The sequence below is a fragment of the Chryseobacterium sp. LAM-KRS1 genome (assembly GCF_013184525.1).
Classification (GTDB): Bacteria; Bacteroidota; Bacteroidia; order Flavobacteriales; family Weeksellaceae; genus Chryseobacterium; species Chryseobacterium proteolyticum.
On the sequence record NZ_JAAOIZ010000005.1, the window covers coordinates 346,029 to 403,699 of the forward strand.

The 57,671-nt window shown below is 35.4% G+C and carries 56 protein-coding genes and 1 tRNA gene (1 of these 57 only partly in view); 24 read left to right on the forward strand and 33 right to left on the reverse strand.

The window, feature by feature from the left end; translation table 11 throughout:
* The 5 genes from G9C87_RS16175 to G9C87_RS16195 form a co-directional block, all read right to left on the reverse strand.
* On the reverse strand, nt 1-64 hold the start of the coding sequence (locus tag G9C87_RS16175; protein WP_172283023.1) for a glycosyltransferase family 87 protein. Its footprint begins 1,106 nt before the window's first position; 64 of the gene's 1,170 nt are visible here — the first part of the coding sequence; it begins with the start codon at nt 62-64; its stop codon lies off the left edge, out of view.
* Between the two features lie 28 nt (nt 65-92).
* Nucleotides 93-905: a 2,3,4,5-tetrahydropyridine-2,6-dicarboxylate N-succinyltransferase gene (locus tag G9C87_RS16180; RefSeq protein ID WP_172283025.1), complete on the reverse strand. Its 813-nt coding sequence runs from the start codon at nt 903-905 to the stop codon at nt 93-95.
* Nucleotides 906-1,078: 173 nt separating this feature from the next.
* Complete coding sequence (locus G9C87_RS16185; RefSeq protein WP_172283027.1) at nt 1,079-1,441, reverse strand: DUF2255 family protein; 363 nt, start codon at nt 1,439-1,441, stop codon at nt 1,079-1,081.
* A 108-nt stretch (nt 1,442-1,549) separates the two neighbouring features.
* Complete coding sequence (locus G9C87_RS16190) at nt 1,550-1,876, reverse strand: LytR/AlgR family response regulator transcription factor (protein ID WP_172283029.1); 327 nt, start codon at nt 1,874-1,876, stop codon at nt 1,550-1,552.
* 15 nt (nt 1,877-1,891) lie between these two features.
* Nucleotides 1,892-2,461 (reverse strand): C40 family peptidase, encoded by a 570-nt coding sequence (locus tag G9C87_RS16195; protein ID WP_228457032.1) that lies wholly within the window; start codon nt 2,459-2,461, stop codon nt 1,892-1,894.
* 153 nt (nt 2,462-2,614) lie between these two features.
* Between G9C87_RS16195 and G9C87_RS16200 the strand changes: the two genes are divergently transcribed.
* Entirely contained in the window at nt 2,615-3,265 is a 651-nt protein-coding gene (locus G9C87_RS16200) for a hypothetical protein (protein WP_172283031.1), read from the forward strand.
* 189 nt (nt 3,266-3,454) lie between these two features.
* Here G9C87_RS16200 and G9C87_RS21010 read toward each other — a convergent pair whose 3' ends face one another.
* Both G9C87_RS21010 and G9C87_RS16205 read right to left on the reverse strand, forming a co-directional pair.
* The gene (locus tag G9C87_RS21010; RefSeq protein ID WP_407933714.1) at nt 3,455-3,649 is read right to left on the reverse strand and encodes a bacteriocin-like protein; all 195 of its coding nucleotides are present in this window, start codon (nt 3,647-3,649) and stop codon (nt 3,455-3,457) included.
* Between the two features lie 336 nt (nt 3,650-3,985).
* Nucleotides 3,986-4,059 (reverse strand) — tRNA-Ala (locus G9C87_RS16205).
* Nucleotides 4,060-4,499: 440 nt separating this feature from the next.
* Here G9C87_RS16205 and G9C87_RS16210 point away from each other — a divergent pair.
* A complete protein-coding gene (locus tag G9C87_RS16210) occupies nt 4,500-5,096 on the forward strand; it encodes a Crp/Fnr family transcriptional regulator (RefSeq protein ID WP_172283032.1) in 597 nt (198 codons plus the stop codon).
* Between the two features lie 84 nt (nt 5,097-5,180).
* Here the strand turns inward: G9C87_RS16210 and G9C87_RS16215 are convergent, their stop codons facing one another.
* The gene (locus tag G9C87_RS16215; protein WP_172283034.1) at nt 5,181-5,777 is read right to left on the reverse strand and encodes a Crp/Fnr family transcriptional regulator; all 597 of its coding nucleotides are present in this window, start codon (nt 5,775-5,777) and stop codon (nt 5,181-5,183) included.
* A gap of 257 nt (nt 5,778-6,034) precedes the next feature.
* Here G9C87_RS16215 and G9C87_RS16220 point away from each other — a divergent pair, with 257 nt between their 5' ends.
* Nucleotides 6,035-6,268 carry a hypothetical protein gene (locus G9C87_RS16220; protein ID WP_172283036.1) on the forward strand — a complete coding sequence of 78 codons (234 nt, stop codon included), beginning with the start codon at nt 6,035-6,037 and terminating at the stop codon, nt 6,266-6,268.
* Between the two features lie 217 nt (nt 6,269-6,485).
* Entirely contained in the window at nt 6,486-6,863 is a 378-nt protein-coding gene (locus G9C87_RS16225) for a membrane lipoprotein lipid attachment site-containing protein (RefSeq protein ID WP_172283038.1), read from the forward strand.
* Between the two features lie 431 nt (nt 6,864-7,294).
* Here G9C87_RS16225 and G9C87_RS16230 read toward each other — a convergent pair whose 3' ends face one another.
* The 10 genes from G9C87_RS16230 to G9C87_RS16275 form a co-directional block, all read right to left on the reverse strand.
* On the reverse strand, nt 7,295-7,774 hold the full coding sequence (locus G9C87_RS16230) for a MarR family winged helix-turn-helix transcriptional regulator (protein WP_172283040.1): 480 nt from the start codon (nt 7,772-7,774) through the stop codon (nt 7,295-7,297).
* Nucleotides 7,774-8,268, reverse strand: a complete 495-nt coding sequence (locus G9C87_RS16235) for a GNAT family N-acetyltransferase (protein ID WP_172283042.1) — start codon at nt 8,266-8,268, stop codon at nt 7,774-7,776. The genes G9C87_RS16230 and G9C87_RS16235 overlap by 1 nt, the downstream gene beginning before the upstream one ends.
* Nucleotides 8,269-8,411: 143 nt before the next feature.
* Entirely contained in the window at nt 8,412-9,827 is a 1,416-nt protein-coding gene (locus G9C87_RS16240) for a TolC family protein (RefSeq protein WP_172283044.1), read from the reverse strand.
* A gap of 92 nt (nt 9,828-9,919) precedes the next feature.
* Entirely contained in the window at nt 9,920-13,066 is a 3,147-nt protein-coding gene (locus G9C87_RS16245) for an efflux RND transporter permease subunit (RefSeq protein WP_172283046.1), read from the reverse strand.
* A complete protein-coding gene (locus G9C87_RS16250; RefSeq protein WP_172283048.1) occupies nt 13,066-14,250 on the reverse strand; it encodes an efflux RND transporter periplasmic adaptor subunit in 1,185 nt (394 codons plus the stop codon). Before G9C87_RS16250 ends, G9C87_RS16245 begins: the two co-directional genes overlap by 1 nt.
* Before the next feature lie 6 nt (nt 14,251-14,256).
* Entirely contained in the window at nt 14,257-14,712 is a 456-nt protein-coding gene (locus tag G9C87_RS16255) for a transcriptional regulator (protein WP_172283050.1), read from the reverse strand.
* A 116-nt stretch (nt 14,713-14,828) separates the two neighbouring features.
* A complete protein-coding gene (locus G9C87_RS16260) occupies nt 14,829-15,341 on the reverse strand; it encodes a GNAT family N-acetyltransferase (RefSeq protein WP_172283053.1) in 513 nt (170 codons plus the stop codon).
* 155 nt (nt 15,342-15,496) lie between these two features.
* Nucleotides 15,497-15,727 carry a DUF2007 domain-containing protein gene (locus G9C87_RS16265; RefSeq protein ID WP_172283056.1) on the reverse strand — a complete coding sequence of 77 codons (231 nt, stop codon included), beginning with the start codon at nt 15,725-15,727 and terminating at the stop codon, nt 15,497-15,499.
* A gap of 63 nt (nt 15,728-15,790) precedes the next feature.
* A complete protein-coding gene (gene lat / locus G9C87_RS16270) occupies nt 15,791-17,116 on the reverse strand; it encodes an L-lysine 6-transaminase (protein ID WP_172283058.1) in 1,326 nt (441 codons plus the stop codon).
* A gap of 106 nt (nt 17,117-17,222) precedes the next feature.
* Nucleotides 17,223-18,773: an aldehyde dehydrogenase family protein gene (locus tag G9C87_RS16275; RefSeq protein WP_172283061.1), complete on the reverse strand. Its 1,551-nt coding sequence runs from the start codon at nt 18,771-18,773 to the stop codon at nt 17,223-17,225.
* Nucleotides 18,774-18,905: 132 nt separating this feature from the next.
* Here G9C87_RS16275 and G9C87_RS16280 point away from each other — a divergent pair, with 132 nt between their 5' ends.
* Entirely contained in the window at nt 18,906-19,103 is a 198-nt protein-coding gene (locus tag G9C87_RS16280; RefSeq protein WP_172283065.1) for a hypothetical protein, read from the forward strand.
* Between the two features lie 108 nt (nt 19,104-19,211).
* Here the strand turns inward: G9C87_RS16280 and G9C87_RS16285 are convergent, their stop codons facing one another.
* The 8 genes from G9C87_RS16285 to G9C87_RS16320 all read right to left on the reverse strand — a co-directional run bounded on the left by G9C87_RS16285 (nt 19,212) and on the right by G9C87_RS16320 (nt 29,202).
* Nucleotides 19,212-20,381, reverse strand: a complete 1,170-nt coding sequence (locus G9C87_RS16285) for a hypothetical protein (protein ID WP_172283068.1) — start codon at nt 20,379-20,381, stop codon at nt 19,212-19,214.
* Nucleotides 20,382-20,633: 252 nt separating this feature from the next.
* Nucleotides 20,634-20,828, reverse strand: a complete 195-nt coding sequence (locus G9C87_RS16290; protein WP_172283093.1) for an Arc family DNA binding domain-containing protein — start codon at nt 20,826-20,828, stop codon at nt 20,634-20,636.
* Nucleotides 20,829-20,896: 68 nt separating this feature from the next.
* Nucleotides 20,897-21,763, reverse strand: a complete 867-nt coding sequence (locus tag G9C87_RS16295) for an SPFH domain-containing protein (protein ID WP_172283094.1) — start codon at nt 21,761-21,763, stop codon at nt 20,897-20,899.
* A 182-nt stretch (nt 21,764-21,945) separates the two neighbouring features.
* Entirely contained in the window at nt 21,946-25,212 is a 3,267-nt protein-coding gene (ccsA, locus tag G9C87_RS16300; protein ID WP_172283095.1) for a cytochrome c biogenesis protein CcsA, read from the reverse strand.
* A 196-nt stretch (nt 25,213-25,408) separates the two neighbouring features.
* The gene (locus G9C87_RS16305; protein ID WP_172283096.1) at nt 25,409-25,990 is read right to left on the reverse strand and encodes a Crp/Fnr family transcriptional regulator; all 582 of its coding nucleotides are present in this window, start codon (nt 25,988-25,990) and stop codon (nt 25,409-25,411) included.
* Nucleotides 25,991-26,052: 62 nt separating this feature from the next.
* Entirely contained in the window at nt 26,053-26,700 is a 648-nt protein-coding gene (locus G9C87_RS16310; RefSeq protein WP_172283097.1) for a cysteine hydrolase family protein, read from the reverse strand.
* Between the two features lie 265 nt (nt 26,701-26,965).
* Complete coding sequence (locus G9C87_RS16315) at nt 26,966-27,466, reverse strand: hypothetical protein (RefSeq protein WP_172283098.1); 501 nt, start codon at nt 27,464-27,466, stop codon at nt 26,966-26,968.
* A 44-nt stretch (nt 27,467-27,510) separates the two neighbouring features.
* Entirely contained in the window at nt 27,511-29,202 is a 1,692-nt protein-coding gene (locus G9C87_RS16320; protein WP_172283099.1) for a hypothetical protein, read from the reverse strand.
* 634 nt (nt 29,203-29,836) lie between these two features.
* On the opposite strand from G9C87_RS16320, the gene G9C87_RS16325 reads away from it, so the two are divergent.
* The 3 genes from G9C87_RS16325 (at nt 29,837) to G9C87_RS16335 (ending at nt 34,582) form a co-directional block, all read left to right on the forward strand.
* A complete protein-coding gene (locus tag G9C87_RS16325) occupies nt 29,837-32,350 on the forward strand; it encodes an FtsK/SpoIIIE family DNA translocase (protein WP_172283100.1) in 2,514 nt (837 codons plus the stop codon).
* 67 nt (nt 32,351-32,417) lie between these two features.
* Nucleotides 32,418-33,065, forward strand: coding sequence for a LolA family protein (locus tag G9C87_RS16330; RefSeq protein WP_172283101.1), 648 nt, complete (start codon nt 32,418-32,420; stop codon nt 33,063-33,065).
* A gap of 65 nt (nt 33,066-33,130) precedes the next feature.
* On the forward strand, nt 33,131-34,582 hold the full coding sequence (locus G9C87_RS16335) for an LptF/LptG family permease (protein WP_172283102.1): 1,452 nt from the start codon (nt 33,131-33,133) through the stop codon (nt 34,580-34,582).
* Between the two features lie 173 nt (nt 34,583-34,755).
* Here the strand turns inward: G9C87_RS16335 and frr are convergent, their stop codons facing one another.
* Nucleotides 34,756-35,310, reverse strand: a complete 555-nt coding sequence (frr, locus tag G9C87_RS16340) for a ribosome recycling factor (RefSeq protein ID WP_172283103.1) — start codon at nt 35,308-35,310, stop codon at nt 34,756-34,758.
* Between the two features lie 112 nt (nt 35,311-35,422).
* Nucleotides 35,423-36,130: a UMP kinase gene (gene pyrH, locus G9C87_RS16345; RefSeq protein WP_172283104.1), complete on the reverse strand. Its 708-nt coding sequence runs from the start codon at nt 36,128-36,130 to the stop codon at nt 35,423-35,425.
* Between the two features lie 167 nt (nt 36,131-36,297).
* On the opposite strand from pyrH, the gene porQ reads away from it, so the two are divergent.
* The 5 genes from porQ (at nt 36,298) to G9C87_RS16370 (ending at nt 39,363) form a co-directional block, all read left to right on the forward strand.
* Nucleotides 36,298-37,287 (forward strand): type IX secretion system protein PorQ, encoded by a 990-nt coding sequence (porQ, locus tag G9C87_RS16350; protein WP_172283105.1) that lies wholly within the window; start codon nt 36,298-36,300, stop codon nt 37,285-37,287.
* A gap of 63 nt (nt 37,288-37,350) precedes the next feature.
* The gene (cmk, locus tag G9C87_RS16355) at nt 37,351-38,025 is read left to right on the forward strand and encodes a (d)CMP kinase (protein WP_172283106.1); all 675 of its coding nucleotides are present in this window, start codon (nt 37,351-37,353) and stop codon (nt 38,023-38,025) included.
* 97 nt (nt 38,026-38,122) lie between these two features.
* Nucleotides 38,123-38,470 (forward strand): YtxH domain-containing protein, encoded by a 348-nt coding sequence (locus G9C87_RS16360; RefSeq protein WP_172283107.1) that lies wholly within the window; start codon nt 38,123-38,125, stop codon nt 38,468-38,470.
* 82 nt (nt 38,471-38,552) lie between these two features.
* Nucleotides 38,553-38,861: a phage holin family protein gene (locus G9C87_RS16365; RefSeq protein WP_172283108.1), complete on the forward strand. Its 309-nt coding sequence runs from the start codon at nt 38,553-38,555 to the stop codon at nt 38,859-38,861.
* 4 nt (nt 38,862-38,865) lie between these two features.
* A complete protein-coding gene (locus tag G9C87_RS16370; protein ID WP_172283110.1) occupies nt 38,866-39,363 on the forward strand; it encodes a phosphoribosyl-ATP pyrophosphatase in 498 nt (165 codons plus the stop codon).
* Nucleotides 39,364-39,441: 78 nt separating this feature from the next.
* Here the strand turns inward: G9C87_RS16370 and G9C87_RS16375 are convergent, their stop codons facing one another.
* Nucleotides 39,442-40,167, reverse strand: a complete 726-nt coding sequence (locus G9C87_RS16375) for a TrmH family RNA methyltransferase (RefSeq protein ID WP_172283112.1) — start codon at nt 40,165-40,167, stop codon at nt 39,442-39,444.
* Between G9C87_RS16375 and G9C87_RS16380 the strand changes: the two genes are divergently transcribed.
* Nucleotides 40,153-42,765 (forward strand): BamA/TamA family outer membrane protein, encoded by a 2,613-nt coding sequence (locus tag G9C87_RS16380; protein WP_172283114.1) that lies wholly within the window; start codon nt 40,153-40,155, stop codon nt 42,763-42,765. The genes G9C87_RS16375 and G9C87_RS16380 overlap by 15 nt on opposite strands.
* On the opposite strand, the gene G9C87_RS16385 is transcribed toward G9C87_RS16380, so the two are convergent.
* Entirely contained in the window at nt 42,762-43,379 is a 618-nt protein-coding gene (locus G9C87_RS16385) for a vancomycin high temperature exclusion protein (RefSeq protein WP_172283116.1), read from the reverse strand. The two genes, G9C87_RS16380 and G9C87_RS16385, sit on opposite strands and share 4 nt — an antisense overlap.
* The gene (locus G9C87_RS16390) at nt 43,376-44,500 is read right to left on the reverse strand and encodes an iron-sulfur cluster-binding domain-containing protein (protein ID WP_172283118.1); all 1,125 of its coding nucleotides are present in this window, start codon (nt 44,498-44,500) and stop codon (nt 43,376-43,378) included. The genes G9C87_RS16385 and G9C87_RS16390 overlap by 4 nt, the downstream gene beginning before the upstream one ends.
* A gap of 29 nt (nt 44,501-44,529) precedes the next feature.
* Here G9C87_RS16390 and G9C87_RS16395 point away from each other — a divergent pair, with 29 nt between their 5' ends.
* The 10 genes from G9C87_RS16395 to G9C87_RS16440 all read left to right on the forward strand — a co-directional run bounded on the left by G9C87_RS16395 (nt 44,530) and on the right by G9C87_RS16440 (nt 54,707).
* Nucleotides 44,530-45,096: a TlpA family protein disulfide reductase gene (locus G9C87_RS16395; RefSeq protein ID WP_172283120.1), complete on the forward strand. Its 567-nt coding sequence runs from the start codon at nt 44,530-44,532 to the stop codon at nt 45,094-45,096.
* A gap of 23 nt (nt 45,097-45,119) precedes the next feature.
* Nucleotides 45,120-46,091 carry an iron ABC transporter permease gene (locus G9C87_RS16400; RefSeq protein ID WP_172283122.1) on the forward strand — a complete coding sequence of 324 codons (972 nt, stop codon included), beginning with the start codon at nt 45,120-45,122 and terminating at the stop codon, nt 46,089-46,091.
* Between the two features lie 114 nt (nt 46,092-46,205).
* A complete protein-coding gene (locus tag G9C87_RS16405) occupies nt 46,206-47,129 on the forward strand; it encodes an ABC transporter ATP-binding protein (RefSeq protein WP_172283124.1) in 924 nt (307 codons plus the stop codon).
* Between the two features lie 164 nt (nt 47,130-47,293).
* Nucleotides 47,294-47,743: a MarR family winged helix-turn-helix transcriptional regulator gene (locus G9C87_RS16410; protein ID WP_172283496.1), complete on the forward strand. Its 450-nt coding sequence runs from the start codon at nt 47,294-47,296 to the stop codon at nt 47,741-47,743.
* Between the two features lie 62 nt (nt 47,744-47,805).
* Nucleotides 47,806-50,211, forward strand: coding sequence for a 3-hydroxyacyl-CoA dehydrogenase/enoyl-CoA hydratase family protein (locus tag G9C87_RS16415; protein WP_172283126.1), 2,406 nt, complete (start codon nt 47,806-47,808; stop codon nt 50,209-50,211).
* A 39-nt stretch (nt 50,212-50,250) separates the two neighbouring features.
* Nucleotides 50,251-50,604, forward strand: coding sequence for a four helix bundle protein (locus tag G9C87_RS16420; protein ID WP_172283128.1), 354 nt, complete (start codon nt 50,251-50,253; stop codon nt 50,602-50,604).
* A 49-nt stretch (nt 50,605-50,653) separates the two neighbouring features.
* Entirely contained in the window at nt 50,654-51,832 is a 1,179-nt protein-coding gene (locus tag G9C87_RS16425) for a thiolase family protein (RefSeq protein WP_172283130.1), read from the forward strand.
* A gap of 109 nt (nt 51,833-51,941) precedes the next feature.
* Entirely contained in the window at nt 51,942-53,732 is a 1,791-nt protein-coding gene (locus G9C87_RS16430) for an acyl-CoA dehydrogenase family protein (protein WP_172283132.1), read from the forward strand.
* Nucleotides 53,733-53,845: 113 nt separating this feature from the next.
* Nucleotides 53,846-54,181, forward strand: a complete 336-nt coding sequence (locus G9C87_RS16435) for a YegP family protein (protein ID WP_172283134.1) — start codon at nt 53,846-53,848, stop codon at nt 54,179-54,181.
* 79 nt (nt 54,182-54,260) lie between these two features.
* Nucleotides 54,261-54,707, forward strand: a complete 447-nt coding sequence (locus tag G9C87_RS16440; protein WP_172283136.1) for a phosphohydrolase — start codon at nt 54,261-54,263, stop codon at nt 54,705-54,707.
* Here the strand turns inward: G9C87_RS16440 and G9C87_RS16445 are convergent.
* On the reverse strand, nt 54,704-55,420 hold the full coding sequence (locus G9C87_RS16445) for a DUF2490 domain-containing protein (RefSeq protein WP_172283137.1): 717 nt from the start codon (nt 55,418-55,420) through the stop codon (nt 54,704-54,706). The two genes, G9C87_RS16440 and G9C87_RS16445, sit on opposite strands and share 4 nt — an antisense overlap.
* A gap of 53 nt (nt 55,421-55,473) precedes the next feature.
* Entirely contained in the window at nt 55,474-57,282 is a 1,809-nt protein-coding gene (locus G9C87_RS16450; RefSeq protein ID WP_194304270.1) for a TonB-dependent receptor plug domain-containing protein, read from the reverse strand.
* Between the last annotated feature and the right edge of the window lie 389 nt (nt 57,283-57,671).

Genomic DNA, 57,671 nt, shown 5'->3' on the forward strand with positions numbered 1-57,671 from the left:
TAATAAGATAAACCCCAAATATATATTTAGGGTTTAGTATAAATTTTAAAACTTTATCTTTCAAAATTGTGCAGTATTAGATGGATAAGCGCTTATACAGCTACATTATTTTCCCTTAATGCATCATTAAGAGAAGTCTTCTTGTCTGTAGATTCTTTTCTTGTACCAATAATCAAAGCACAAGGAACCTGATATTCCCCTGCCGGATATTGTTTGGTGTAGCTTCCAGGAATTACCACTGAACGGGCAGGCACTCTACCTTTAATCTCAATCGGTTGATCTCCTGTAACGTCAATGATCTTTGTTGAAGCAGTTAATACTACATTCGCTCCCAATACCGCTTCTTTTTCCACATGTACTCCTTCTACCACGATACATCTTGAACCAATGAAACAATCGTCTTCAATAATTACAGGTGCAGCCTGTAATGGCTCTAAAACACCACCGATGCCAACACCACCGCTAAGGTGAACATTTTTACCGATCTGTGCACAGCTTCCAACAGTTGCCCAGGTATCCACCATCGTTCCTGAATCTACATAAGCCCCGATATTTACATAAGAAGGCATCATAATTACTCCTGAAGCAACAAAAGCTCCTTCTCTTGCAATAGCATGAGGTACAACACGTACTCCTTTTTCAGCATAATTTCTCTTCAAAGGAATTTTGTCATGGAATTCAAATGGTCCCACTTCAATGGTTTCCATTTTCTGAATCGGGAAATACATAACTACAGCTTTCTTCACCCATTCATTTACCTGCCACCCGTTTTCCGTAGGTTCAGCAACACGAAGTTCCCCGGAATCCAATAAAGAAATAACTTCTCTTATCGCCTTCTGGCTATCTTCATTTTGTAATAAGTCCCTATTATCCCAGATGTTCTCAATAGTTTGTTGTAACGACATGTTTCTAATTTAAATTAATTTTTTCAAGTATAAATAACGACCCGTTGATGCATTATTTCCGGCGATAAAAGTACAAAAGTTTGTTGTAGTATACAAGTTCAGAGAAATGACAAATAGTAAGAAATTAACAATATCAATTATTTTATACAATTCCGGATCGGACTCATATTTTTCTATTCACAAATAATAAATTCCATCGTTTTATCAATATGTTTTTGCCTGGTTATCGGCTTTGCATATTGTTTGGTGCTGTATTTCATTAAATAAGCCTGATTAGTAGAAAAAATAAGGTCGTTAAGATCAGCTGGAATACAAGCCTGGATGGTAAATATGTGATCTCCACATTTTATTTGTCCACAAGAGTCTTTTAAAAAAGTATTATACCAACTTCTTTCAGCAAAGCCCCAGGAACGGGCAAAAATTCGATCATTTAGAACTACCATCCAGATATCTAAAAAAGTTTCCCGCTGTAAACCAGCTTTTATTCCAGTAATTTCACTTTCATTTACATACTGTATAGCCATTTGTTTATTCATTTTGTTCTGATTTTTCACAAAACTAGCCTGAATGCAAATACGAGAAAAATTAATTATTTAGTTGGCTATGAATCGTATTCTGTTGCATGATATATCTATGTGGATGGATTATAGCATCATTCTATGTAAAGTATTTGTAAAACATTCCCGATAGCTTTTCGCTACAGTAATTTTTAAATCTTTATACATTATTTGATTATTTTCGAAAGATTCAATATTTGTTAGATTCACAATATATGAATTATGAATACGCATAAATTCATCGGGTAAATTTTCAATCAAATCTTTCAGTGTTTTATAGTAAATATATCGTTTCTGGTCACGGGTATAAATTTCGACATAATTACCAAGTCCTTTTATGACGATAATATCATCAAAGAAAAGTTTAATCAGTTTTTTATCTGTTTTGATAAAGGCAAATCTCTTATTTCCCATGTATACTATTACTCATTACAAAACCCTTCGGGCATGCAGATACGCTTTATTCCAATACTTTTCATTTAAAGAAGAAATCATCACCCCTTTTGAGGTTGAAGCATGGATAAATCGGATTTCGCCATCGTTTCCTATATCATGAACAATGCCAACATGTGATACCCTACTTCCACCTGCAGTTGCAAAAAACAGCAAATCCCCGGGTTTCACTTCACTGATGTCAATTTTCTTTCCTGTATCTGCCTGATCAGAAGATCTTCGAGGTAATTTCTGGTCGTTTTCTTCAAATACTTTTACCGTAAAACCGGAACAATCGAATCCGGAAGAAGTACTGCCTCCAAATTTATACGGAGTTCCAATGTACTTTTCAGCATCTTTCAGAATACTATTGATTGAGCCAGACACTTTCCCATTGAAATTTGAATCCAGACGTCTGAGGTTTTCAGATCTTGCCACTGTTTTTGTGTTGCTCTTTTTTGAAGAAACACTTTTGCTGCTTCCGCATGAAATCACAGTAGAGGTTACAATCAGCAAAGCAGCAATCTGCTTTATTCTCATTTTTCCAATAAATAATCCTGTTGTCATATCTGCTTGATTTTTACCGATGTACGTAATTATCTACAAATATACATTTTATATTTTAATTATATAAAATCTATACTACAACTATATTATAAATATATGTTAAAATTTTGTATTTATTTAATTATCATTATATTTGGGTTTAATTTTGAGAAAATGGCCACATATGAAAGCATAATTAAATTAACAGGATCAGTTGGTGACCTTGTTTTTTACACTTTGAACGGAAAAAATGTCGTTCGGAAGAAAAGTGGGTTTAATAAAAATGCTTTCAAAAAAAGCGCTTCCTACGAAAAAGTAAGACAAAACAGTTCCGAATTCGGACATTGCTCAAAAGTGGGTAAAATAATACGCCAGGCCCTCGACCATTACGTTAAGGCTGCTGGAGACCCGCTACTCTATCAAAGTTTCGCGAAAACAATGACGAGAATTAAGGATCTGGATCAGATTTCAGCTAGAGGAAACCGTAATGTAAAAAATGGATTGTCTTTGGAAGAGGGAAAAAAACTGCTCAAGGAGTTTCAATTTGGACAGATCCCGGTTATTTCAGACCATATTTTTGTCTCATTTGACCTTTGGGAGAACAATCTTCATATTGATAAAAAAGATGAAGCTGATGAAGTTACCATTGTTACTTTAAAGGTAGATACTAGCTTGTATTCAATTGAAAAGTTTGAACAAACCGAGGCTTTGAAACCTGACACGGAAATGATCAGGTTTGAAAAGCATTTTTCTGACGATGATCTTCTCCTTTATTTTATGGTTTTGAAAAGAAAAGGTGAGATTTTAAATATAGGGTTTGTGTAATGTAAACCATTCCGTCATATATTTTTTTAGCTCCCCTTTCATATATTTTTTTAGCTCCCCTTTATATTGAAATATTAAGTATGCATCATGCCAGGATATGACAAAAGCAGCAACCTAAAAAGCAATTGAAATATATCCAGCAACAGTAAAAAAGGAAACAAAAAATCCCTCATTTGAGGGAAGTATTTCTTAATCGTCACAGTGGGTAGTAACACAATAATTACCAGTTGGGTGATAACAACATTGATATTCTGCAGTTGGACAATGTGATCCTCCGCATGCTGGACCTGTTGGATCTGTTCCGATTCCGGTATCTGGTTTGTCAGGGCCCCCTCCGTTAACTTGCTTTAGTTTCGCTCTTGAAACTTTTTTTAGATTTTTCATAGTAGTTTTATTTTATGAATTGTGAATATAATAAAAATAAAGAAATATACAATGCAAATAAATAAAATAAAGCTAATTTTAAATATGAAATAACAATTGTAAAACTTTATCAGTGCTTTTAACAATTTATTTATAATGATTTTATTATCAGTTACAATAAATAATCTATTTGCTAAAACGGTAAAATAATTTAATGGAAAACATACTCAATGTATACGTAAAAAAACTTAAGCAATGAGCTATTTATGAGTTTATAAAAAATAATTGTGCTTTTGTGTATCAGGCTTATTATTGAAATAAAAAATCCCTTTATATAAAGGGATTGCTCATTGTTTGTGGAGAATACGGGGATCGAACCCGTCACCTTTAGACTGCCAGTCTAACGCTCTAGCCAGATGAGCTAATTCCCCATTTTTGTGAACTTCATTTTCTGAAGCGGTACAAAAGTAAGTATTTATAGCGCATATACAAATATTTTCTAAAATTTTATTTATAAACTTCTGTAATGAACTGAATAATAAATACAAAATTTAGTAAGCTCAGAAATAAATAGCTGTACCAGGATTACAATTCATTTTTTCCAAGGTCTATTTTTAACTTTTTTCTATCATCCGCAGTCTTTATGACTGCAATCATAAATGTATTATAAGAGTACACTTAAATTTATACTTATAATTTTTCATCGTTTTTACAGTCGTTGAGCTTCCCGATATGGGAAGCTTTTTTTATTGAAAAAACATAGAAAATGACGTCTACATACCACACGGAGGTAAAAACTGGTTTGGAATTTGCTGAGAATTTTTCATCAATCTTTATAAAAATTATTCTTATAACCTAAAAGCTTACAATTATGATAATACGTGAAGATTTATTGCTGGCACATGGTGCGGTTTACAAGGAATTTCAACCAGATGAAATAATATTTGAAGAAGGCAGTCAACCTAAATATTATTATCAGATATGTACTGGTACAGTGGAGTTATTTAATTACCACTCAAACGGAAAAGAATTTATTCAGAACATTTTAAATGACGGACAAAGTATTGGTGAGTCCCTGTTATTTACAGACAGACCTTATCCAATGAACGCAATTACAAAGACAAATTGCATCCTGTTATGTCTTGGCAAAAATGATTTTAATAATCTTGTAAGCCAGGATGCTAACATAATGCAGAATTTATTACAATGTTTGTCTGAAAGGTTGTATTACAAATATTTAATGCTTTTTAATTTATCAGGCATTGAGCCTGCTACAAAGATTAAAACAGTTCTGGATTATATTAAAGATTATAATTTAAGAGAGGTATCTGATACTGTCCAGGTTCCGTTTACCCGTCAACAGATTGCAAACCTAACCGGTCTGACGGTAGAAACGGTGATAAGAACCATAAAAAAAATGGAAACGGAAAATATCCTGAAAATAGAAAGAGGAAAAATCCATTATTAACGGCTAAAATACCTAATAATAGGAAAAATAATCTGTGGAGTCTTTCAAAAAAGAAAGACTCTTTTTTTATGGCTTGAAAAAGATTTAATAGAAAATCTTCCCATTTACGATTGAAAGCAGATTACGACTCTCCATCCTTTTAACTGTCCTTATGACCGATTCAATAGTTAACCCCGTTAACGATGCCAATTGCTGTCTGGTATAAGGTATAATAAAGGGGCGAGTATCATTTAATGTATAAAACTCTTTAATATAATCTAATAAAATAGTTAATCGCTCCTGAGAGGTGACACACCCCAGTGTTGAGAGCATAAGATTTTTATAGTGGATCCTTTCTGCTGTATAGGCATATAAATTGACTAAAAGAGAAGGAATATTTTCGATAAGTTGTATAAACTGATTCTTTTCTACGCGAATGATCTTACAATCTGAAATTGCTATCGCACTAAAAGGATATTTTTTATCAGTAAATAAATAAGATTCTGCAATGCAATGCCCATTGAAAGGCAGACCATAAAAGTATTCTTTACCGTCAAAATGAACTGAATTCATCTTTGCTGTACCTTTTATAATCTGTAAATAATATTTTGCATGAGTAGCCTCTTCTACTATACATTCATTAGCCCGATATTCTATTACTTCTCCCCCATTTTGAAGTAACAGATTTTCGCATATTATCATTTCTTAATGTTTGGTCATTCAAAATTATAGGTATATTATCAATAATTAGTGAAATGTGGTATCAAAAAGTACAACTGAAGGCATTCCGGATAGTTTATATTCTTTGAAAGTAAGGCGTTACGAATAGCAGTTACCATCCGATTATCAACAAGAAGAAATTCTCCTGATAAAAAGTAAAAAAATACATACCACATTCCTTATTTTCTCTTTACTGTGGCACATTGCTTGATAATGGATAAACATATTTGAAAATAGCAATGGAACCTAGTTTAAATCAAGAAACATTAAGCAATGATGAAGTGACTGTAATACTTGCTCTTTTGGATAAAGATTTACAAGAAATGATGCTTTATTGTGTTGAACATCAATGGAAATTTGAAATGATTAATTCACATAACCTACAGCTTCGTATTCCCAAGGATTCTATTCATCTGCTTTTTTATTTAGGGCATAAAGTTTTATCAGGAGATAAGCCATCAATTTACAATTGATAGTTTAGATTTTTTATCTTTTTATTGATCTCGGTTATTAGATCCTACAAAACAAATATTCAATTATTTGTTTTACAAAAAAAACACAAAAAGTGCACAAATTAAATAAAAAATTATATATTTGCGCTCAACAGAAACGAGGATTACTAACGATTTTAACTAAAAAGGAGAAAATGAAGATTCCCATATTCTCCACTCTTGTAAAACTATCAAAACTATGAAGAAACTTTTTTTTCTTTTATTAGCAACTTTTGCACTAATAGGATGTAGCTCAGATGATGATACGATCTATGATTACATCGGAACCTGGTCAGGAACTTATGATGGAAGCGATAAAGGGGTTTGGAATATTGTAGTCGCAAGTGATGGAACCGTAAATGGAACAATGCATTCTGATGTTAATAATGAAAATTACAAGATTGCCGGTCATTTAAATGATTCAGGGGAATTAAACGCTTCAGTTGGTCTTCCGTCTGATGGTTCTTTCAACGGAAACCTAGGTACTGATAAAAAAGGAAACGGAAGCTGGACAAATGCTGTTCCTACTCCTACAAGATCCGGATCATGGACTGGGGAAAAAGATAAAAGTCAATAAGGTTTATTACTACATATAAAAAGGTGGCCAGTGGTCACCTTTTTTTGTTTCTTATTTAAAACGTAAAAAATCTCCGGTAGCATACCGGAGATTTATCTTAATAATATATAAAAAAATGATGTGGTGTGTTGCTTTTATATAATCAATTTTAAGGAAAACCTTAATATTTATCGTATGTAAAGCATGATTTGCGTGTGCGCTTTTGTTATCTGCAAATACTGTACCCTATGAAGTGATTTTTTCAATAAAATTTCAGGTTTAATGTCAACTTATAGAATATCAATAGATTAAATTTACATCATCTATCATATAAAAAAAAGCCCGCAAAGCCCATTAACATTAAAAAAACAGAATTCAAAAAAAATCCTGCGTAGTGCAGGATTCATTTTATTCATATGTATAAGCTGTAAAATTGAATACTATCAGAAATTTTACTTGGTATTTTTCAATTGCAAAGCGCGTTGTAAAAAGGACTGATTTGCCAGTTTTTCTTCTGCTTCATCAATGGCTTTTAATAAGTGATTGTTATTGTCGGCAATTTCTCCCAAAACAGTTGAAATAAGTTCCCATACAGGCTTCATTTTTTCTATGAGTTCAAGGCCCTTGGGTGCTAATCCGATCAAACGTTTTCTTTCATCCTGCTTATCCTTTTTTGAAATAATCATCTTCTCCTTTTCAAGTTCCTTAAGTAAGCTTATTGTAGAGGGATGGGTATACCCTATTTCATTGGCCAGCTCCACAACACTCAGGGGCTGTTTATGATAAAGTGTAAAGATAACAGGAAACCACTTAGGCTCAAAATCAATATCAAATGCCTTATAAACCAAAGCTCCATCTTTACGGAGCTGTTCACTTAGCCTTTGCAATCTTGTGGATATCGCAAGAATTCCGGATTCGTTAATAACATTCATTAGACCTTATTTAAATTAAGAATATAAAAGACGTTATCAGCACTCATGAGAGGAAATGAAGAAGGGAGATCTTCCTTGGCAATTTTCTGAAACCGGTTGCGCTCATAAAAACGCATGGCCGCATTCAGCACAGAAACTGTCCCCAGCATAATTTCTTCAATTTTGTTTTCCCTGCAATACGAAATCAGGATATCTAATAATTTTTGTGCGATCTGATGTTCTTTTCCCCTGAATTCTTTCTTAACAAACATCTTTCTGATGGCTGCAGCCTTTTCGTCAAATTTAACTAAAGCAATGGTACCTACCAACTCTTTATCCAGAAAAGCGCCCCAAAAGTTTCCGCCCCCTTCTCTATAAAAGCTTTCAATCTTTAAAAGATCCGGCTGGTCTTCGATCGTGATAGGAATATTAAATTCTTTTTGCTGAATATTCAGAATCAAATCTATGACTTGTTCGGAATAAGTATTACCGATAGGTTGGATTTCTAATGTCATAATTTTTATTTAATGTACAAAACTACGTAGTTAACTACATAAAAACAAATATATTTAATCAATCAACAATAATTTATGTTATCAATAAAAAGACGCATACAATAACTGCATGCGTCTGATCTATTTAAAAAGTGTCGGGGGAATTACTTCCAACCCCCACCTAGTGCCTGGTATAAGTCAACTGCAGCTTTCATTTTGTTGTATTCTGCATTTGAAATATTCAATTCTGCATTCAATGAATTTACACTCGCATTCAACACTTCAAGGTAATTGGCCATACCATAGTTAACCAATTCCTGGGAAAAATCTACTGATTTTTTATACGCGTCCAGTTCCTTTCTTTTAAGTTCAATAAAAGAATCCTGCACTCCAAATACCCGTATTGCATCAGATACTTCTTTTCCTGCAGTAAGAACTGTTTTTCTAAAATTCAGATAAGCCGTTTCCTGATTGGCCAGGCTCACGTCATAATTCGTTTTGATCTGTCTTCTGTTGAGAATAGGTTGCGCCAAGCCTGTTACTACATTGGCAAATAACGAATTCACACTGAATAAATGATCAATATCTACAGACTGTACTCCACCGGTTCCGGTAAGTTTTAGTGTAGGGTAAAACTGTGCTTTCGCAGAGTTGGTTAATTCGAAAGCATTCATCAGATTGTATTCCGCACGCATTACATCAGGACGGTTGGCCAGTAATTGAGCCGGATATCCAAGCTTGATATCCTTCGGAAGGCTTTGGCTTTCTAGTGTTGATCTTTCAATAGCATGAGAAGGTTCTCCCATCAACAGACTCATTGTATTCTCCAAAGACTGGATTTGAGTATCAATATCAATAAGTAGAGATTTCGCATTAAAAACCAACGCTTCACTTTGTTGAACCGCCACTTCAGTTACCGTTCCTGACTCTTTCAGAGCTTTTGTTGTTTCAAGGTTTTTTTCCCGGACATCAATGGTTTCCTGAATAATTCTTTTCTGCGAATCGAAAGTCAGCAGCTGATAATAAGCAGAAGCTACTGAGGCTACCAAACTGCTTTTTACAGCCTTGTGTGCGGCAACTGTTCCTAAATAAGTAGCAAGCTGAGCTTTTTCCTGAGCTTTTAATTTACCCCAGATATCCGCTTCCCAACCTATAGTCGCTGTAATATCAAACTGATTTACATAACGTCTTTCTCCAATGATCTGACCAAACTGGGTATTGATGGATTGGGTTTGAAACGTGTAATTGGGTCCGATTGAAACCGTTGGCTGATATGCTGCTTTACTTTGTTTAAGATAAGCTTCGGCAGAGGCAATACTCTGTAATGCAATTCTGATATCTAAATTGTTTTCTAAAGCTTTTGAAATATGCCCCTGTAATATGGGATCCGTAAAAATTTCTTTCCATGAGATATCAGCAATACTTGCACTGTCCTTAGGAAGCATATCGGTACGGAAAAGCTTTTCGTCAACGACATTTTTCGGTCTTTCATACTCTTTTCTCGCCATACATGATGAAATGGCTCCCAGTATGAAAACTGAAAAAGTTATTCCTTTTATGATGTTTATTAAACTTTTCATTGTTAAAAATTGGAAGTTAGAAACCAGAGGTTAGAAGTAAGATCGGAAATTCAACAATTCTTTTACTACTTCTACCTCTCTGGTTTTTATTTTTATTCAGCTAAATTGATGTCTTCTCTTTTAATCGGTTTGATTTTTTCCTGCAATGTTTCAAAGATCACATACAATACAGGAATTACGATAAGCCCTAATACTGTTCCTATCAATAATCCAATGGCAGCACCTGTTGCAATAGATCTGTTTCCTACCGCCCCGATTCCACTTGCCAGCACCAATGGTAATAGACCAAATATAAAGGCAAATGAGGTCATCAGAATCGGTCTTAATCTTGCCTTTGCAGCATTGATTGCAGACATGACAATGGTTTCACCATGATGTCTTCTCTGAACGGCAAATTCAACAATCAAAATGGCATTTTTAGCCAATAATCCGACCAACATGATCAAGGCAATCTGGAAATAGATATTGTTTTCCAAGCCCATGATTTTTTGTCCAAAATAAGCTCCCATTACCCCTAATGGAAGTGAGATCACAACAATCAGCGGAAGAATATAACTTTCATATTGCGCAGAAAGGATAAAGTAAACAAAAATTAAACTTAGCCCAAAGATTAATACGGTTTGAGATCCGGAGTTTAATTCTTCTCTTGTCAATCCGGTAAACTCAACATCGTAATTCTGATTCAGGGTTTCTTTCGCTACCTGCTGTACCGCAGTAATAGCATCCCCGGAACTGTACCCCTGGGAATTACCCCCTGTAATTTTTACTGATGTAAAAAGGTTATAACGACTTACAGACTGTGGACCATATGTTTTGTCTAATGTCACAAATTGCGAAATAGGAGACATTATACCCGAACCTGTTTTTACATAGAGATCGTTAAGATTATCGATGTTCTTTCTGTTTTCAGGAAGAGCCTGAACCATTACTCGGAATTGTTTTCCGTATTTCGTAAAGTCAGCTGTATAAATCCCTCCAATATATCCCTGCATTGTACTTAGGATGCTATTTACAGAAACTCCTAATTGTTTTGCCAAAGGAACATTAATTTCCATTTGATATTGCGGGTACTTTGTATTGAACGAGGTCTGTGCAAACTCTATCTCGGGTCTTTCCATAAGCTTACCGATGAATTCATTAGTTTTATCATCAAGCGCTGTATATTCACCACCGGATTTATCCAGCAATACCATCTCAAATCCTGCACTGTTACCAAAACCGGGTACACTTGGTGGCTGAAAGAATACGACTTTGGCATCCGGTACTTTCCCTGAAATTCCAAATAGTTTTTTCGTAATATCTTCAGAGGTTAAATTATCTTTTTTCCTTTCATCAAAAGGTTTTAATTTAATAAAGGCAAGACCATTATTACTTCCGTTTCCGGATAAGAAACCTCTACCGGTAGAAATGGTAACGTTTTGAACTCCCGGAATTTTCATTGCGTTAGCCTGTAGTGTTTTCAATGCATTATAGGTTCTTTCCATAGATGATCCCGGAGGAAGCTGCACATCAGTAAAGATAATTCCACGGTCTTCAGTAGGAACGAATCCTTTTTTCATCGTTGAACTTGCCCAGAATAAAATTCCTCCTGTAATGGCAAAGATGATCAGGGTAACCCATTTATGCCTTAATAAGAAAACAAATCCTCTTCCGTAACGTTCAGTGGTTGTTCTAAATGCTATATTGAATTTATAGAAGAACTTCTGAAGGATATTCATATTCTTGTATTCCTGGTGATGCTCAGAATGAGGTTTAAGGAATAGTGAACATAAAACCGGACTTAACGTTAATGCATTGATTGCCGAAATGATGATCGCTACGATAAGTGTAATACCAAACTGCTGATAGAATACCCCTGTCGGACCGGTAATAAAAGTTACCGGAATAAATACGGATGCCATTACCAATGTAATTGAAATAATTGCTCCAGTAATCTCATCCATCGCTTCTACGGTAGCCTTTTTAGCATCAGAAATACCATGCTCCATCTTAGCATGAACGGCCTCGACGACGACAATGGCATCATCCACTACAATACCAATAGCAAGTACTAACGCGAATAAGGTTAAAAGGTTGAGTGAATATCCAAACAAATTCAGGAAGAAGAATGCTCCCACAATAGATACCGGAACTGCAATAGCCGGAATCAAAGTAGATCTGAAATCCTGTAAGAAAATATACACTACAATGAATACCAGTATAAATGCTTCAATTAAGGTATGAACAACCTTATCAATAGAGGCATCAAGGAACTCATTGGTATCAAAGTTGAAAGTATATTTAATCCCTTTAGGAAAACTTCCCTCTGATGCTTTTAAGTATGCTTTAATATTCTTAATAATGTCCTGAGCATTGGAACCTGGTGTCTGAAAGAATCCCATACTGATGGAAGGATTATTTCCATTCTCCCCAATTCCGGTATAAGATTGCCCAGCCAATTCAACTTTGGCAACATCTTTAAGCATCAGATTCTGGCCATCGGCAAGAGACTTGATAATGATGTTATCATATTGAGATTTCTCGTTGAATTTCCCTACATATTTAATGATGTATTCAAAAGAACTACCACTGTTTTGTCCGATGGATCCAGCTGCTGCTTCTCTACTCTGCTCATTAATAGCCGCTGTAACATCATCCGGTGTTACTCCATAGGCTGCCATTTTCGCAGGATCCAGCCATATTCTCATCGAGTAGTTTTTCCCACCGAAAACCTGAGCATCTCCAACTCCATTAATCCTTTTGATATTAGGAATAATGTTAATATTCAGGAAATTTTGAAGATAAACGTCATCGAGGTCCTTATTTTCGGAATAGAAAGACATATACATCAAGGCACTGGTTTGCTGCTTCTGAGTAACAACCCCTGAACGGGTTACTTCACTTGGAAGTAATGGTGTTGCTCTTGTAACACGGTTCTGTACGTTTACCGCTGCAATATCCGGATCAATCCCCTGCTTAAAGAAAACCTGGATATTGGCAGATCCATCGTTTCCTGCAGAAGAGGTGATATAATCCATTCCTTCTACCCCGTTAATCTGTTCCTCCAAAGGAACTACCACACTTTTCATCACCGTCTCCGCGTTAGCTCCCGTATAGTTTGCTGTAACACTCACTGTAGGAGGCGCAATGTCCGGGTACTGGGTAACAGGCAATGAAATAAGGCCTAAAACACCGAGTATAACAATTAATATTGAAATAACAGTGGATAAAACCGGTCTGTTAATAAAGTTTTTTATCATTAGAATTTCGGTTTTATAGATTGAACGAGGCTATCCATTTTTATAGGTTTGGGCTTTACAGGAGTTCCGGATTTCAAACCACCGATACCTGCTGCCACTATAGTTTCTCCTTTATTTATTCCTGATTTTATTAACGCCATGTTATCAATTCTGTCAATTACATTTACTACTACATTTTTAGCAGTATCCTTTTCAACTTTATACACATAAACAATTCCCTGTTGTTCGTATGTTGCACTTTCCGGAACAACCAAAACGCTATCATACGCTTTAGGTAATCTTATTGTTCCACTGTTCCCATTACTAAGTAACTTTTGGGCATTTGAAAATGCTACTCTGAACTGAATAGTTCCCGTAGTGGGATCAATTTGTCCTGTAATAGCTTCGATCTTCCCTTTTTCAGGATAAATACTTCCATTAGCCAGCTGTAAATCAACCATAGGAAGATTTTTGATTTTCTCAGGCATTGTGGCTCCTACAGATTTCTCCAAAAAGTTGAAATATTCTTTTTCGTTCATCGAAAAATAGGCGAATACCTCGGAAGTATCTGAAATTGTCGTTAAAGGAGTCTGATCAGTAGGTCCTACCAAGCTACCCACTTTTAAAGGAAGTTTTCCAACAACCCCCGAAATAGGTGCGCGAATAATAGAATATTCGATATTAGCTTCTACCCCTTTGTAATTGGCTGTCGCCTGACGTTTTGAAGCAACCGCCTGCTGAAGCTGTGCCTGAGCCTGAGCCAGGTTAGCCTGTGCTGTTTGAAGCTGTACGTTACTGATGATATTCTTAGCAACCAGAGGTTTAAGTTTATTCACCTCCACCTGAGCTGCATTTACCGAAGCCTGTGCGGCAGCCACCGTTGATTCGGCAGCACCGATACCTGCCTTTGCAGCAGCTGCATTTTCAGTAAGTATATTGGTTTCAAGACGGAATAAAGGTTGTCCTTTGGTTACATATTGCCCCTCGTCTACTAATAGTTGGGTAATATATCCCTGAATCTTAGCCCTTACATCATTATTTACTCTACCTTGTATGCTCGCAGGGAATGTCTGGTATCCTACGATATTCTTTTGTTCCACCGAAATTACAGGGTAAGGTTTTGCACCATCCTGTTTTGGAGCTTCTTTTTTGCAGGCTGTCAGTGAGATAGCTGCAACAGAAAGTATGAATAGTTTATTTGTCATTTTAAATTATAGTTTATTAATAGATTCCTGAATATTTGAAATATTTTTATTCAATAGCGCCTTATAAATACTAAGTTTTTCATTGTAATGTTCATCGTGTACCTTTCTAAAGTTATTTAAATCGTCTAGTAGTTTTAGTTCATCCTGTAATTTCTGGAGAATTTTTTCAAACCTTATCTTCATATGCTCATCATTGATAAAGAAATACCGCTTCCTCTCATCGATCTTATTATGGTCGATAATAAGCTGAGAGTTGAGTAATAATGAAATACTGGTGGAAACGGAACTTTTACTGGCTGAGAGCACTTCTACAAATTCGTCAAAAGTAATTCCTACTTTTTCAAAATCGAAGATGAGATAAGCATATATTTTTGAAGCTAATGGAGGAATATTCAGGTTGGTACCATAGAATTTTACGGCATCCTGAAAAATTTTTTCATCAACTTCTATACTTTTATGCATAATATACAAATTTGAGCAAAAGTATAAATTAGTTCAGAACTAAACGAACAAACGCAATAGAGTTTATAAATATATAGCGTTTTAAAAATTCAATGGAAAAGGATTTAACCTTTCGCTCAAATTATAATCTTCTCGAACGCTTTTCGGACTCCTCCGGCAAGAACTACTTCACCGCAATAGGAATAACCTTGCTTTTCAAGAATCTTCAGCATGGCAATATTATCATAATTAGTGTCTACTTTTACACTCAATACCCCCTGGCTTTTTGTGTAATTTTCTATATGATCAAATAGTTTTTTTACAAGTCCCTGTCCGGCAAACTCTTCGGAAACAGCTACACGGTGAACAACAACAAACTCACCGTCACTAAGCCATGCCCCATCAATGGTACTATAAGCAGGCTCGTCATTAAATATCAGGGCAACATAAACGGCAATAACATCATCTACTGTAAGAACAAAACCAAAACCTTTCGAAATATCACTTTCTATAGTATCTTCATTCGGATAACCATTTTGCCACTGAGTACTCCCGTCCAATCTTCTCCTTTCGATTGATTGCTGGATAATGTCCCAGATGATATTTTTCTCTTTAATTTCGGCCTTTCTGAACTTAATTTGCTGCGTCATAGATTCTTAATTGTTGTCAGGATTTAAAAGAAAGAAAATTAAGATTATTTTCAACCTTATATATTTCTTTAGCATTAAATTTAAATAAAAAAACCGAAAATTAATTGAATTAATTTTCGGTTCGAAGTAGTAAAATTTAAAATTATGAAATTGTTTTATTGGTTTGCACTTTGTTGTATATAAGTGTCAATAATTTCAAATGCTTTTTTCTCATCTTCCAGATCCACCATGAGCTTTAGCGATGTTGCCGTTGGCGTTGTTGTAAAAGTGAGATAATTATTTTCAACTGTGTTTGTGATTTGAGCGTCATCTAATTTAGACTTGATCAATTGAATTTCTGAAGGATTATCACTTTCAAAAACTGATACTCTCGTACTTCTTTCCATATTTTATCCTTTTTTGAATATCTAAATATAGTAAGATTTTTCCTAAATCACAAATCCACCGTTTTAAATTTTGTTAATATTATTTTCAATTTTATCGAGAGCCAATTGAATTTCTTCTCTCGAAACATTCAAATGTGGTCTGAAACGAACGGATTGATCACCGCATGGTAAAATTATTAATCCATCTTTGAAAAGTTCATTTACTAAAAGATTTCTTTGTCCTCCGGAAGGTAAATCTACTGCACACATCAATCCTCTTCCTCTTGCATTGGAAATCTTTTCAGGATATTTCTGAGCCAGATTTTGCAACCCTTCCAATAGATATTCTCCAACCTCCTTAGCATTCTCAACAAGGTTTTCTTTTTCAATCACTTCCATAACCAATTGAAAACGGAGCATGTCTATAAAGTTTCCTCCGAATGTAGAATTGATTCTTGAACTCTCTCTGAAAACATTGTTCGGAACTTCATCAAATTTTTCTTTATTTGCTAAAACACCACAAACCTGTGCTTTTTTACCAAAAGAAATAATGTCCGGCTTAGCCGTAAAATGTTGGAAAGCCCACATTTTTCCGGTAATTCCAATACCTGTCTGAACTTCATCAAAAATCAGCAGGATCTCATTCTGATCACACAGCTTTCTTAGTTCAACGAAAAATTCATCCCTGAAGTGATTATCTCCTCCTTCTGCCTGGATCGGCTCAATGATAATGCATGCCACTTTATCCGGATTGGAAAGAATTGCCTCTTCGATGTGCAATAATGCCATTCTTTCATTTTTAATGGTCTCTTCAAGATTTTCCTCTGTAATAGGAAAGCTTAATTTTGGATTAAGGATCCTTGGCCATTCAAACATTGGGAAATATTGATATTTTCTTGGATCGGAAGTATTGGTTAAGCTTAAAGTATAACCGCTTCTTCCATGAAATGCCTGTCTGAAGTGAATACAAATTCCGGCTTCTGTCTGAAGTCCTTTAGCAAAATTTTTGCGGGTTTTCCAGTCGAAACATGCCTTCATTGCATTTTCAACACCTAGGGTTCCCCCTTCAATAAAAAACGCATATTGCAATTCTTCCGGAATAACCACTCTTTCAAAAACTTCTAAAAAATGAGCATACTCTTCGGAATAAACATCTGCCAGGGTAGGCTTATTAACCGCCATTTTACCTAGCCAATCTGATTTACTTACAAGATAAGGGTGATTGTATCCTATAGATCCTGAACCGAACATAGAAAACATATCCAAAAATTCTCTGTCAGTAAGTTTGTCATATAACCATGATCCATGAGATCTTTCGATATCCATAACGAAATCAAAACCATCTGCAAGTACATGTTTCCCTACTGTTTCTTTAACTTTATTTGCTTTTATATCAATTGTTTGTTCCATAATATTTTGATGTGATTTAAAAATTGAATGATTAAAAGATTAAGCATTCATGGGTATTAATTTTTAAATTCTTAAATCTTAAAATGATTTAAATGTTGTTTTTTTATTAAATATCAAATTTAATCCCTTGTGCCAAAGGAAGGTTTGTAGTATAATTGATGGTATTTGTTTGTCTTCTCATATAGTATTTCCAAACGTCAGAACCGGATTCTCTACCTCCTCCTGTTTCTTTTTCACCACCGAAGGCTCCGCCGATCTCAGCACCTGAAGTTCCGATATTTACATTGGCAATTCCACAATCTGAACCTGCATGGGAAAGGAATAACTCAGCCTCTCTTAAGTTTTGGGTCATAATTGCAGAAGACAATCCCTGAGGAACATCATTTTGAATAGCGATGGCTTCGTCAAGAGTTTTGTATTTGATCAAATAAAGAATTGGTGCAAAAGTTTCATGCTGCACAATCTCGTATGAGTTTTTTACTTCCGCGATACATGGTTTTACATAGCATCCTGATTCATATTCTTTACCGCTTAGAACGCCGCCTTCAACGATGAATTTACCGCCTTCTTTTTTACATTTTTTTATTGATTCTTCGTATTGGGTAACAGCACCGGTATCGATCAATGGTCCCACATGATTGGATTCATCTAACGGGTTTCCTATTTTCAGCTGTCCGTATGCTTTTACCAATCTGTTTTTCACTTCATCGTAAACGCTTTCATGAATGATCAGTCTTCTTGTAGATGTACATCTTTGTCCTGCAGTTCCTACAGCTCCAAATACAGCCCCAATGATAGACATATCAAGATCAGCATCTTTAGAGATAATGATGGCGTTATTTCCACCTAGCTCAAGAATTGATTTTCCAAATCTCTCTGCTACTTTAGAAGAAACCATTCTTCCTACTCTTGTAGAACCTGTAAACGAAATTAAAGAAACACGCTTATCTTCAACTAATTTTTGCCCGATCTCATGATCTGAAATCAATACACTTGAAATCCCTTCAAAAAGATTATTTTCTTTAAGAACTTCTGCTAAAATATTTTGACATGCAATTGCACAGAAAGGTGTTTTTTCGGAAGGCTTCCAGATCGTAACATTCCCACAAATCCATGATAATGCTGTATTCCAAGCCCAAACAGCTACCGGAAAGTTAAAAGCCGTAATGATTCCCACAATCCCTAGCGGGTGATATTGTTCGTACATTCTGTGACCTGGTCTTTCAGAATGCATCGTATATCCATGAAGCTGTCTTGATAGACCAACCGCAAAATCACAGATATCAATCATCTCCTGAACTTCACCAAGACCTTCCTGCAGGGACTTTCCCATTTCATACGAAACAAGTTTTCCCAAATCATCTTTATATTCTCTTAGTTTTAGACCTAATTGTCTTACGATTTCCCCTCTTTTAGGTGCCGGGATTAACCTGAATTCCTGAAAAGCCTTTTGAGCAGACTGAATTACCTTTTCATAATCACCTTCATTCGATGTTTTTACTTTAGCAATTAATTTTCCATCAACAGGAGAATAACTTTCAATTACTTTCCCCGATGCAAAGTATTTCCCCCCTACAGAAGTTCCTTTGTTGTCATCTTTAATACCTAGATTTTTTAGGGATTTCTCGATACCGAAATCCTTGACTTTTTTAGACATAAAATATTCCTTTTCGTTTTCTCTAAAGATAAAAATATTATGCGAACCGCAAAAAATTAATTTTCATAACGTTTTTATTTGGACTAATTATAAACATACCTATCTTTGTCATATCAATAGTTAATTTCGGAAATGGAAAATAATAAACCACTAGACGAGCAGCCTGTCAAAGAGAATACTTCAAAATGGAAACAATGGGTTAAGCGTTTTGGGATCGGAGGGATTATATTCTTTACCGTAAAAGGGATTATTACGTCAACCCTGATCTATTTTCTCGGAAAAAATTTCTGGACTATCATCAGTAATTATTTTACCGCTCTATTCGATTAATAGTGCGTATTATTAAAATAAAAAAAGCAGAGAAAATTTCTCTGCTTTCTTTTTTTTGGAAGTTTAACTAAAAGCTAATGATAAGTTGGCAACTGGTACAGTTACTATTTATTCTATTGAGCTATCAAACCTATTGGTTACATTATATGTTTTGTCTTTTACTATAATATCATAACCTCCTTTATCCAGAATAAGATATCCTGAGTCTTTATCACTCTGTAATTCTATCATATCCGCAGGAACACCATTATTGTCAAACTCTCCTTTTCTATAGGCAAAAATTAAAGAAGGATAACTTTTAATCTTTGATTTTGGTACTTCATAAAGTTTCCGGTTTTCATTAAGCATCCAACGAGGTCTATCTTTGATATATGTTGTAACGGGATGAACCACTTTTATATCCGTAAAAGGTTCAATTTGACTTCCTTTGAATGCCTTGTTATTTTCGTCCAGCAAAACGACAGGATCCTTCCCCTTTATAATTTTTAATAGAGGACTATTACGTTCGGTAACACTTTTTTCAGAAAACTCTGTTTGGTCAATTGTAAATGGGTTGATTTTTGTTAAGTCGGAAAGTCTTCCTGCCATGGTTTTTTCCCAATATGGATCTTTTCCTTCATATGCGTGCCCATAACCGCAGTAAATAATATATTTTCCATTTTTATTTTCCTGCATAAATTTATAGATGTTATCCGCTTGTTTTATCTCTCTGTCTTTTCCGTTTTCTCCTTGTACTGCTTCATATTTAAAGAGAGTAAAACCCAGATCTAAAGCTGTTTTAATAAAACTACCAAATTGTGGTTCAGAGGTGTAAAAACCACTTTTTGTTGTAGGAAACTTTCTAACATTTATTGAATCATCTCCAATAGCTTCCAAGCCCAAATAACGATAACCGTTTTCATAAAGTCCTTTTAAGAGGGATGTTGCAAATGTTCTATGACTTGCGTAATGATGTGCTTCATTAAGAATTACTATTTGCTCTTTTTTTGTTTGGTCTAAAATATAGTTTTTAGCATTTTCAACTTTAAGCTTTACTAATTTCAAACTGTCATCTTTAGATATTTTTTTTCTTTTACGTCCAAGTTTATCCCAGGTTTGTAAACCCTTAATGTAATAGTTCGAAACGGAATATTTCATTGCTCCCACCTGATATCTGTAATCGTCTCCATTTTTATCATTCTGGATGTCATTTTCAATATCATTTGAAAATTTATATTGCTCTTGGGCGAAGGATTTTGTTGAAAATAGTATTACGAATAAGAAAAATGTCTTTTTCACCATATTGCTTTATGTATTATACTGAAAAATATTATTTGGAGTAGTTCATTACTTTATCACTCTAAAATAGTACTTTTATCTATAATTTAAGATTTATATTTTCATTATTAATATACTTATCCCTAATCCTGATTTTATTTTCCTTAGAAAGATTGTTTTACAGTGCAGGAAATCAAAAGCTATCAAAATTCCAGCTTTCAATTCCTTCACAATTATTAAACTTAGCAATTTTGCCTTTTAGCTATTCCATCGCTATTCCTTTTTCTTCCTTCCCGACTCAATAAGACTCTGATGAAGCAAATACTCAATTTGTCCGTTTACACTCCTAAACTCATCATTCGCCCACTTCTCAAGAAGTTTATACGTTGATTCTTCTATCCTTATCACAAAGGATTTTTTGCCTTTTTGAGTGCTTTCAGAAGAATTTTGAGATTTTTGAGATTTCATTTTTTACTTTTAAATTTCATGATAAGACCGCCTTGGTTTCAGGTCGATTCTTTAACCAAAAAGAAGTTTTAATTGTATAAAGTTCCTGCATTAAGAACCGGAGTTGCTGCCTTCTCACCACAAAGAACCACCATCAGATTACTCACCATTGCAGCTTTTCTCTCATCATCCAACTCTACGATGTTCTCTGCCGAAAGTTTTTTCAATGCCAGATCAACCATTCCTACCGCGCCTTCCACAATTTTTGTTCTTGCTGCAACGATAGCTGTAGCCTGCTGTCTCTGAAGCATGGCACCTGCGATTTCGGATGCATAAGCCAAGTGTGATATTCTGGCCTCCTGGATTATAATTCCGGCTTTAGAAAGACGATCAGTAAGCTCCTGCTCAAGAATAGAATTGATTTTGTCACCACCCTCTCTTAAAGTAATTGGTGCATGATCATCTTCTAAATTATCATAAGGAAAGCTCATAGCCAGGTGACGTACCGCTGCCTCACTCTGCATTTTTACAAAATCAGAATAACGTTCTACGTCAAAAGCTGCTTTATAGGTATCCCCTACTTTCCATACGATGACAACAGCAATTTCAATTGGGTTCCCCATTTTATCATTCACTTTTAATGTTTGTCCCTGTAAATTCTCGGAACGAAGCGACATTTTCTGGGATGAGTATAATGGATTGATAAAGAACAGTCCGTTATCTTTCACTGTTCCTACATATTTTCCAAAGAAATTCAATACTCTTGAGTGATTAGGCTGAATGATCATCAGGCCTTTTAAGAAAAAACATGAAGTCAGAAAACAAAGCATGGCTAAAACAACATAAGTAATACTCTGATCTACTCCGCTGATGAAGAAGTAAACTGCAGCTATAAATAAACCCAAACAAATAACAAGGGTTAAGTAGCCGGACATAGGTTTTAAGATTTTTTCCATATAGGTATTAATTTTAAAATGATATTATTTTGATATCATAAAGTTATAAATAAGTTTTGAATTAAAAATGATAATCTTAAAATTTTTTACTTAGTAATAATACCTAATTCCGTTTGCCTTAAAGACAAAGAAAAATCCCGGAAACTATCGTTCCGGGATTTAGTATGTGTATGTATTTACGCTTATTTTTTGTTCAGCATTTTAAACTTAAAGTAAGAAGCTGTAGACAATAATATCATTACTGAAAGTCCGATATATACCCAAGCCGGTACTGGTACCGGATCTCCTGCTGCATACGAGTGAAGTCCCGTTAAATAATAATTAACTCCAAAATAGGTCATAACCATTGAGCAGAAAGCAAACATTGTTGCTACATGGAACGCCCACTTGCTTCTTAATCCGGGTACCAATCTCATATGTAACACAAAAGCGTATACCATGATAGATATAAATGCCCATGTCTCTTTAGGATCCCAGCTCCAGTATCTACCCCATGACTCATTCGCCCAGATTCCTCCTAAAAAGTTCCCTACCGTTAAAGCAAACAAACCTATAGTAAGAGACATCTCAGAAACAATAACCAGCTCTTTTAAAGTAGTATCATGATGAATTTTGTATGTTTCTTTACTCGAAATAATATAGAATACCAGTGAAATGACAGCAATAATCATCGACAGGGCAAAAAATCCATAACTCGATGTAATGATTGCTACGTGCACAATCAGCCAGTATGATTTTAATACAGGTACTAATGGTGTGATCTGTGGATCAAGAGCAGATCCTCCGTGAGCAAATCCCATCATAATAACCGCTACCATAAATCCGGCTGCAGGAATCAAAGCATTGGAATTTCTATACAATAACAATCCGGCTGAAATACCTACCCATGAAATGAAAATGATTGCTTCATAACCATTACTCCATGGTGCATGCCCGGAAATATACCATCTTGCCACTAATCCAAGGAAATGGAATATATATCCTACCAGACCTAACACAATAATCACCTTGATGATCTTGTTCAATATCTTATTAGGCTTGAATAATTCAACAAAACCTAAAATCAGTAATAGCCCTCCTATCAGTGTATAGAAAATCAGGAGTTTAAAGTTGATATTCACTTTATTCATGAATACCTCCAGATCAACTTTAGATTTAGCCGGAACTACACTTTTACCCCATTTTTGCTGGTATTCTGAAAGTCTTGCCAATTGAGTATCTGCTTTTCTCCAGTCTCCTGTTTTCTGAGCAGCTAATGCTTCAGCAAAATAAGGTCCCATTACCTGTTGAGATTCCATATCCGGTTCGAATTTCTGGTCCAGCCATGAATGCCATGTGTGGTTCGGATCATTTTTCACAGGCACAATTCTCATAAATTGCCCGCTGAAAAATTCATTGAAGATCTGAACTCTTTCATTTACAGAAATAACTTCTTTGTCATAATTGGTTTGCTCAGCCGGTTTTTTACGGAAAGCAATGTTATAGTCATGCTCAAGGATATAAGTAAGGTTACCGTTAGCATCCGCAGGAAACAAATTCATCAGGGAAGTATAACCATCCTCATCAGCCTTGGTTTTGTTCTTCAGCTCATCCCCTCCTTTAGAACCTACTTTAATGATAGGAACCATTGTCCAGCTAGGAGTATCTGTGTTAATGGATAAAAACCACTGATTTGCAGTAAGGTATTTTCCATCCGTTCCTTTAAATTCGTCTTTTTTATAAAGCTTTCTTAAAACATCAAGAGCTTCAGTATTGATCGGAACAATTCTTCCTTCAAAATTCTGTACCAAAAGATATCCGAATTTATCTGCATGTTCCTTGCTTATTTTGTTTCTAGCGATGATTTCATCTGCAGAAATTAATCTCATTTTAGAAAATGGAGCTGCCAGAGAATTTTGTCGCGGAGCAGTTTCCGTCTGTCCCATTTGGGAAGCCTGTGCATGAGCGTGATCATCGCCTTCTACATGGATGTGCTCTCTACTTCCGTCAGTTGTTCCATGGGTTTCAATTTTTTGGGCATTTAAGCCTAAACTTAGCAATAATAAAACAACCATGGTGGCTCTTTTCTTATTGACATCAGTCAGTATTTTATTTAATTTCCAGAAGTGAGATCCTTTCCAGAAGAAAATTAAAAACATACCTAAAAACAAGAATGTATATCCGATATAAGAAATTAAAGTTCCCCAGAAATCATGGTTCACGGATAATACAGTTCCCATTCTGTCCGGATCAAAACTAGCCTGGAAAAAACGGTATCCTCCGTGGTTCAGAACGTGGTTCATATAGATTTTATAAGGTGTCTGCTTACCTCCGTCAATGATCTTCACATGACTTTCATAAGCACTTGGCGAAGAACTTCCAGGATATGTTTCCATTACAAAGTCGTCCAGTTTCAGTGCAAAAGGAGTGTTGTATACTTTAGGACCAAAACCTGCCATGATATTCAATCCGTCCATCGTGATCTGCTTGAATGCATTCGGATTTCCTTTTTCTACAGATAGTTCAACCAACTGTTTTGTTTTAGGACCCTGGATTTCTATTTTCAGCATATCAGGAACTGCCTGATCTTTCTTTCTGTCTCCTTCAATCGCGATCAGTTTTCCTTTTCTTAAACCTTCAGGAACAACCAATTTCAGATCATTGATGCTATATAAACTTCTCAATGCCAAAGGTTGGAATTCATCCTTCTTTGTATTTCCGGTCGCCTGAGTTGCCATCGTCATATACGTTGCATCAACGGGAGTTTTAACAAATAATTTCCCTCCTTCATTTTTAAATTCCACAGCTCCTTCAATCGCTCTGTTAAAAGTAACAAGCGTTCCATTAATGGATTTTGTTTCACCTGGCTTGATGTAGATATTCTGTCTTCCGGTCTGCCCCGTTGAAACCAAGTGAAGGTATTCAGTACCACTCGGGTCGGCCACAAGACTGTCTTTTTTTCTTTGAATATATTCTTTGGCAAAAATCTTTACTTCTTTTCCGTGAAAGTCATAGGTTGCGCTGAAATCTTTGTGCAAAGGAGACATCAGATAAGGAATGTCTTGATAGTTAAGCACATCTCCCTTCTCTTCAATCTGAATCTTAAAGAAGTTTTTATCCGTAACTATTTCATTAGAAGTTTCTCCTTCCCTGATATGCATTGTTCCTTCAAAACTCACATACCTTGTAATAGCTCCCCCGATAAAAATGAAGACAAATGCAAGGTGAAAAACCAAAACCGGCCACTTCTCTCTTTTCCAAAGTCTGTATCTGCCGATATTTCCGATAAAATTTAAGATCAGCAATACCATGATCAGCTCAAACCATTTTGCTTCATAAATTAATGCTTTCGCCGTAGGGGTTCCATAATCGTTTTCGAGAAACGTTGCATATGCCATGGCAAATGCAAAGACCAACAGCAAAACCGCCATTGTTCTGGTTGAAATAAGAATATCTTGGATCTTCTTCATGATTTATTTTACTTGACATGCAAAAATAAGCATGATTAAGTAAAAGGTCGATAAAAAAAGATGTTTTTTATCATTTTAAAGCCTATATTACTTATTTTGAATTATTCTTAATAAGCCACAAAACATTAAAGAAAATTTAAAACTAAAAACTACGATTATAAGAATGAAAAAAAGCTATACAAGTCATTGAGTCTGTCTATTTTTGAAGGCTTATTTTTTTCCTTATTTTACTTAAAAATTCATGGGTGATACCAAGATATGATGCGACCTGTTGCTGTGTAATTTTCTGTTCGAGACCAGGATATTTTTCAAGAAATTCAATATATCGCTGATCTGCCGTCTTACCGGTCAAAGAAAGAATCCTCCTCTGTAGTGCCACTGAAGACCTTTGATTCATGATTCTGAAAAGCTTCTCTACCCAGGGAATGGTTTTGTAAAGATGTTCTTTATTTTCTTTTGAAACCATAAGAACTTCACTATTTTCCAGCGCTTGAATATTTAAGATACTGGGAACACGATTGATCATACTATCTATATCCGTAATCCACCATCCTTCCACTGCAAAATATAATGTTTGCTCCATCCCTTTTTCGTTGAGATAGTACACTTTAAAACAGCCGCTTGTAACAAACCCTTCAAAAAGACAGTAATTTCCCTCTTTCAGCGCAAAATCATTTTTCGGAAATTGAACTTTATTAAAAGATTCGGAAAATCTTTTAAATTCATCCTCAGAAAAATCGACATATTGCTTGATGTAATGATAAAGTAGGTCAGACATCGTATAAAATTAAAACATAAAGATACCGATATTATGACCGGTATCCTTATTTTAAACTAATCTTATTTACTTTCCAGCAAATCCTCTGTACTTATGATTCTGCTGTATAAATTTCCTAATGAAGAAATACCCGCCAGGAAAGATTTCTGAATATCTGCTGCTTTTATAATTTCTCCATCCAGCTCCCTGTTCTTTGTTGCCGTTGCATCCCCCACAATCGTGTTACTGAAACCCAGATCAAAAGCTGCTCTTGTAGTAGATTCTACACATACATCGGTCATCATTCCGGTGATAATTAAATTTTTAATATTATACTCTTTTAAATAGGCAAGAAGTTCTGTTTCTCTGAAGCTATTTGGAAAATGTTTGATGATTACTTTCTCATTCCCTTTTGGTAAAACCAGGTTATGAATTTCAGCACCCTTTGTGTCCGGAAGGAAAAAATCAGCTCCTTCATTGGTTGCTATATGTTTAATATGAATGACTGGCAGATTATTTTTCCTAAAATATTCCAACACCTTACTGGTATTTTTACCTGCAGTTTCTGCCCCTTCTAAAACCATTTTTCCTCCGGGAAAATAATCGTTTTGTACATCGATGATTAATAATGCCGTGTTTTCCATTGTCATGTTATTTTGTTGTGCTTTTGCAGACGAAAGTGTAACGAATACTATACATATCGTCAGCATCTTTTTGAATATGTTTTTCATTTATTATAAATTGATGGTACAAAATTACAGGAGCTATCATCAAATAGCATTTGAACTAGTTCAAAAAAGAAAGTACAAGCCACAGACATTTCAAATTAATGCCGAATATCAAACTGTGTAGATCTATTATTTTTCTAAAACCAATTTGGAAAGTCTTATTAAATATTTCCAGGATTGAAAAAAAACATAAAAAATGCCCACAAGGATATAATGGGCAATTTTATAAATAAAGTAGAGGTCTACTATTCCTATGAATTGAGTCTGATCATTTCCAGTAATTCCATTTCAAACCATCAAACAGAGCTATTGTCTTACTGACGGTATCATAACATATCATCCCCGGATACGGGGTTCTCACATTAAGATGAGGATTAGCCACCTTGGGTAAAATCAATGCTTTATTGGAAGATTCCAAAACAAGGACTCCGGGAGCACTTGTAGTAGAAGAGCCTATAATCACCCTGTTATTTCCCGCTGTTTCGGCACTCGTATTAAATATAACATTTGTAGTGGACCCGGGATCACTCATATTCACCCAGCCGGAGCCGGTATTCATTTTTAAGACCTTATCATTCTTATCCATTAAAAGAGTTCCAGCAACAGCGTTACCTGGGAGAGTTTCTACAATAGGAAGTAAAATTCCGTTAGTTGTACCTGAAGCGAAATCAAGAATACCATCTCCGTCTACTGTTTGCTTACCGATCGCTATTTGGGCATGAATAAAACCAATTCCAAGCAATCCTAATATAGCTAATATATTTTTCATGTTTTCTATTTTATAATTTTAAAATTTAAGCCATCTGTCTAGGGTTAGTCATTACAAGACCGGATAATACAGTTCCATGAAGTACCGTTATACAGTTTAAAGCAATTATCTGTAGTATCGAAAATCAGCATCCCTTCTACCGGAACAGCAATATTTGCGGAAGTTGTTCTGGTAATAACAAAACCTTTATCTTTTGATTCTAATGCTATAAAACCATTAGGAATATTGGTTGGCCAGTTGGGCAGGATTTCACGAAGACCTGTAATACCAAATTTCGTCATACTGTTTGGTGTCCCTGTAACCGGATCTTTAGTACAATATGTTTGAATATTGGTTCCGAAGGTAAAATATTTATTAGCAGGAAACGAATAATTAAATACAGCTTTCCCTCCAGTAAAACTTGTTGCCGGAATAAATTGTACATTCTGTGAAAGTCCACTGTTATCAGCTACAATCATGTATAATTTATCTGTTGCCACAATACTGGTATAATTAGTAAGGTCAGCTTGTAGCCAGGAAGAACCCGTGTCATTCGTTTTTTGTGCTAACCACGTCCTCTGAATAATCTTTCCCGGAGCTATACCATAATTGAGTAAGGTTAAGGATTGATTATTATTATCTCCCATTATAAGAAAGGTTTTGTCTTGCGAAAAACTTGTTCTACCTGCAGCATTGTTTGCCGAAACAAAATCATTCGTGGTTGATACGATTAGCATGCTATTATTGTTTTGATTAACGCTATTTGTAACCACTTGGTTTAATGCTGTATCGTCATCTTTCGCCATCCCAAAAATGTTGTTATTGAAACTGGTATTCAGTCCAGAATTCCAGGTAACAGTAGTCTTGTCGGAGGCAATGTAATTGAGGGGTTGCTGCAAAGTAATTCCATATTTAACAGCTAAATAAGAATTTACACTTTGCCTTTCTACAGCTGTCTGTGTACCAGAATATAAAATAAATTCTCCAATCCTATCTCCTTCCAATGAACTGCTACCAGATCCCCCGTCATTATCCATCAAAAGAACCATTCCCGGATAGTTGCTTGTAGAAGATACATTATTGGAAGGATTGCCAAAAGCAAGCGCATTATTATCAAAAAAATAATTCATGTTTCCTCCGGACAACTCATTATAAAATGATTGTATACTTGGAAACTGTGTATTAACAGTATTTATAGTATTTGTTCCAAAAAACACATCCCCGGATTCTTTTTCATTATAAAATTCTGGACGATTGGTGCGGGTCCCGAAAAATGGAGATTGCCACACTCCTGCTATTGGAGATACATTGGAATTTCTTGTTACACCATTCATTACAAATACCGATCTATAGGTGGCAGAAGCGGTTCTTGTAAGAAATGTATAGGAGGTCAGTGCATTGGTGGTGTTATCTGGAAATCCTCCCGGAAATTTATATCCCGATCTATATTGATTGGTACTCGTAATTTCAATTGCAGGATTAAAATTAAAATTAGGAATAGAGGTTGCTGTCCTGTAGACTGGTCTTGCACTTACACCTGGGTCCGCATAATAACCCGGCATCCCCTGGTTGGCAATACCATTAATTCCGCCTGATCTTTGATTATTCCATATAGCAACCTGCGTATTGTCTACTGTTGTATTCGTTCCGGCATCTGCTTTTACCCATATTTGAAGGTTAGCAGAAACGCCTCCGGGAGATTGAGACCACAATAATGAATTGAATATCATTGCTGTAAATAATAATTGCTTTCTCATTGATGTTTCTTTTAATTGTTTGTAAGTATATTCATTGATATGACCCGACTATCTCAAAAAAAATAATCGGCAATGGTGAAACTAGAAATCAGCCAAAATACTCATGGTAAGTAATGTGGTCAATAATCCAGAATTAATAACAAGATCATAAAGAAGATAGTAGTATTGAAATAATACTTTTATGTTGGGAAGTATTTTTTGTTTTCATTTATATGTGTGTTTTTAAATTAGACAAAAATTGTGAAATATTTAAACAATAAGTAATGTCTGTAAATAATATCAACAAAATAATTAATGCTTCTTAATATTACCTTAGTGTAAATTTATAAATTATTTTCATAAAAATATACTTTTTAAATACAATTTAACCACAGAATAACCGAATGATTGTTAATATATTTGATAATGATTCTTTTTTTTCAATTAATGATTTCATAATGATAAAATTTTGTCAATAGAAAATTATTCATTTTTATATAAGTTTTTAATTTCATTTGATATTATTTAGAATCAATTTCAATAATCAGGATTTTCTGATGCCTGAAAAGGATCATAGAGTTATTGTAAAATGCTTTTGAATAAAAAAAGATTATTTTAATATTGAAAAAACACTAAATTTGCCCTCATTGATATTATGGACAAAAAGACACAAACAAAGCAGCAAGACATGTCTGAAAAAGGAAAAATCCTATCGAAACCCCGTATATTTTTCGGGCTTACTTTTATACTTTTTTCTGTCGTACTTATATTTTCATTCATTTCATATTTAATGAACTGGAAGGCAGATCAAAGCCAGGCAGGAACCATGCTTGATAAAAGCATACAATCCTCTAATATTTTTGGTAAAGTTGGAGATTGGCTCGGGAATATTTTCATTTTTGAAAGTATTGGCGTAGCTTCTTTTATTATAGCATTCCTTTTCCTTGTTTTCGGAACTTTAATTTTAAAAAAGAAAATTTTCAAACCTTGGAAAACAATAGGTCATTCGTTGTTTTTTATCTGCTGGGTTCCGATTTTCATGGGAGCTGTTACAAAGGGACAAGGTGTTTTGGGAGGCGTTTATGGCTACCAGATTATGGATTCGCTTAATGCAATCATAGGAACTGTTGGTCTTTGGTTGGTACTGGCCTCAAGTATAGCTTTATATTTTATCCTTGAGTTTAACTTACGTCCGAGTTCCATCAAAGCAAAACTTAATAATATTAATGAAAATACGATCGGAAAGGTAAAATCCATGATGCCTAGTTCTGACGAAAACTTTGAGGCTGATGAAGAGCTGGAAGAAGAAGCACTCGACAATCATCCTAATATTTCGGTTACGGATATGAGTGAGCCTGTGAAACAACAGGAACCGGTAAAGGTACCTAAAGGTTTTCCTGAGGTCCCGGTATCTACAAACCTGGAAACCATTACTACTCCTAATCATACTTCATTTGAAGATGATGACAATGCTAAGCCGATCAACCTTAATCTTAATACCAAACCAGGTCTTCCGGTTTCAACTCCGGAACAGGCCTTTGATCTTACACCATCTACTCCATCGCAGGAAAATATTAAGTTCAATGTTGAAATTGCTCCTGTAATTGATGTTTTAGATGACACAGAAAAGCAATCTAAGGAACTGGTAGAAAAACATGGTCTGTATGATCACAAATTAGATCTGGCCAAGTTTCAAATGCCTCCGGTGGAATTACTAAAAGATTATGGTAATGAGGAGATTTCCATCAATAAAGAAGAATTAGAAGAGAATAAAAATAAGATTGTTGGTCTTTTAAAGAACTTTAATGTAGGTATTGCTGAAATTAAGGCAACCATCGGACCCACAGTAACCTTATATGAAATTGTTCCTGAAGCAGGAATCAGGGTATCCGCCATTAAAAAACTACAGGATGATATTGCGCTGAATCTTTCAGCGCTGGGGATCAGAATCATTGCACCTATGCCTGGAAAAGGAACCATTGGAATTGAAGTTCCAAGAAAGAATCCTACCATGGTTTCTATGCGCTCTGTAATCGCTTCGCACAAATTTCAGAATACAGACATGGATCTACCTGTCGTTTTTGGAAAAACCATTTCCAACGAGATCTTCATGGCCGATTTATCAAAAATGCCACACTTACTGATGGCAGGTGCAACCGGCCAGGGTAAATCAGTAGGAATTAATGCAATTCTTACTTCTCTCTTATACAAAAAACATCCAAGCGAACTGAAATTCGTAATGGTTGACCCTAAAAAAGTGGAACTTTCTTTATATTCAAAAATTGAAAGACATTATTTAGCAAAACTTCCGGATACGGATGATGCCATCATAACGGACACCAATAAGGTAATCAATACACTGAATTCTCTTTGTATTGAAATGGATAACAGATATGACTTACTTAAAAATGCATTTTGTAAGAATTTAAAAGAGTACAATAAAAAATTTGCTGAAAGAAAATTAAATCCTGAAAACGGACACCGTTACTTACCATACATCGTTCTGGTGGTTGACGAATTTGCCGATTTAATTATGACAGCAGGTAAAGAAGTAGAGTTACCGATAGCAAGACTGGCACAGCTGGCAAGAGCGGTAGGAATTCACCTCATTGTTGCTACCCAAAGACCTTCCGTAAATGTAATTACAGGGATGATCAAAGCAAACTTCCCTGCAAGAGCAGCATTCAGGGTAATTTCAAGTGTAGATTCAAGAACAATTCTTGATTCTACCGGTGCTGATCAGCTGATTGGTAAGGGGGATATGCTTTACTTTAACGGAAATGAAATTCTTCGACTGCAATGTGCCTTTGTAGATACGCCTGAAGTGGAAAGAATTGCAGAATTTATTGGCGAGCAAAAAGGATATGCTTCTGCGTTTCTTCTTCCTGAATACGTTTCTGAAGATGCAACAAGTTCAGTAGGTTCTTTCGATCCTAACGAAAAAGATGCACTGTTTGAAGAAGCAGCCAGAATTATTGTTTCTACTCAGCAGGGATCTACTTCCATGCTTCAGAGACAGCTTAAATTAGGATATAACAGAGCGGGAAGAATTATGGACCAGCTGGAGGCTAGTGGTATTGTAGGAGGCTTTAATGGCGCTAAAGCAAGGGAAGTGATTATTAGCGACCTTCATTCTTTGGAACAGTTTTTGGAAGATTTGCGTAAATAAAGGAAAACATGCCATAATGTTTAACTTTTGAAGTGGAAAAATGTCTAAAGAATATTAAAATAAAAAAATGAAAAACATAGTTTCGAAAATTATATTAGGAGGATTTGTGGTAGGAGCTGTTGGATTATCCAATGCACAGAAAATAGATGCAAAAGCTAAAAAGATATTGGATGATATCACCTCCAATTATAATTCTAAAAAGAATACCTATTTTAAATTTTCTTTTGGAAGCGGTGTCAATGGCAAGGTTGCTAAAACAGAGCCTGGAATCTATTACTCATCAGGTGATAAATATAAATTGAAAATCATGGATACAGAACAGATTTTCGATGGTAGCAAGATCTACAATATTAATGCTGACGACATGGAAGTAACGATTGCCAAACCTAACGGAAGCAGTACCATGTTCTCCCCTATCAATTACCTTTCTACCTACAGAAATGATTACAATGTAGCATATGGAGGAAAGAAAGTGGTCAATGGTGTAAGTGCTGATCTGATCAAGCTTACTCCGGTTAAGCCTAATGGATTAAGCTATGTTTATCTGTTTGTAGATTCAGCTAAGAAACAGATGGTGAAACTTGAACAGCATGGAAGCAACAAAGATGTTGCAGTAATTGCCATAAAGGAATACAAGGAGAACCAGGAATTAGATCCTAACATGTTTGTTTTCGATAAGAATAAATTTAAAAATTACGTTATTACAGAATTGTAATTAAAAAAGTAATAATTTATAAAGTCACAAAGTAAACTTTGTGGCTTTTTCATTAATTTTGGCGAATGTTAAAAATACTAGACCGATATATCATAAAAACCTTTTTCGGACCATTTTTCTTTATATTCAGTGTATTGTTTTTCATATTTATTGTAAACATTATCTGGGTTCAGTTAGGGCAGTTTATGGGAAAGGGATTAAGCTACTGGCAAATTATTAAGCTCCTTTTTTATTTGGGGGTAAGTGTTATCAGTATGGTTTTGCCTCTTACGATCCTTTTAGCAAGTATCATGTCTTTTGGTGAGTTTGGGGAGCGTTACGAGCTTGCAGCTATGAAAGCCGCCGGAATCTCATTAACCAGGGTTATGGTTCCTCTTTTTGGGGTCACCACCATATTATCTATAATGCTGTTCTTTTTCTCTAATAATATTATCCCGGATTTTCAAAGAAAAGCGAAAAATATGCTTTTCAATATTGCTCAGACAAAACCCGCTCTTAACTTTACTCCAGGGCAGTTTATTGATCAGATACCCGGTTATATGGTGAAGTTTGATAAAATCCACGAAGACAATAGTATTGAAGGTGTTTTTGTTCACAGAAAAGCTAGCACATTCGAAAACCAGCAGTCTATTGTCGCTGAAAAAGGGAAATTTATTCCCGCAGCTAACAACCATTACTTAAAACTTGAGCTTTATAAGGGCTATGTGTTTGAAGATAATTTTGCAGGGAAAGGTGAAAATGTGAGATTAAAGCAACCGGATCAGGCTATTAAATTTGATACTCTTGTTTCGCATTTTGACATTAGCGAGCTCATCAATAAAGCAATCGAAGAAGAGCAGATCACCGATGATTACCGTTTTCAGACATTCAATCAGCTTAATAAAACTATTGATCTTAATAAAAAAGACAACGAAAGATTCTTTTCCACCGTCACGGACGATGTTTTGAACCAGACCAACTCCACCGTCAGCTATATGGATAAAAACAATAAATCCAAAGCTCCGGTTAAACAACAACTAAAACTGGATACGGTAAAAGGAAACAGGAAGATGGAGATTATCTACAATGCCTATACGAGATTGGATAATCTGAAAACCACCCTAGACGGTAAAGCCAATGATTTCAAACCCAATGTTAAGTATTTCAGTAAAGTTGTTATTTATCAGCAAAGAATACTCTCCTATTCATTTACCTGTATCATATTCTTCCTTATCGGTGCCAGTTTGGGTTCCATTATCAGAAAAGGAGGAATGGGAGTTCCCGTAATTATTGCCATCGTTATATTTATTATTTTCTATGTGATTAATGTGGGAATGGAAAACCTTGCCTGGGCAGGAACATTAAATCCATATCTGGCAGCATGGCTCCCTAATATTATACTGTTCCCGTTTGGAGTGATTATGACCTATAAAGCATTAACGGATTCGCAACTCTTTGACGCTGAAAAATACAAGGCATTTCTCAAACCTATTACCAAAAGGTTTTCTAAAAACAAAGAACATAAAAGATATCAATAACAAAACGCTCCGGAATTCCGGAGCGTTTTTAAAAGGGAAAGGCTCCCGTTTCCAAATCATTCTAATGATTTTATTTTCAGATAGTAGAAATACCTTCAACCTTATTGACAATAAAAAAACAGGCCTCATTATGAGGCCTGTTTTAGTATATGTTATATGTTCTAAAGCGAAAGTTACACTTTCATAATTTCAGCTTCTTTTGTTTTAAGGTGGTCATCACAAGCTTTCACATACTTATCAGTAAGTGCCTGGATGTCCTCTTCAACGCCTTTAATAACGTCTTCAGAAACACCTTCAAGTTTTTTAAGTTCTTTCAAACCGTCCTGTCTTGCATTTCTTACGACAATCTTTGTCTGTTCGGTTTCTCCTTTAGCTTGTTTTGCCAAATCTCTTCTTCTCTCTTCTGTTAAAGGTGGAACATTCAAAATAATATTCTCCCCGTTGTTAGAAGGTGCAAAACCTAAGTTTGAATTAATAATAGCTTTTTCAATAGCATTGATTGCTGTTCTGTCCCAAGGTTGAATAGAAATCGTCATTGCATCAGGAACCGAAACATTAGCAACCTGGTTGATCGGAGTTGGAGCTCCGTAATATTCAACCATCACATCCTGAACCATTGAAGTAGAAGCACGTCCGGCTCTAATTCTTTGAAATACATGTTCAAGGTGCTTAATAGCCGCTTCCATGTCCTGTTTTACAGACTCTACTATTAGATCTAATTCTTCCATTATATATTTAAAATTTGATAAATTACACATTTATAAACGATGATCTTTACCTCAGTGGTATGTGATCAACAATAAATAATTTTTAAATCTCTTTATCTATTTACTTTACTGACTATAAATCCACTAAAGTACCAACGTTTTCTCCGTCTACAATCTTTACTAAATTCCCCTCTTTATTCATGTCGAATACGATGATAGGAAGTTTATTTTCGTGACTTAAAGTAAATGCAGTCATATCCATTACTTTAAGATTCTTTTCGAAAACTTCATCGAAAGATAAAGAATTATATTTTACAGCGTCCGCATTTTTTTCAGGATCACTGTCATAAATTCCATCTACCCTTGTTCCTTTTAAAATAACATCAGCACCAATTTCAATGGCTCTTAATGTAGCTGCAGTATCAGTTGTAAAATAAGGGTTTCCGGTTCCTGCTCCGAAAATAACCACTCTTCCTTTTTCCAAATGTCTTACTGCACGTCTTTTAATGAATGGTTCAGCTACCTTGTCCATTTCTATAGCAGATTGAAGTCTGGTTTTAATACCGGCGTCTTCCAAAGCACCTTGCAAAGCCATTCCATTAATCACTGTTGCAAGCATACCCATATAATCGCCCTGAACTCTGTCCATTCCCTTTGCAGCACCTGCTACCCCACGGAATATATTTCCTCCTCCAATTACAATGGCAACTTCACAACCTTTATCTACTACTTTTCTTATTTCAACAGCATATTCCTGAAGTCTGTCATTGTCAATACCATATTGTCTGTTCCCCATTAAGGCTTCACCACTAAGTTTTAGAAGGATTCTTTTATATTTCATCTTTAATTTTTAATAAATTTTAAATAGGGTTTATATCCCTGAAATTTGATTTTGCAAATATAATCATTAAAAATATTGAAAAAAGAAAAATATTTAGCTGTAAATAATGTTAGAAATATTTTGACAACTACAAAAAAGGATTATTTTTGCAATAATTATAAATTGAATTGAAGAAAATTATCATTCTTTCATTATTTCTGTCAGGAATTGTTTCTTATGCACAAACGGGAACAAATGTTTATCCTTTCTTAAACATTCCCGTATCTGCCAGACAGGCTGCATTAGGTGGCGATGCAATTACTATAAGAGATTATGATGTTTCCTTTGCTATAGCAAATCCGGCCTTACTTAATAAAGATTCAGACAAACAACTTTCTGTGAACGGAGCAGCATATCTTGCGGATTCCAAATACGGAACGATTGCTTTTGCTAAAGATTTTGATAATGGCCACATGGCTACAATCAACGCCAGATATATGAGTTATGGTGATATTCCAAGGACTGATGAAAGTGGTTTTGAAAATGGACAATTCAACGCATCTGATGTTGCCATCGGAGCTGGTTACGCCTATCAGTTTGAAGAAGACTGGACCATTGGAGGAGGAATTAATTTTATTACTTCAAAAATAGATACCTATACTTCTTCTGCTATTTCAGGAACTGCCGGAATTACTTACCATAATAAAAAAAACAAAGAAGTTCTCTCTCTTGTCGCAAGAAATTTCGGATATCAGTTCAAATCTTTTAATGGCACCCGTGAGAACCTTCCGTTTCGTATTGATCTGGGATATACGAGAATCTTAAAGGCTATTCCACTTGCCATTACAATTACGGCCCATGATTTACAACAATTCGATATTTCATCTCCGTTTAACGTAGACGGTCAGGAAGTGAATGTGGGAAGAAAAATTGCAGATCACTTTTCTATTGGAGCAGAATTATTTCCGGAAAAAAACTTTAATATCAGATTAGGATATAATGTGAAAAGAGGAAATGAACTGGCTGTAGCTGACCAAAGAAATTTCTCTGGACTATCAGGAGGATTTGGAATTAAAATTTCAAGATTCCGTGTAGATTACGCTCATGTAAGATACCATAACTCTTCCAATGTGAATCAAATAGGAATATCTATGGACCTTAGCGGGCATCGCTATTAAACTTTTTCAATATTTAATTTTCCATTTCCTTGATTTTTTAAAAAAAATCTTGAACTTTGCAGTATGAAAAAACCTGTAATAGCTATCGATGGATACTCCTCTACCGGAAAAAGTTCAATATCAAAGGTCATTGCCGATAAATTAGGACTTATTCACCTGGATACCGGAGCGCTTTATAGAGGAGTTACCTGGTTTGCCCTGCAAAATTGTAAGGACGAAAAAGGTTCTATTGACCTTAATCGGCTTTTCTCATCATTAGATCAGATCCAGCTTGAATTTAAAAATGATGAAGGTGAACTGGTTCTTTATCTGAACCATAATGATATCTCAAAGGAGATCCGAACTAATGAAGTTTCTGACAATGTAAGCCTTGTAGCTAAACAAAAGGAAGTAAGGGATTTCTTATTACAATCCCAGCGTTCCCTCGCAGAAAAAGGAGGTATTATAATGGACGGCCGTGATATCGGGACCGTAGTTCTTCCCAATGCTGATTTTAAGTTCTTCCTTACGGCAAGCATCGATGAAAGAACCAAAAGAAGATACAACGAACTTTTGAGTTTAAATATCGAAGCAAACGAGCAGCAGGTAAAAGAAAATCTTATCGAAAGAGACAAAATTGACAGTGAAAGAGAAATCGCTCCGTTAAGACAAGCTGAAGATGCCATTGTTATTGACAATACCGAACTTTCTAAAGAAGAAACCATCGAAGCCATACTGTCTTATATCCAAAAGATTTAACAATTTTTAATAGGACCATAGGCTCATTTGGTATATTAATTGTAATATTTAACAAAAGTAAAAACTAATATTATTTAACTATTAAAAAAAACGAAAAATGTCTAGAAAAGGAAACAATACAGCAGGTATATTAGCGGGACTTCTAGCTGGAGCAGCAGCAGGTGTAGTACTTGGAATGCTTTATGCGCCGGAAGAAGGAAAAGAAACGAGAAAAAAGATTAAAACAAAAGCTAACGATCTTAAAGATCAGGCTAAAACAAAATACGGAGAAGTTTCTGAAAGAGTAAAAGATCAGTATGACAATATATCTTCTACTTTTAAAGAAACAGCAAACAGTGTTGCTCATACCGTAAAAGATGGATACGATAAATATAAAGATCAGATTGTTTCTAAAACTACAGATGTAGTAAAAGATGTAGAAGCAGAATTAAACGATCTTAAATAGTAATAATTTCAATTAATTTTTAAATTATGAAAGGGACTTTTTGCATTAAAGTTCCTTTTTTTGTAACTTTAAAGAAAAACAGATGATAGAAACTCTTAAAGAATATGCATCTAAGAGAATAGATCTACTTAAAATAGAAGCTACCGAAAAGTCATCACTCTCCGCAGGTATGATTACCTATCTGGTCGTATTGCTTGTTGCTTTTGCTTTTTTTATTATTCTTTTCAACTTTGGAATTGCATTTCTTATCGGTAAAGCGTTGGACAACTACTCCTACGGATTCCTTATTGTAGCTGCATTTTACTTATTGATAATGATTCTTGTTGTTCTGTTTAAAAAGAGAATTGTAAATACCGTAGCGGACCAGGTTATTAAATTTTTAAATCATTAAAACTATGAGCAGAAACTATGAAAGTCTGAAAGAATTAAGAATAAAGAAGAAGTTACTGAAGGCAGAACTTGATGATTTGGAAAACCTTCTTACATTCAAGAATACAAAAGAAAGTTTAAGCGCATTTACCAATGGTTTAACGGATCAATATCTTCAGGAAAAAGTAGATGAAGACGGTGATGAAAAAATAGTCCTGAGAAAGGATGTGATTGCCAAACAGCTTACTTCTGAGGTGAAAGATATGTTTATCAGCAAAAATACAGCAATGGGTATTGCAAGCTCAGCGCTCAAGGGTAATGCACTGGATGGTATCATCAGGTTAGGTGCTACTGCTCTTGTTGGAAACTATGCAAAGAAAAATATGCGTAGTTCTAATTGGAAAAAGAAACTGCTTGGTGTGGCTATGATTTATCTTGCGCCAATTGCATTAAAATTTGTCAGAAAAAAGCTTGAAAGTTATCAGAAAAATAAAAGTGTGTCCAGCATGGAGCAATTAATATAAAAATAACAAACCAGAGGTTAGAAGTTAGCTAAAGGTTATCTTTAAAATTTAATCCAGCTAACCTCTGACTTTTGGAATCTATTTAGAAAACAATTGTCCCAATATAATTCCGGCTGCCATAGATACATTAAGACTTTCCGTTGACTGAGATGTACCAAACCTAGGAATACTAACACTTTTATGAAGCAACTTTTCCGTTTCCGGTCGCATTCCATTTCCTTCATTTCCTAAAATCAGGTTTAGTTTCTTAGGCTTCTCGAATTGGTATATATTTTCTCCCTCCATATCGGTTCCTATATTAACATTCTCCGTATTCGAAAGATAATCGGTAAGATTACAGTACACCATGTTCACTCTTGTAAAAGATCCCATACTTGCCTGAATCACTTTGGGATTATAAAAATCCACTGTATCTTCACTGCAAATAATTTGTTCTATCCCAAACCAATCGGCTAAACGGATTATAGTTCCCAGATTTCCGGGATCCTGAATCCCATCCAATACAATCTGTATATCCGGGTCTGCCATCTTTTTCTCAGAATTCATATAGCAAACGGCAACGGAATCTTTAGGTGTTTTAAGAAAACTGATCTTTTTCAGCTCATTTTCAGATATATGGATAATAGGAACGTCAGAAAATTTAATTTTCTCTGGATCTGTAGATAATATTTCTTTAATTTTAAAGTTAGAATTGGGAAGTTCACAAATGATTTTATTACCCTCAACCAAAAACAAATTGTATTTTTGTCGGAACTTCTTTTTATCTAAAGACTGTAAAATTTTTATTGTATGAGCTGTAAGCATTATAAGAATTCTCCTCAAAAATATTATAAAATTATATCATTTGCAACATTTGTTACTCTTCTTTATGCTTGTAGCACCACAAAGAAAGTTCCCGATGGCGAATATTTGCTTACGAAGAACACATTCACTTTTACTGATAAAAAAGAACCATTTGATGGAGAGCTAAAGGGTTATGTTCAGCAAAAACCCAATAAGAAGCAATTCCTTTTTATGCCTTTAGGCTTATTATTGTACAACGCCGCCAATCCTAAATATGACACTATTCTTAATGAATACATGACCTACCCTAGCGAAATGCGAACGCAAAAGCTCAGGGATTCGCTCTTCATTAAATACAATATGAAAAGTAGTGTGGGAAAAAGCCTTTTATTAGACAGGTTATACCACAACTGGGGTTCACCTCCTGTTATCCTGGATCAAACAAAAGTGGAAAAAGGAGCCGAATCCATTGAAAAACGACTTACCTACAAAGGGTACTGGGATGCAGAAGTAAAGTTTAAAACCAAAATAGATTCTGCAGCAAAAAAAGCGGCTGTTACGTATTTCATTACGCATAATGATCCTACTTATATTAAAGAATATTATTACAATATTCCGGATCCGGTTCTCCATAATCTTTACCAGCAGAAAATTAACGGAACCCTCATCAGATCCGGACAGGTACTTGATCAAACGGTTCTTGAAAAAGAAGTTACCAGACTTAATGAAATCATGAGGGATTATGGGTATTACAGATTCAATAGTGCCAATGATGAAATTTATTTTGTCGCCGATTCACTAAAAAGCAGAAAACAGGTTCCTCTGACCCTTGAAATTCATAAAGATTCCATTGATACTCCTTATAAAAGGGCAACTATTGGTAATATAGACGTAGCGATCGTTAATGAAGCATCAGAATACCGTAAAAATACAACCAAAGACAGCTTAAGAGGAATACGGTTCCATAAGGTTGATAATAAATACACAACCCGTTCTGTATGGAGAAATATCATAGTTGGAAACAAACAGATTTATGATCAGAAAAAGCTTGACCTTACCAAAAGGAATCTCCTGTCTATGAATAACTTTAGCATTCTGAAAGCAAAAGATTCCTTAAGACACGGAGGTGAAGGCTCTCCGAATGATAGTATTATTGATGTATTATATATACTTAAACCGCTTCCGAAATATGAATTAAAAGTAGGAACGGATATCAATTATTCGCAGTTATTAAATCTTGGGATTTCTCCCTCCATAGACCTTACTACCCGAAATGTTTTTAGAGGAGCAGAAAACCTTTCGACAAGTCTGGCGGGTACTTTTGGTTCTATCAGAAGCACCAAAGATATCAGTCAGCGGATATTAGCCTATGAATTATCAGCACAGGCTTCCCTGAATTTCCCAAGACTTTTACTGCCTTTTGATTATTATAAATTGATTCCTAAAAGATACAGCCCTACATCATCAATTGTTCTGGGGGCTACTGTACAAAATAATATCGGTTTAGGAAGAGTTAACTTCAATACCGGCCTTAATTATCTCGCTACGGTTAATGATAAAGTATCCCATAGGCTGACCCTTTTTAATACACAGTTAAGTTTAACAAAAAATAAATCGGCTTATTATGATTACTTTACAAACGATCGTGATCTAAAAGATGAAATATTCGAGAATTACTTTCAAAACAGCCCGCAAGGTGCAGCAACGAAAGCCAAGCTTTTATCCGGACAGCTTTCAGTAGATGAAGTATCTCAACAGATTGTCACTGATAATGCCTACCGTAATTCTTTAGATCAGGCAGGTGCGGATCTTTTTACTGCATTTACAGGAATTCTTGTCAATAAAGACAGGCAAACCCAGGATGTTCTGATTTCTTCCATGATCTATAATTATGTGTATAACGAAATCGGTAAGAAGGATTATCCTAACGCTTTCTACTTTAATGGAAAGGTAGAGTTGGCTGGTAATATATTAAGCATTTTTAATCAAAAAAGAAATGATGGCGGAGGTGTAATCACAAGTCCTCAAAGAACAATTTTTGGAGTGCCTTATGCACAGTTTGTAAAATTTGATATCGACGTAAGAAAGTACTTTAAGTTTAACGGAAATCAGACTTTAGTACTTCGTCAGTTCGTAGGAGTAGGAATACCTTACGGAAACTCTTCATCGATGCCGGTTATCAGGTCTTATTTCAACGGAGGATCCAATGATATCCGGGCGTGGGTTGCATTTGGAGGCTTAGGTCCTGCTGACTCTCAGATTGATGAAAGAGTTCGTACTTATATGACAGATAATTTAAAGCTTACTACAAATATTGAATATCGTCTCCCTTTCAACGATATGTATGAAGGGGCGCTGTTTACCGATATTGGGAATACCTGGAGTCTCAGGGATTATAATGATGGATATGGTGATGAGTTTAAATTCAATAAATTTTTAGGCCAGGTGGGTATCGGTAGTGGATTCGGATTAAGGGTAAATATTGCATACATCACTTTAAGGCTTGATTTTGCATATAAAATCTATGATCCTAATAAACCTACTGGTGACCGATGGAGATTCAAAGATTTCCAGCCTTTTAAACCTACATTGAATGTAGCGTTTGGATATCCTTTCTAATCAGGAGAAATTCCCAACAGGAAATAGACTACAGCGATCATTCTTGCGAAAATCTCCCTGAACTGATTTCTGTAGTAGCTTTCGGGTTTATTTACATCCTGTGCATCAAATCCCAGTGCATTCATATTATTGTTTCTTGCGAAAAATAGGGCCCGAAGGTTATGAAATCCCTGAGATACTATAATAACATTACTTTTTTTGTACACATCCTTACAACGTAAAATACTCTTATATGTGTTGAAGCCTTTCGGATCTTCAATAATGATTTCTTCAGGAACTCCTTCCTGATAAACAAGATAATTTTTCATCGCAGCCGGTTCATTATAACCTTTGCTTTTTTCACCGCTTACAATTATTTTACGGATTTTTCCATGATGATACAATAAAGCAGTAGCATCCATTCTTTTCGTAAAATAAGGATTGGATAGTCCGGATCTCATCTTAGGTGAAGTACCTAAAACCAGAGCGACCTCACGAGGTGGTATCTTTGATATTTTGGTATAGGTCCTCCCATTAGTAAGGGCAAACACCCAGGCATTAGCCAAACATATCACTAGAATTCCAATTTCTATTGATGTGAGAATAAGATTGAATATGTTTTTTACAGCTCTCAAATGAGATCAAAGTTAAGCTTTATTTTCTTTGTTTTTGCTATAGACATGCATGCTAATATTTTCCCCTGCAACTCTTCTTTTTCCGTTAAATATTCATTCTCTAGCAATTCAACTTCTCCTTCTTCCAAATAACATTCACAACTTCCGCAAATTCCGGATTTACAGGAATAAGGAACAGGAAATTTCTGAACCAGCAATTGCTGCAGAATTTTATCCTTGTTATCCGGAAGATGGGTACTGTAGTCTTTTCCCAATATTTTAAAATCGATTTCCACATTTTCAATCAACGGAAACTCTTTTTCTATAGGATAAATATCATCATTAAACTCTTCAAAAAGTTCAAAATGAATATTTTTTTTCGGGATTCCATGATGGTAGCAGGCATTGGCCAGTGTTTTTATCATCTCCCCTTTTCCACAGATCAGAACTTCATCTACTGCATCCCAGATGGTGGATTCTTCGTCTGTATCATCAAGGTGCAAAATCTGATTGATAATCAGGTTTAACTTTTTCGCATCTAGCCTTCCATAAAAAAGCTGATCCGGTGTTTTTTCCTGCGAAAAGAAATAAAATATCTGTAATCTGTCCCCATAAGTTCTGGCCAGATTATCCAAAAGATCCCGGTAGATTAATTCGTCAGAATTTTTATTTCCAAAAAACAAAAACAGTCGCGTTCTGGGCTCATTATGAAGAATATTTTTGAAATGACTTAACACAGGGGTTATCCCGATTCCTGCAGCAAAACCGACTATCGTTCTGAATTCACTGGGTTTAGATATTAAAGTAAATCGACCTCCCGGTTCACTTACCAATAGTTCATCTCCAACCTTATAATTTTTAAACAGTTCTGCTGTTGCTCCTACAGGAGAATTTACTTTTATGCCCAGGCTAATTTTTTTCTCGTAAGGAGCCGATGTCATTGAATAATCATTGATGATATCTTTTCCATGGGACTGAAATTTAATACTGACAAACTGACCCGCTTCAAATTCAAAATTCTTCTGTAAATTCCCGGGAATCTCAAATTCCAGGGAGAAAGTATTTTTGGTCAGTTCTTCCTTTTTCGCTATTTTTAACAAATGAAACGTTGTGAGTTTCCCTTTATAGATTTGTTGTTCCATACTTCAAAATCAAAAATACTAAAATAATTATGAAGAAGATCATTTTATCAACCCTAGTTATATTTGCTCTGACCAGTTGTAAAAAAGAAAGTTCAAAAACTGATGACAAAGGGATATCCCAGGATTCAGTAGCTGTTGCAGAAAATACTACTTCTGCTGATCACACGGCTTATATTTCAAAAGAAATTTCTCCCGAAAATATTGGAGACTATCTGGCAAAAAATAATGACACACTGTATGTTACTAATTTCTTTGCCACTTGGTGTGGGCCATGTATTCAGGAAATTCCACATTTCAGAAAAAAAATGGAAGAACTGAAAGGAAAACCTGTAAAGTTTACTTTTGTTAATCTGGATAAAAAGTCTGATTGGAGTACTGCAGTTAAAGATTTTGCAGAAAAAAATGATCTTGCAAAAAACATAATCTTACTGGATGGCCAAAAGCTTGATGAGAATTTCTTTCCGAAAAATTTTAAAAAATGGGACGGTGGTTCTATCCCTTTTACTTATATGAGAAAAGGAGCGAAAACTGATGAATATCTTGGAATGATGAATGAAGAACTTTTAAACTCTAAGATCGATTCATTCTTAAAATAAATTGTACAGAATCATTTCTGAAAATGTCAAAAAAATTCAAAATCCTGTGTTTTTTATTTATAATCGCTATTATTCTAGCTGCGGTTATTAATCTGAATACAGGATTTTTAAGTTTAAACCTAAAGGATTTTTTTTATAGCTCAGCCAACGGCCAGATTGCAGACATTCGTATCAACAGGGTTTTGGTAATGCTTTTAGCCGGAATTTCCATTCCCACTTCAGGGTTTCTGATGCAGGAATATTTCCAGAATCCATTAGCAGGGCCGGATATATTAGGTATTACCTCCGTAGCTAGTTTATCTGTTTCATTTTATATTTTCTTTTCACATGATATTCTGCTTCCGGATTATCTCCAGAACAGTTTCCTGAGCTTATCAGCGATTATCGGCAGTTTCTTCCTGATGATCGTACTTTTATCCATTTCTAAGAAATTTCAGGACAAATCTTATCTTATTATCTTTGGGTTTTTAGTTTCCGCACTGGCCGGAGCAATTGTTTCTTTACTTCAGTTGTATGCAGAAAATCAAAGTCTGAAAAATTATATCCTATGGTCTTTCGGCGCAAATAATATGGTCACCAGAAACCAGATCCTTGTATTGTCTGTTTTGGTCATTGTCGGCTTATATATGTCTTTTAAAACCATTAAACCATTAATTGGAAATTCCTTGGGAAGCTCCTATGCACAGAGCCTTGGAGTAAACTTGCATCATTTAAAGCTGTTCATCATCATAGCCGCTTCGCTCCTATCAGCATCTATAACGGCATTTTTGGGGCCTATTTTGTTTATAGGCATTATTGTTCCTCATTTTTGCAGACTTATTTACAATCCTGCAAAACTATGGCAGCAGTGGATCTTGAACATGATGCTGGGAATGCTGATGATGTTACTGTTTTCAATTATTGCAGAGAAAAGTCAGATTCCGTTGAATGTGATAAGTTCTATTTTTGGAATCCCCGTTATCCTTATGATGCTTTTGAAGCAGAATAAAGTTTAATTCGTTAATTGCAAAAGACACAAAAATTAAGATAAATACTGTATATTTTTAAGACGCAAGAAAACTGGATATAGATAAATTTCATTGCTTCTTTACAAATACCAAAAACAAAAAATGCATCTACAAATCAAACAAGCCCATATTGGTTATAATACGACCCTGATTTCAAATACTAATACCCATTTGAATTTAGGAGACGTATGCTTGTTGATTGGAAACAATGGTGTAGGAAAAACCACTCTGATTAAATCAATTTTACATCAGATACCACTATTACAGGGAGAAATTTTAATAAATGGTAAGAATATAAAGAAACTGTCTGTTAAAGAAATTGCAGAGAATATTGCCATTGTTTTTTCTAAGTCGGTTATTCCACAAAACTATACGGTGGAAGATCTTATTTCGTTAGGAAAATACATTTATTATCCATATTATTTTGAGTTAAAAAAAGAGGACAGAGATGAAGTTTCACATATCATCAGTGAACTGAATTTGAATCAGTATAAGGATATACTCCTGAAAAATCTCTCTGATGGAAATCTTCAGAAAGCATTTATTGGACGTGCTTTAACACAAAACTCCCCTATTATTATTCTGGATGAGCCTACCACCCATCTTGATGAAAAAAATAAGATTATCATCCTTAAAACATTACGCAAGCTGGCAAAGGAACAAAACAAACTTATCCTTTTTTCTTCCCATGACTGGCGGCTGGCAAAAGAATTTGCTGATAAGATATGGTACGTAAAAGACAATCATTTGTATTCAGGGATTGTTGAAGATATCCTCCTCCAACATGATGAACTGACCAACGTTTCTTTATTTCAGGTTAACGAAAGTTTTGTCGCACCGGAAATTTCTGCCCCTCCGATTTATAAGGAGATGCTGTATTCACTGCTTCAAAAAAACTTTCAAAAAGACCTCTCATCTTTTAAATTTGAGTTTCAAAACAAGTTTTGGGTAATTTATTACCATAACACAAAACATCAATATGAATCATTCGAAGAAATCATTGATTCCATCAGAAACATTCATTAATACGTACTTTTTATTATTTATTTCACATACTATGCATGCATAGTATTATGCTAATCATACAATTTAATCGATTTACTATCAGATTGTTAACAAATTTTAACGTTAATAAATACTATGCATGCATAATATTTACTAAATTTGATAAAAACCTATTACCAAAAATGATGGATAACAACAAAGAAAAAATAGAAAATGTAGATCTGGTTCTAAAACAAACCTGGCTTGCTGTATCCAAAATGTTCACAGAACTTGCCCAGGAGCACGATTCTACAGCCGTTCAGGCGCTCACGCTTCTTAAAATAGATCCTAAGGAAGGGACAAGAAGCACAAATTTGGGACCCAAGATGGCCATTGAGCCTACTTCTCTTACAAGAATTATAAAACTTCTGGAAGATAACGGCTATATCTATAAGGAGAAAACCACTACCGATAAAAGAGAGGTTATCATAAAACTTACAGACAAAGGGCTAAACTCAAGAAATCTTTCAAAAGAAGTGGTCTTAAGTTTCAACAAAAGGGTCATGGATAAAATTGCTCCGGAAAAAATGGAAATTTTTAAGGAAGTAATGAATGAAATCATGAAAATTGCCAACGATCTGAATAACAGAAAATAAATTAACATACAACCGAAAGGTTACGTCTGACCCAATAAAAATAAATAATAAATAGTTTACAGATGAAAAGAAGAATCAAACACGTTACGGTTCTTGGTTCAGGAATCATGGGAAGCGGTATCGCAGCTCACTTCGCCAATATTGGTGTGGAAGTTTTGCTTTTAGATATTGTTCCCTTTGAATTGACTGAAGCAGAACAAAAAAAAGGTTTGACCAAAGATGATAAAGCAGTAAGAAACAGAATTGCTGCAGAGAACTTTGAAAAACTTAAAAAAGCGAGTCCTGCACTACTCTATTCTCCAAAATTTGCAGATAGAATCAAAGTAGGAAATTTTGATGATGATTTACAGAAAATAAAAAATACAGACTGGATTATTGAAGTGGTCGTTGAAAGACTGGACATCAAAAAATCTGTCTATGAAAAGATTGAACAATTCAGAAAACCAGGAACTTTAATTTCTTCTAATACATCGGGAATTCCTATCCACTTATTAACGGAAGGAAGAAGCGATGACTTCAAGAAGTATTTCGCAGGAACCCACTTCTTCAATCCGGTACGTTATCTTCCTCTTTTGGAAATTATCCCAACCAATGATACGGATCCCGAGATCGTTGATTTCTATATGAACTACGGAGCTAAGTTCTTGGGTAAAACTACCGTTTTGGCAAAAGATACACCGGCATTCATTGCCAATAGAATCGGGGTATTTTCCATGATGGATCTTTTACATAATGTACAGAAGTTAGGTCTTACCGTTTCCGATGTAGATAAATTAACAGGACCGGTGATCGGCCGTCCAAAATCAGCAACCTTCAGAACAGCAGATGTGGTAGGTTTGGATACTCTGGTTATGGTAGCTAACGGTGTACGCCAAAGTGGTTCAGAAGCCAATGACTTTAATGATGTGTTTGCGCTTCCGAATTATATCCAGAAAATGATGGATAATAAATGGTTAGGCTCTAAAACACAGCAAGGATTTTACAAGAAAGTGAAGAATGCGGATGGAAAATCTGAAATTCACGGATTAAATCTGGATACTTTAGAATATGAACTTCAGGGAAAATCATCTTTCCCTACCCTTGAGCTTACTAAAACCATTGATAAACCTATCGACAGATTCAAGGTTTTAATCGGCGGAAAAGATAAAGCAGGAGAATTATACAGAAAATCTTTGGGTGCGTTATTCGCTTACGTATCTCATAAAGTTCCGGAAATTTCTGATGACATCTATAAAATTGATGATGCCATGAGAGCTGGTTTCGGATGGGAAAACGGTCCGTTTGAGATCTGGGATGCCGTAGGTATTCAAAAAGGTATTGAACTTGCGAAAGATGCAGGCTATGAGGTTTCCGATTGGGCTAAAGAATTGGCGGAAAAAGGACAAACATTCTATAAAGTTAATGATGAAGGTCAAAGTATCTATTATGACAAAAACTCAGGAAATTACAACAATATCCCGGGTCAGGATGCCTTCATTATTTTGGATAATATCAGAAAGAATAAAACACTTTGGAGCAATTCAGGTTCAGCTATTGAAGATCTGGGAGACGGAATTATCAATTTTGAGATCCGCTCCAAGATGAACTCTCTTGGCGGAGAAGTTCTTGACGGACTTAACCGCGCGATCGACTTGGCTGAAAAAGAATACGATGGCCTTGTAATCGGTAACCAGGGGACCAACTTCTCGGTAGGTGCCAATTTAGCTATGATCCTTATGATGGCTATTGAACAGGACTGGGATGATCTGAATATGGCTATAGCCTATTTCCAGAAATCAATGATGAGAGTTCGTTATTCTTCAATTCCTGTCGTAGTGGCTCCTCATGGAATGACTCTTGGTGGCGGCTGCGAAATGACCATGCACGCTGACCGTGTAGTTGCTGCTGCGGAAACTTATATCGGCCTGGTAGAAACCGGAGTTGGTGTAATTCCTGGTGGTGGTGGTACTAAAGAATTAACTTTAAGAACTTCAAGAGAATTTCACACCGATGATGTAAAAAATAACAGGTTACGCGAAGCTTTCATGAACATTGCCATGGGTAAAGTAGCAACTTCAGCCTACGAAGCCTATGATATGGGAATCCTTGAAAAAGGAAAAGATATTGTTTCCGTAAGTAAAAACAGACAAATTGCAGAGGCTAAAAAGATTGCAAAATTATTAGCAGAGCAAGGATACACACAACCTATTGAACAAAGCGTAAAAGTTTTAGGAAAAGATGCATTGGGAATGTTCTATGTAGGAACAGACCAGATGTTAACCGGAAACTTTATTTCTGAACACGACAAGAAGATCGCAGATAAACTGGCCAATGTAATGGTAGGTGGAAATCTTTCCGAACCAACTGTTGTAACCGAACAATACCTGTTGAATCTTGAAAGAGAAACTTTCCTTCAACTTTGCGGAGAAAGAAAAACCCTGGAAAGAATACAGTACATGTTGCAGAACGGAAAACCACTTAGGAATTAGAATTTTCTGTAAAATGTAAAAAGTATTAATGTATTAACGATGCACAATTTCAGAGATCTAGAAGTTTGGACAAAATCAATGAAACTTTGTAAAATTTTTTACCTGGCCACGCTTGATTTTCCACAAGATGAAATATTCGGACTTACCTCTCAATCAAGAAGAAGTCTTTATTCAATTTCTTCAAATATTGCTGAAGGTGCGGGTCGTGATACAGATGCTCAGTTTTCACATTTCCTGAATGTTGCCTTAGGATCATCCTTTGAATTCGAAACACAAATATTAATCGCTAATGATTTGGGGTTTTTCAAAAATGATGATTTTGATATTATTTATTCAGAAATTAAACATATTCAAAATATGCTGGCCAAATTGAAGCAAAAATTTAATACTTAAACATTTTAGATCATTAATACATTTTACATTAATACTTAAATACAAAAAAATGAAACAAGCATATATAGTAAAAGGATACAGAACAGCGGTGGGTAAAGCGCCTAAAGGTTCCCTTCGCTTTACACGTCCGGATGTAATGGCGGCTACAGTAATTGAAAAATTAATGGCTGAGCTTCCGCAATTGGATAAAAACAGGATTGATGACCTTATCGTAGGAAATGCAATGCCTGAAGCTGAGCAGGGCTTAAACGTAGCCCGTCTGATCTCTTTGATGGGATTGAATACGGATAAAGTTCCGGGTGTAACTGTAAACAGATATTGTGCATCAGGAAGTGAGGCAATTGCTATTGCTTCAGCTAAAATTCAGGCCGGAATGGCGGATTGTATTATTGCCGGTGGTACTGAATCAATGTCTTATATTCCTATGGGAGGATACAAGCCGGTTCCGGAAACTGATATTGCCAAAACAAACCCTGACTATTATTGGGGAATGGGTTATACTGCGGAAGAAGTGGCAAAACAATATAAGATTACAAGAGAAGAACAGGATCAGTTTGCTTTTGAATCTCATATGAAAGCTTTAAAGGCTAATGCTGAAGGTAAGTTTGCCAATCAGATTGTTCCCCTTCCTGTAGAATATAATTTCCTGGATGAAAATCAGAAGATGCAAACCAAAAAGTTTGATTTTTCTGTTGATGAGGGACCAAGAAAAGATACTTCTTTAGAAGGTTTGGCCAAACTAAGACCTGTATTCGCCAACGGAGGAAGCGTAACAGCCGGAAACTCTTCTCAGATGAGTGACGGAGCTGCTTTCGTAATGGTTATGAGTGAGGAAATGGTAAAAGAGTTAGGTTTACAGCCGGAAGCAAGGCTTGTTGCCTATGCCGCTGCAGGACTTGAGCCTAGAATCATGGGAATGGGACCTATCTATGCTATTCCAAAAGCACTAAAACAAGCAGGCCTTGAATTAAAAGATATCGAATTAATTGAATTAAATGAAGCTTTCGCTTCCCAGTCAGTTGCCATCAAAAAAGAATTAGGTCTAAACCCTGATATCCTTAATGTAAATGGAGGAGCAATCGCTCTGGGGCACCCTCTTGGATGTACCGGAACAAAGCTTACTGTACAGCTTCTGGATGAAATGAGAAAACGCGGAAATAAATACGGTATGGTTTCAATGTGCGTGGGAACCGGACAAGGAGCAGCAAGTATTTTTGAACTTCTATAAAATGTATTGATGTATTGACGTAAAAAGTATTCATGATGAAGGAAACTTCATAAATACATATTACATGAATACTTTAATACAAATAATTAATCTAAAAAAATAAAAAACAATGAGTGATACACTTAATAAAACACGAAAAGGCGGTGAGTTTTTAATTAAAGAAATTCCTGCTAATGAGATCTTCTCTATTGAAGAACTTAATGAGGAACAAAAAATGCTTCGTGATTCTGCGAAAGAATTTATTGACAGAGAAGTAGTTCCGCAAAAGGAACGTTTCGAAAAGAAAGATTATGCATTCACGGAAGAGACAATGCGTAAGCTTGGTGAAATGGGTATGCTTGGAATTGCTGTTCCTGAAGAATATGGAGGACTGGGAATGGGCTTTGTAACGACCATGCTTGCCTGCGATTATATTTCGGGAGTTACCGGTTCATTAGCTACGGCATACGGAGCGCACACCGGAATCGGAACATTACCAATTGTTCTTTACGGTACAGAAGAGCAAAAGAAAAAATACCTTCCGGATCTGGCTACAGGAACTAAGTTTGGAGCCTATTGTTTAACAGAGCCGGATGCAGGTTCTGATGCCAACTCAGGAAAAACAAGAGCTAAATTATCTGAAGATGGTAAACATTATATCATCAACGGACAAAAGATGTGGATTTCCAATGCTGGATTTGCCGATACTTTCACTCTGTTTGCAAAGATCGATGATGATAAAAATATTACAGGCTTTGTAATCAACCGTTCTGAACTTGAAAACCCTGAAAGTTTAACTTTCGGAGAAGAGGAACATAAATTAGGGATCCGTGCATCCTCTACCCGTCAGGTTTTCTTTAACGATATGAAAATCCCTGTTGAAAACCTTTTGGGTGAAAGAAACAACGGATTTAAAATTGCTTTGAACGCATTGAACGTTGGTCGTATCAAATTAGCTGCAGCTTGTCTTGATGCCCAGAGAAGAATTACCAACCACTCTATCCAGTATGCTAACGAAAGAAAACAGTTTGGCGTTTCTATTTCAACTTTCGGAGCGATCAGAAAGAAGCTTGCTGAGATGGCAACAGGAATATTTGTAAGTGAGGCAGGTTCGTACAGAGCGGCTAAAGATATTCAGGATAAGATTGACGAACTGGTAGCAGGAGGATTAGATCATCAGGCTGCAGAATTAAAGGGTGTTGAAGAATTTGCTGTAGAGTGTTCAATTCTTAAAGTTTTCGTATCTGACCTGGCGCAACATACAGCTGACGAAGGAATTCAGGTATACGGAGGTATGGGATTCTCGGAGGAAACTCCTATGGAGGCAGCTTGGAGAGATTCAAGGATTTCAAGAATCTATGAAGGTACTAATGAGATCAACAGATTACTTGCAGTAGGAATGCTGATCAAGAGAGCGATGAAGGGTGAATTAGACCTGTTGTCTCCTGCTATGGCAATCAGTAAAGAATTAATGGGTATCCCTTCATTTGAGGTGCCGGATTATTCTGCCTTTATGAGTGAGGAGAAAGCGATTATAGCAAACCTTAAAAAAGTATTCCTAATGGTTTCCGGAGCTGCTCTTCAAAAATATATGATGGATATTGAAAAGCAGCAACACTTATTGCTAAATGCTTCAGAAATCCTTAATCAGATCTACATGGCAGAATCTGCAATCTTAAGAGCTGAAAAGCACTTTACTCCTGATTCTGTAGAAGCAGCTATGGCTCAGCTTAACCTTTACAAAGCAGTTGAGAAAATCATCGTTGCTGCTAAAGAAGGAATTGTTTCTTTTGCTGAGGGAGATGAGCAAAGAATGATGCTTTCCGGATTAAGAAGATTTACAAAATATACTAATCATCCTAATATAGTTGCTCTTACTGAAAAAGTTGCAGCACACTATATTGAAAAAGGACATTATTAGTCTTTTCTAAAATAAATTTGATGTTAAAGCACTTCATCTTTGAAGTGCTTTTTTGTTTTATAAATTTTTGTTACATTTAAATAACCGAAACATCATCATAAAACAAATAAATTATGGGAAAATTTATTATTTCTAAAAGAACAAACGGGGATTATCAATTCAACCTGAAAGCAGGAAACGGCCAGGTAATCTTAACAAGCCAGGGATACAGCTCCAAATCAGGATGTGAAAACGGCATAGAATCCGTGAGAATCAATTCTAGAGACGACTCTAAATTTGAAAGAAAAACTTCTTCTAATGAAAAGTCTTATTTTAATCTAAAAGCAGGGAATGGCCAGATTATTGGAACCAGCCAGATGTATGAATCTGAAAATGGTATGGAGAACGGCATAGAATCGGTAAAAAACAACGCTCCCATTGCATCTGTAGAAGACGAAACACAGGGATAAAATATTTTAAAATAATTAAAAGAAATGTCTTATTTATTTAAGGCATTTTCTATTTTTGCACAGAATCTTTTCAAAAAAAATGACTAAAGAAGAACTTTTACACAGAGCCATAAAGATTGCTGATAAAGCGCATAAAGGGCAGACCGATAAATACCATGCACCCTATATTGCCCATGTAATGCGTGTTATGGAGTACGGAAAAACAATGGATGAAAAAATCGTAGGGGTATTGCATGATGTCGTAGAAGATCATCCTTCTGAGTTTAGTCTTGATTTTTTACGAAATGAGGGCTTTCCGGAATATATCCTGTTTGCCATTAGTTGCCTTACCAAGTTCGATCCTGAAGAGGACTATGACGATTTCATAAAACGAACTGAAAGATCTCCCCTTGCTGTAGCTGTCAAATTAAACGATCTGCGGGATAATATGGATTTACGAAGAGTAAACAGGGAACTTACTCCTAAAGACATCAAAAGATTTAATAAATACCTTAAGGCATATCATTATCTGATCGAAAAATATTAATCCGCTCCCGGGAATTCATAAGTTTTCGTATGGTGATCGGTGCCATCGATATTAATGTTCAGGGCTAAGTAAATAAAATGAAGATTTTTGTTTCCGGTTGCATCGAATTCTCTTTGCCAGAGGTAACCACATAAAACACCGAAATATTCGTCAATCTGATAACCGAATCCACCGTAAACCCTGTTTCGGGCAAATGTAGGTTTCATAGGACTTACAAAAAATACTTCGTCATAAGCATTGGCAAAAACAGTTCCTTTTTCGATTGTTTTCGCATTTAGAGGTACGCTTACATTCAAACGGTAACGATAACGCATCCTTTGAGATGTTTTATCTGTTTTAGGCTCGTAAAACCAGCTCTTTTCCGCGCGGAGACGATTCTCAAATTTTACAATCCCTTTCTTAACGTCGATAACGTCCTGGAGCCATACCCTGAATTCCTCTCTGCTTAAGCTCTGGGATTTATAGTTCACATATCTTCCAAGACCTATAAACGGTTTGTGGTTTTTTGTGAGATTATATCCCAGCCCTCCTTTTATTTCGTAATAATCGGGATAAGTATAATCTTCATTTCCTCGAAGCTGACCTTCTGCATACAGGAAAAATTTTGGATGAAATTTATAGGTGAGGGTTACAGCATTAAAGCTTGAAATATGCTCTTGTGCCTTTATAAATGCCATGCTACATAGCAAACTTAAACCTAAGAAAAGTTTCATCTGAAAAAATTTTTGCAAAAATAAAATTAATTAACCACTCGTTAATATTAACTTTACTTAATATTAATATTGTAGGTAAATCCTATATGAAACCATCTGTTAGGCATCTGAACACCAAAGGTTTCGGTATATTTCGTATTCGTAACATTATTAATCAGAACATAGACTGAGAAATCCTTTTTAACGAAACTAATTTTTTCGTCCAATAAATTATAGCTGCCAAGATTCACTCTGTCATTATAACGGTATACTAATTCATTAGTGAAATGTTGCAGGAAACTTGTCTCAAGTTTGGCAACCAACTGATGTTTCAGATTATCGAGAACATATCTTGAAACAAAATCATTAGACTGTTTAAATTCGGTATCCAGGTACGTATACCCCAAAGAATATTTTACCCAAGGGAATAATCTGTGATTAAATTCTATCTCAACCCCTTTCGTATCAATTTCTCCTACATTTTGAGCATACCATACAGGGTCCTCCAAGGATTTCTTTACCCAATCAATAGAATTCTTTGAACTGCGCATAAAACCACTGATTTTCGCCAGTAATATTTTATTCTGATATTGGTATCCCATTTCTGATGAAACTGCATTCTCAGGCAAAAGACCAGGGTTTCCCTGCTCTGTTTTACTTATATAATACAGATCTGTAAATGTTGGCACCCTGTGCACTCTTGCTACATTAGCATAGACCTTGTTATTGGAATCAAAATTATAACCTACATCCAGACCGGGATAGAAGAAATTTCCTTCCTTAGAGTAATTAGCCCACGAAATTCCGGGACTGATATTTAGTTTTTTGTCCAGCAATGAAAAGTGATGTTCAAAGAGTACCTGGGTGACAAAACGGTTTCTGTCTCCAAGGTTATTACTCACCATAAACTCTTTTCTCAGTTCGACACCAACCCCTGTCGTTCCTAATCCCCATGTATAACTTGAATTAACTTCTCCTCCAACATTATTTCCGATATGCATGTTCCTGTACAGAGCGGGATTTTGCCTGTTATATAAATACATATCCTGTCCCCTTCTCCAATATACATTAGAATTAAGTTTCAGTTTCCCAAAAGTTTGCTGGTGGGCTAAACTGATAATGGAAGCCTGCATCTCCTCATACTGCTCTGTAGCCTTCGGTGATGAATAAAATCCATTGGCTCCGAATTTCTTTTCTGAAAAACCTGCCTGAAGCCTTATATCTCCATTTCTAATCCCTAATTTGCTCTGGTAAAACACATTCCGTATTTCATAATCCGTATTATGCATATACCCCTGGGAAGTGGATGAATTAGCTTGCAGGGAGTTGGAAAACTTTTCATTTCCCAATTGGGCATTCAACCCGAAACCATAGGTCTCATAATCTCCGCCTTCCGCACTTATTTTTACCTTTTTACCTAAAATTGTTTTGGTGATGATATTGATGACACCCGCATAGGCATTTTGGCCAAATCTACGTGCTGCGGGACCTTTAATAATTTCTATGCGCTCAACATCTTCAAGATCCACCGGAATATTTAAAGAATTGTGCCCCGTTTGTGAATCATTCATCCGAATCCCGTTTAATAGTATAAGGATCTGTTCAAATGAGCTTCCACGAAATCCTACATCACTCTGTACACCATTGGCACCTCTTCTCCTGATATCCATTCCAGGAACCATCTGGAGAATTTCATCAATACTTTTGGCCGCAGCATTTGCGATCTCTTCTCTTGAAATTATGGTGATATTCTGATTGGCACTCTTATAGGGAGTAGCTATAAATTTTCCCTGAACTTCTATCGTTTCAATATCTGATGCTCTTTCCTGTGCTTGTCCCATTACAATAGCTCCCAGAAAAAAAACGGCTCCCAGCTTTTTCATTATATCCTTAATTTAAGATTTTTTTAAGATTTCCAAAATTAGACGACTTAAACAACACTTACAAATGATTATTATCATAAACTTTAATTGATATAAATAAAAAAAGATGCAGTGGACTGCATCTTGTGTGGGGAAGTAATTACCTTTTTCTCATTAAATGTGTAACAAGGTCTCTGAATAACTTTACCATTATTATATACATTTATACGCTGCAATGTTAAATAAATTTAAAATACGAAGCAATACTGCAACTTAAAAAAACATAAAAATTCATAAAATTTCTTTAACATGCTAAATAATATATTGCATCTTTCCTTCTTTGTTTAATAATTAATACTGATGAACAGATTCATTGCTATCATTTCATAATTTATTGTTTAATACACTAC

What these genes read in the sequence shown, in the direction of transcription:
- G9C87_RS16180 (WP_172283025.1), bottom strand. Translation starts at nt 905, where the DNA reads ATGTCGTTACAACAAACTATTGAGAACATCTGGGATAATAGGGACTTA.
- G9C87_RS16185 (WP_172283027.1), bottom strand. Translation starts at nt 1,441, where the DNA reads ATGAATAAACAAATGGCTATACAGTATGTAAATGAAAGTGAAATTACT.
- G9C87_RS16190 (WP_172283029.1), bottom strand. Translation starts at nt 1,876, where the DNA reads ATGGGAAATAAGAGATTTGCCTTTATCAAAACAGATAAAAAACTGATT.
- G9C87_RS16195 (WP_228457032.1), bottom strand. Translation starts at nt 2,461, where the DNA reads ATGACAACAGGATTATTTATTGGAAAAATGAGAATAAAGCAGATTGCT.
- G9C87_RS16200 (WP_172283031.1), top strand. Translation starts at nt 2,615, where the DNA reads ATGGCCACATATGAAAGCATAATTAAATTAACAGGATCAGTTGGTGAC.
- G9C87_RS21010 (WP_407933714.1), bottom strand. Translation starts at nt 3,649, where the DNA reads ATGAAAAATCTAAAAAAAGTTTCAAGAGCGAAACTAAAGCAAGTTAAC.
- G9C87_RS16210 (WP_172283032.1), top strand. Translation starts at nt 4,500, where the DNA reads ATGATAATACGTGAAGATTTATTGCTGGCACATGGTGCGGTTTACAAG.
- G9C87_RS16215 (WP_172283034.1), bottom strand. Translation starts at nt 5,777, where the DNA reads ATGATAATATGCGAAAATCTGTTACTTCAAAATGGGGGAGAAGTAATA.
- G9C87_RS16220 (WP_172283036.1), top strand. Translation starts at nt 6,035, where the DNA reads ATGGAACCTAGTTTAAATCAAGAAACATTAAGCAATGATGAAGTGACT.
- G9C87_RS16225 (WP_172283038.1), top strand. Translation starts at nt 6,486, where the DNA reads ATGAAGAAACTTTTTTTTCTTTTATTAGCAACTTTTGCACTAATAGGA.
- G9C87_RS16230 (WP_172283040.1), bottom strand. Translation starts at nt 7,774, where the DNA reads ATGAATGTTATTAACGAATCCGGAATTCTTGCGATATCCACAAGATTG.
- G9C87_RS16235 (WP_172283042.1), bottom strand. Translation starts at nt 8,268, where the DNA reads ATGACATTAGAAATCCAACCTATCGGTAATACTTATTCCGAACAAGTC.
- G9C87_RS16240 (WP_172283044.1), bottom strand. Translation starts at nt 9,827, where the DNA reads ATGAAAAGTTTAATAAACATCATAAAAGGAATAACTTTTTCAGTTTTC.
- G9C87_RS16245 (WP_172283046.1), bottom strand. Translation starts at nt 13,066, where the DNA reads ATGATAAAAAACTTTATTAACAGACCGGTTTTATCCACTGTTATTTCA.
- G9C87_RS16250 (WP_172283048.1), bottom strand. Translation starts at nt 14,250, where the DNA reads ATGACAAATAAACTATTCATACTTTCTGTTGCAGCTATCTCACTGACA.
- G9C87_RS16255 (WP_172283050.1), bottom strand. Translation starts at nt 14,712, where the DNA reads ATGCATAAAAGTATAGAAGTTGATGAAAAAATTTTTCAGGATGCCGTA.
- G9C87_RS16260 (WP_172283053.1), bottom strand. Translation starts at nt 15,341, where the DNA reads ATGACGCAGCAAATTAAGTTCAGAAAGGCCGAAATTAAAGAGAAAAAT.
- G9C87_RS16265 (WP_172283056.1), bottom strand. Translation starts at nt 15,727, where the DNA reads ATGGAAAGAAGTACGAGAGTATCAGTTTTTGAAAGTGATAATCCTTCA.
- lat (WP_172283058.1), bottom strand. Translation starts at nt 17,116, where the DNA reads ATGGAACAAACAATTGATATAAAAGCAAATAAAGTTAAAGAAACAGTA.
- G9C87_RS16275 (WP_172283061.1), bottom strand. Translation starts at nt 18,773, where the DNA reads ATGTCTAAAAAAGTCAAGGATTTCGGTATCGAGAAATCCCTAAAAAAT.
- G9C87_RS16280 (WP_172283065.1), top strand. Translation starts at nt 18,906, where the DNA reads ATGGAAAATAATAAACCACTAGACGAGCAGCCTGTCAAAGAGAATACT.
- G9C87_RS16290 (WP_172283093.1), bottom strand. Translation starts at nt 20,828, where the DNA reads ATGAAATCTCAAAAATCTCAAAATTCTTCTGAAAGCACTCAAAAAGGC.
- G9C87_RS16295 (WP_172283094.1), bottom strand. Translation starts at nt 21,763, where the DNA reads ATGGAAAAAATCTTAAAACCTATGTCCGGCTACTTAACCCTTGTTATT.
- ccsA (WP_172283095.1), bottom strand. Translation starts at nt 25,212, where the DNA reads ATGAAGAAGATCCAAGATATTCTTATTTCAACCAGAACAATGGCGGTT.
- G9C87_RS16305 (WP_172283096.1), bottom strand. Translation starts at nt 25,990, where the DNA reads ATGTCTGACCTACTTTATCATTACATCAAGCAATATGTCGATTTTTCT.
- G9C87_RS16310 (WP_172283097.1), bottom strand. Translation starts at nt 26,700, where the DNA reads ATGAAAAACATATTCAAAAAGATGCTGACGATATGTATAGTATTCGTT.
- G9C87_RS16315 (WP_172283098.1), bottom strand. Translation starts at nt 27,466, where the DNA reads ATGAAAAATATATTAGCTATATTAGGATTGCTTGGAATTGGTTTTATT.
- G9C87_RS16320 (WP_172283099.1), bottom strand. Translation starts at nt 29,202, where the DNA reads ATGAGAAAGCAATTATTATTTACAGCAATGATATTCAATTCATTATTG.
- G9C87_RS16325 (WP_172283100.1), top strand. Translation starts at nt 29,837, where the DNA reads ATGGACAAAAAGACACAAACAAAGCAGCAAGACATGTCTGAAAAAGGA.
- G9C87_RS16330 (WP_172283101.1), top strand. Translation starts at nt 32,418, where the DNA reads ATGAAAAACATAGTTTCGAAAATTATATTAGGAGGATTTGTGGTAGGA.
- G9C87_RS16335 (WP_172283102.1), top strand. Translation starts at nt 33,131, where the DNA reads ATGTTAAAAATACTAGACCGATATATCATAAAAACCTTTTTCGGACCA.
- frr (WP_172283103.1), bottom strand. Translation starts at nt 35,310, where the DNA reads ATGGAAGAATTAGATCTAATAGTAGAGTCTGTAAAACAGGACATGGAA.
- pyrH (WP_172283104.1), bottom strand. Translation starts at nt 36,130, where the DNA reads ATGAAATATAAAAGAATCCTTCTAAAACTTAGTGGTGAAGCCTTAATG.
- cmk (WP_172283106.1), top strand. Translation starts at nt 37,351, where the DNA reads ATGAAAAAACCTGTAATAGCTATCGATGGATACTCCTCTACCGGAAAA.
- G9C87_RS16360 (WP_172283107.1), top strand. Translation starts at nt 38,123, where the DNA reads ATGTCTAGAAAAGGAAACAATACAGCAGGTATATTAGCGGGACTTCTA.
- G9C87_RS16365 (WP_172283108.1), top strand. Translation starts at nt 38,553, where the DNA reads ATGATAGAAACTCTTAAAGAATATGCATCTAAGAGAATAGATCTACTT.
- G9C87_RS16370 (WP_172283110.1), top strand. Translation starts at nt 38,866, where the DNA reads ATGAGCAGAAACTATGAAAGTCTGAAAGAATTAAGAATAAAGAAGAAG.
- G9C87_RS16380 (WP_172283114.1), top strand. Translation starts at nt 40,153, where the DNA reads ATGAGCTGTAAGCATTATAAGAATTCTCCTCAAAAATATTATAAAATT.
- G9C87_RS16375 (WP_172283112.1), bottom strand. Translation starts at nt 40,167, where the DNA reads ATGCTTACAGCTCATACAATAAAAATTTTACAGTCTTTAGATAAAAAG.
- G9C87_RS16390 (WP_172283118.1), bottom strand. Translation starts at nt 44,500, where the DNA reads ATGGAACAACAAATCTATAAAGGGAAACTCACAACGTTTCATTTGTTA.
- G9C87_RS16395 (WP_172283120.1), top strand. Translation starts at nt 44,530, where the DNA reads ATGAAGAAGATCATTTTATCAACCCTAGTTATATTTGCTCTGACCAGT.
- G9C87_RS16400 (WP_172283122.1), top strand. Translation starts at nt 45,120, where the DNA reads ATGTCAAAAAAATTCAAAATCCTGTGTTTTTTATTTATAATCGCTATT.
- G9C87_RS16405 (WP_172283124.1), top strand. Translation starts at nt 46,206, where the DNA reads ATGCATCTACAAATCAAACAAGCCCATATTGGTTATAATACGACCCTG.
- G9C87_RS16410 (WP_172283496.1), top strand. Translation starts at nt 47,294, where the DNA reads ATGGATAACAACAAAGAAAAAATAGAAAATGTAGATCTGGTTCTAAAA.
- G9C87_RS16415 (WP_172283126.1), top strand. Translation starts at nt 47,806, where the DNA reads ATGAAAAGAAGAATCAAACACGTTACGGTTCTTGGTTCAGGAATCATG.
- G9C87_RS16420 (WP_172283128.1), top strand. Translation starts at nt 50,251, where the DNA reads ATGCACAATTTCAGAGATCTAGAAGTTTGGACAAAATCAATGAAACTT.
- G9C87_RS16425 (WP_172283130.1), top strand. Translation starts at nt 50,654, where the DNA reads ATGAAACAAGCATATATAGTAAAAGGATACAGAACAGCGGTGGGTAAA.
- G9C87_RS16430 (WP_172283132.1), top strand. Translation starts at nt 51,942, where the DNA reads ATGAGTGATACACTTAATAAAACACGAAAAGGCGGTGAGTTTTTAATT.
- G9C87_RS16435 (WP_172283134.1), top strand. Translation starts at nt 53,846, where the DNA reads ATGGGAAAATTTATTATTTCTAAAAGAACAAACGGGGATTATCAATTC.
- G9C87_RS16440 (WP_172283136.1), top strand. Translation starts at nt 54,261, where the DNA reads ATGACTAAAGAAGAACTTTTACACAGAGCCATAAAGATTGCTGATAAA.
- G9C87_RS16445 (WP_172283137.1), bottom strand. Translation starts at nt 55,420, where the DNA reads ATGAAACTTTTCTTAGGTTTAAGTTTGCTATGTAGCATGGCATTTATA.
- G9C87_RS16450 (WP_194304270.1), bottom strand. Translation starts at nt 57,282, where the DNA reads ATGAAAAAGCTGGGAGCCGTTTTTTTTCTGGGAGCTATTGTAATGGGA.